Raw genomic sequence first — 56,561 nt, forward strand, 5'->3', positions numbered from 1 at the left:
GGCGGCGGGCTGGGGATGGTGGGGGGGAGGTCGCCTGGCGGCGGGCCGGGGAGGGGCCGGGGGATGGTCGTGGCGCCCGCTCAGTGCCTGGGCCGGGGCGGGCGTCGAGGGCACGGGGGGTGGTCGTGGCGCCCGCTGAGCTCCTGGGCCGGGCGGGCGTGGAGGGCGCGGGGCGGGGGTCAGTAGCCGTTCTGGGACTCGGCCAGGTGGACGCCCAGGCTCTCCAGGCCGTACAGGAACATCTCGACGCCGACCGCGGCCAGGAGCAGGCCCAGCAGGCGGGACAGCACCTCCAGGGAGGTGCGCCGGCTGGCCCGTAGCAGGGGGGCGAGCAGCAGCACGCACAGGCAGTCCACCGCGATCACCGCGACGTACATGGCGGCGACCGTGGAGTGCCAGCCCAGGGTGTCCCGGGTCAGCGACTCGACCAGCAGGGCGGTGATCGCCAGCGGGCTGGCCACGTACGGCAGCAGCAGTTCGCGGATGCCGTCGGCGAGGGGGTTGGCGAGGTGGGCGTCCTCCTTGGAACCGCCGAGGTGGACGCCCAGTACCAGGGCGACCGCGTAGATGAAGAAGATCACCCCGCCGGCGAGCTGCAGCGACTGGTCGGAGATGTGGAACAGCGCGGCCATGAAGTCCGCGCTGTAGGCCAGCACCAGGCCGACCACGGCCGCGACCAGCGAGGAGACCAGGGTGAGCTTGCGCAGTTCGGCCGGGGCGCGGGTCTGGCTGAGCTGCGCGAAGGCGAGCAGCACCTTCGGCGGGCCGACCACGGCGAAGAAGGTGACGAAGACGGTGCTCAAGGTGATCGCCGACATGCGCCCATGATGGGCCGTCAGCGCAGCCGAACCGTGACGCCACCCTGGCGCAGCACGTCGAGGACCGCGTCGAAGTAGGAGACCTCCCGCGCGTCCGGCCCGGTCACCCGGCGGGTGAGCGCCCGGGCGGAGTCCGTCGCCCGCCGCCAGACCAGCACGAACGGCGGCTCGGGGCCGAAGCCGCCGCGCAGGCAGTCGGCCAGCGCGTCCAGGTTGCCGCCGTAGTAGCCGTCGGGGGCGGCCACGGCGCGGCCCAGCTCGGTCCAGAGCGCGGGCTCGTCGGTGATCCGCTCGCCGGGCAGGACGTACTCGGGCGGCTGGGGCGGGGTCGGCACGGGGGACTCCTGTCGGTGGGTGCGCGTCGCCCGGATGGCTCCGCCGGGTCGAACGGGGCCGGTGCGCGCGTTGGGATGGCCCTAACTCTTCTCTTCCACACCAGGGGCCACATCATGACCTGTCTGCACCGCAAGGATCTCGGGCTGCTGGCGCTGCGCGCCGCCGTCGGCGGCGTCCTGTTCGCGCACGGGACGCAGAAGCTGTTCGGCTGGTTCGGCGGCGCCGGGCCGGAGGGCACCGCGCAGGCCATGGAGCACATGGGCTTCGTCCCGGGCGAGCGCAGCGCGTACGCGGCCGGGCTGGGCGAGGCGGGCGGCGGCGCGCTGCTCGCGGTCGGCCTGGCCACCCCCGCGGCCGGGTCGATCATCGCCGGGACGATGGCGGGCGCGATCTCGGTGCACGCCCCGGCGGGCTTCTTCGCGCACGGCGGCGGCTACGAGTACCCGGCCCTGCTGGGCGCCTGCGGGCTGGCCCTGGGCGTGGCCGGGGCGGGCCGCTACTCGCTGGACGCCGCGCTGCGCCACCGGCTGGCCCGCCCCTGGGTGGGGGCGCTGGCGTTCGCGGCCAGCGCGGTGGGCGCGGCGGCGGTGCTGACCAGCCGCCAGGACGAGGTGCGCCGCCGGGAGGCCCGGGCCGCGGACGACGCGGCCCGCGAGGAGGGCAGCGGGCTCTCCTGACCGGCCGGGCCCCCCGACCCGCCGGCCCCCGGCCGGCCGGGCCTCCTGAACCCCCGTACGCCCGCCGGGCGTTCGCAACCGAAGGGATCATCCGTTGACGAAGCGATCGATGCGGACCGCCGCCGGGTGGACGGCGGCCGTCCTGCTGGGCGGCGCGGTGCTGGCCGGCTGCTCCTCGGACGGTTCGCCGTCCCCGGCAGCGTCCTCGGCGCTGGAGGGCGCCAAGTCGGCGGTGGCCTCGGCGGCCTCCTCGGCCACCGCGGCGCTCGGCTCGGCGGCCTCCTCGCTGGGCGCCTCGGCGCAGGCCGCCGCGTCCTCGGCGCTGGCGAGCGTGAAGGGCGGGCTGGACGCCAAGGACGACGTGGCGCTGGGGACGGCCACCACCGGCTCGGACGGGAAGCTGTCGGTTCCGCTGACGGTCACCAACCACGGTTCCGACTCCGGCAAGTACACGATTCAGGTCAACTTCGAGGACGGGTCGGGAAACCTGCTCGACGCGGTGGTGGTGAACGTCCCGGAGGTGGCCGCGGGCGCGTCCGCGCAGGCCACGGCGGAGAGCAACCGTTCGTTGGAGGGCAGTGTGACGCCCGTGGTGGCGAATGCGCTGCGGTACTGACCGGACACCGAACCTTAAGCGTGGCGTAAGCGTCAGATCCCGCTCTTGACGGCCGAGTTGGTCTAGTCCATTTTACTTGGCAGGTGCAGGGAGCCCCTGGGCCGGCGCCGGTGGTTTAGACCACCGGCGCCGGTTCGGCTTACCCGCACCTGGTGTTTGTGCAGGCCAAAGCTCGATTCCCCTGTCATGCCCAGGCCGTGTGACCCCACCTCGCACGGTTCGTGCCCGGTCTTGACAGGACCCCCACAACCAGGAGTCACGCAGCCATGCTTCGTTCCGTTTCCCCCCAGTCGCCCTCGCGGCGGCGGCCGAAGAGCTGGGCCGCGCTCGCGGCCGGCACCGCGGCTTCCCTGCTGCTCGGCGGCACCCTGGCGCTGACCGGCGGGACCGCCCAGGCGGCCCCGACCAACTCGACCGGCGCCGCGGCCACCAGCGGTGGCATCAAGGTCGCGTACTTCGACCAGTGGTCGATCTACTCGAACGCGTACTACCTCAAGACGATGCAGGACACGGGCGCCGCCGGGAAGCTCGACTACATCATCTACGACTTCGCGAACATCAACCCGACCACCCTCTCCTGTTTCGAGGCCAACAAGGCCGCGTCGCAGAACGAGGACGACCCCAACGCGGGTGACGGCGCGGGTGACTCGTTCGCCGACTACCAGAAGAGCTTCGGCGCCGACATCTCGGTCGACGGCGTGGGCGACACCTGGAACCAGCCGATCGTCGGCAACTTCAACCAGCTGAAGAAGCTGAAGGCGAAGAACCCGAACCTCAAGGTTCTGATGTCGATCGGCGGCTGGACCTACTCGAAGTACTTCTCCGACGCCGCGGCCACCGACGCTTCCCGCAAGAAGCTGGTGTCCTCCTGCATCGACATGTTCATCAAGGGCAACCTGCCCTCCGAGGGCGGCTACGGCGGCCCGGGCACCGGCGCCGGCATCTTCGACGGCTTCGACCTGGACTGGGAGTACCCGGGCGGCAACGGCCACACCGGCAACCACGCCTCCCCCAACGACAAGCAGAACTTCACCGCTCTGCTCGCCGAGTTCCGCAGCCAGCTGGACGCCCAGGGCAAGACCGACGGCAAGACCTACGGCCTCGCGGCCGCGGTCGGCGCCGGCCAGGACAAGATCAAGCAGGTCGAGACCGACAAGATCGGCCAGTACCTGACCTTCCTGGACATCATGACGTACGACATGCACGGCGGTTGGGAGGCCCAGGGCCCGACCAACCACCAGGCCCCGATCTACACCAACCCGAACGACCCGATGAACCCGGTCCCGGGTGGCAACGGCAAGTACTCGGTGGACGCGGCGGTCAAGGCCTACACCGTGGGTGACCCGCAGTACGGCATCCCCGGCGGCTTCCCGGCGAAGAAGATCAACGTCGGCATCCCGTTCTACTACCGCGGCTGGACCGGCGTCTCGGCCGGCACCACCCACGGCCTGTTCCAGAAGGCGTCCGCCCCGGCCCCCGGCGGCACCTACTCCGGCGGCGTCGCCGGCATCAAGATGTACAAGGAGCTCAACGGCTTCGTCGACAACCCGGCGTACACCTACTGGGACGACATCGCCAAGACCGCGTACTTCTACGACGGCACCACCTTCTGGTCCGGCGAGAACGCCCAGTCCATCCAGGCCAAGCTCGACTACGCGCACTGCAACGGCCTCGGCGGCTCGTTCATGTTCTCCATGTACGACCTGGGCACCCAGACCGCGCTGTTCGACAAGACGGTGACCGCCACCAACGGCTCCGCCGCCTCCTGCCCGGCCGCCCCGACCGGCTCGGCCACCCCGTCTGCCTCGGCCTCCGCCTCGCAGTCGGCCAGCCCGTCCGCGTCGGCCTCCGCCTCCGCCTCGGCCTCCGCGTCGGCCTCGGCCTCCGCCTCCGCGTCCTCCTCCGCCTCGACCGGCGCCTGCGCCGGTGCCCCGAGCTGGAGCGCCGCGACCGTCTACGCGACCCCGACCAAGGTCTCCTGGAAGGGCCACTACTACACCAACAAGTGGTGGACCACCAACGAGGACCCGAGCCTGAGCGGCGCCTGGGGCGCCTGGACCGACAACGGCGCCTGCTGATCACCTGATCACCCGGCACCGCTGATCGACTGATCAACCCCGCGAGGGGCGCGAGGAGAGAGATCTCCCCGCGCCCCTCGTTCGCTTTTCCCGGGCGGTGCGGGCGGTGCGGGCGCTACGGCCGGTGCGGCCGGTCAGCAGGTCAGGTCGTCGGTGCGGCCGAGCGCGTCCGGCTGGGTCTCCTCGATCCGGCGCAGCATCCGGGTCAGCGTGGCGGCCAGCTCGGGGCGGGTCCCGGCCGCCACGTCCTGGAGCAGGTCGGCCTCGAAGACGGCGGCCATCCGCATCAGCTCCAGCCACTTGTCGCGGCCCTCGGCGGTCAGCTCGATGATCACCCGGACCCGGTTGGCCTCGTCGCGCTCCCGGGTGACCAGGCCCTCGGCGACCATCCGGTCGATCCGGTGGGTCATCGCGGCCGGGGTCAGGCCGAGCCGCTTGGCCAGCTCGCCCGGGCCCAGCTGGTAGGGGGCGCCGGCGAACACCAGGGCCTTGAGCACCTCCCACTCGGCGGAGGTGATGCCGAGGGTGGCCAGCTGGCGGCCGTACGCCACGTTCATCCGGCGGGCGAGCCGGGACAGGGTGGAGACGATGGTCTCCACCTGCGGGTCCACGGTGGGGAATTCCCGCTGGTAGACGGCCACCTGCTCGGCGATGCCGAGCTCGGCGGCGGTCGGGGGCTCCGCTCTGCGTGCGCTCATGCGTTCATTGTTCCACGCAGGGTGCAGCCGTTAAGCCTTTGACGCCTTAAGCTTCGGATGGTAAGACTTTAGGTCTGAAATCTTACGGAGTAAAGGCCGGACCGAGGGGTCCGGCCCGACGCAGGTGAAGAGGGGTGTGCAGTGAAGGAGTGGGGCGGCCGACTGCGCCGCGTCCAGATCGGCAACGCGCTCAGCGCGTTCGGCAGCGGGTTCACCCTGCCGTACATGTTCGTGTACGTGGACCAGGTGCGCGGCCTCGGCTCCGCGGCGGCGGGCGCGGTGTTCACCGTGTTCGCGCTCGCCGCGCTGGCCGTGCTGCCGTTCACCGGCCGCGGCATCGACCGGTACGGGCCGCGCCCGGTGCTGCTGGCCGGCACCGTGCTGGCCGCCGTCGGCGCGTTCGCCTTCGGGCAGGCCGCGAGCACGCCCGGGCTGCTGCTCTCCTCCTTCCTGTTCGGTGCGGGCGTCACCACCTGCCAGCCCGCGCTCGCCACGATGATCGTCCGCTGCACCGGGCGCACCGAGCGCTCCCGCGCCTTCGCGCTCCAGTTCACCCTGGTCAACCTCGGCATGGGCATCGGCGCCCTGGTCGGCGGCCAGATCGTCGACACCGCCGACCCGGCCAGCCTGACCAGGCTGTTCACCATCGAGGCGGTGACCTTCCTCGGCCTGGCCGCCGTCACCGGCACCGCGAAGATGCCTCCGGCGGTCGTCGAACCGGACCCGGCCGGGGCGGCGGGCGGCAGCGCTGCGGCCGGCGGCCCGGCGAAGGGCGGCGGGCTGCGGGCGATGGTCGCCGACAAGGCGATGCTGCGGCTGTGCGTCCTCGCCGGACTGATCTTCTTCACCTGCTACGGGCAGTTCGAGTCCGGCGTCGCCGCGTTCGCCACCGACACCGTCGGCACCGCGCCCTCCACCCTCGGCCTCGCCATCGGCGCCAACGCGCTGACCATCGTGCTGCTGCAGATGTTCGTCGTCCGGATCACCGAGCGCCGCCGCCGCACCACCGCGATGGCCGCCGCCGGCGCGGTCTGGCTGGCCGCCTGGGGCATGGCCGTGGTCGCCGGGCTGATCCGCACCGAGACGATGGCCGCGACGGTCGCGATCGTCGCCGTCTACGCCCTGTTCGGCGTCGGCGAGTCGCTGCTCGCCCCCACCATGGGCCCGATCGTCGCCGACCTCGCCCCCAGCCGGCTGCTCGGCACCTACAACGCCGGGTACGCCCTGGTGAAGCAGATCGCCGTCGCCGTCGGCCCCGCCGTCGGCGTCCTCCTGGTCGGCTCGGGGACGTGGCCGCTGTACCTCGCCGCGATGGCGCTGTGCACGCTGCTGATCGTCGCCCTCGCCGTTCGCCTGCGCGAGCACCTCACGCCCGCGCAGGACAACGTCCGGGTGCTGGCCGTGCAGCAGCACGAACTGCGCGAGCTCCAGACGGCGGCCTGAGCCGGCGGACGGGCGTGCACCATCAGGGGCCCGGGGAACGGCGGGTCGATGCTGCTGACGGCCGGAGCCCATCGAAGGTTCGTGCTGCTGCGTGTAGTGAACAGAACCAGAAGCTCACGCGCGCAACGGCAGTGAACCGCCCGCAGCCACGGGCTCGCCGTTCCCCGAGCCCCTGAGTGCGCGCTCCGCCGAGCCCCTGGATGTGCCTCCTAGCGGGCGATCGGCATCAGGAGGGAGAAGGTGTCGGCGCGGGCGGGGAAGCGGATGGCGAGGGGGGCGATCGGGCCGCCGAGTTCGAGGACGAGTTGCTCGGCGGTGCCGGCGGCTTCGAGGAGGTACTCGCGGTTGACGTGCACCAGCAGGTCGGTGGTGGTGGCGGAGAGGGCGTCGGCGGGGGTGGCGGTCAGGACGGTGGCGGGGGTGCCGTCGGCGGTCTCCTCGGGGAGGGCGCGGAGTTGGGCGGCGGTCAGGGTGATGCGGTGGGTGGGCTCCAGGCGGAGCAGGCGGCGGTAGTCGGGGAAGTCGGCTTCGGCGGGTTCGCCGGAGAGGGTGCGGCCGGCCGCGCGGATGGTGAAGTGGGCGCCGTCGAAGGTGAGTTCGGCCTCCTCGGCGTCGGCGAGCAGGGCCCGGGCGGCGTCCGCGAGGGCGGTGGGGAGCAGGGCGGAGGCGGGCGGGCCGTCCAGGGTGGCGGGGCAGTCGGCGACGGCCAGCCGGTAGCGGTCGGTGGCGACCAGGTGGAGCGCGCCGTCCTCCGCGTCCAGGAAGACGCCGGCGACGGCGGGCAGCGCGGCGTCGGCGGGGGCGGCGAAGCGCACCGCGTCCAGGGCGGCGGCCAGGGCGGGGGCGGGGACGGTCAGGCGGGTCTGCGGCACGGGGTGCTCCCGGGAGTCGATCAGGTCACGGACGGCGGAGAGCTCCCGGCGGGCGTCGGTCAGGCCGTCCTCCAGGCGGCGCAGGTGCGCGTCCAGCTCGGCCCTGGCCTCGGCCGGGGTGCCGGTCAGCACCCGGGTGATCCCGGCCAGCGGCAGGCCGACCCGGCGCAGCCGGGCCAGCAGGCGGGCGTCCGGCAGCTGCTCGTCGGCGTACCAGCGGTACCCGGTGTGCGGGTCGACGGCGGCGGGGGCGAAGACGCCCGCGCCGTCGTAGAACCGCAGGGCGCTGACGCCCAGGCCGCTGGCCCGGGCCATTTCGCCGATGCTGCGCATGGTGCTCTCCACGTGGTTGACCCTGGTCCCTCGACCTGGTCGAGGGTCAACCGTAACGGCGCTGGGCGCGCGGGGGAGAATGCTCCGGGCACCCTGGTCCGCCGCCCGCGAGGGCTCGCGGCCGCAGGCTAGGATGCGGACATTGCGGACAAGTCGTCAACTGTGGTCGAACGGGGAGGGTATGGCGCTGGCGGTGACGGAGCGGCGGCAGCAGCGGGAACGGGAGACGGTGCGCGCCGCGCCGGCGAAGGACAGGTACCGGTGGTGGGGCCCGCTGGCGGTGGCCGTCTTCGCCGGAGTGCTGCGGCTGTGGAACCTGGGGTACCCGCACGCCTTCGTCTTCGACGAGACGTACTACCCCAAGGACGCCTGGGCGCTGTGGCACACGGGCTACGAGACGGCCTGGCCGGACAACGCGAACCAGCTGATCCTGGGCGACCCCCAGGTGATCCCGACGGGCAAGGCCGCCGCGTTCATCGCGCACCCCCCGCTCGGCAAGTGGATCATCGGCCTGGGCACCCACTTCTGGGGCCTGCACCCCTTCGGCTGGCGGATCGCCGTCGCCGTGCTCGGCACGCTCAGCGTGCTGATGGTGGCCCGGATCGGGCGGCGGCTGTTCCGCTCCACCCTGATCGGCTGCGTCGCCGGGCTGCTGATGGCCGTCGACGGCCTGCAGTTCGTGATGAGCCGGGTCGGCCTGCTGGACGGCGTCTCCGCGTTCCTGGTGCTCGGCGCGTTCGGCGCCCTGCTGGTCGACCGCGACCGCACCCGGGACCTGCTGCGCGCCGCCCGGGCCGAGGGCGGCCGGGCCGCCGACGAGGTCCGGTTCGGCCTGCGCCCCTGGCGGCTGGCCGCCGGCGTGCTGCTCGGCGCGGCCTGCGCCGTCAAGTGGACCGGCGCGCCCGCGCTCGCCGTGTTCACCGTCCTCGTCCTGCTCTGGGACCAGGCCGGGCGGCGCGCCGCCGGGGCCCGGCACCCCTGGCGGTCGATGCTCCGGCGCGACCTGTGGCCCGCCGCCGTGTCGATGCCGCTGGCCGGGCTGCTCACCTACGTGCTGTCCTGGACCGGCTGGCTGGCCACCGACGGCGGCTACGACCGGCACTGGGCGGACGGGCGCTCCGGGGCCTTCAGCTGGGTGCCGGCGCCGCTGCGCAGCCTGTGGCACTACCACTCGGAGATCTGGCACTTCAACACCACCCTGACCTCCCCGCACACCTACCAGTCGAACCCGTGGAGCTGGCTGGTCCAGGGCCGCCCGGTCTCGATGTACTGGGAGCAGGTGCAGAACGGGCAGAAGGGCTGCACCGCGCCCGAGGGCTGCGCCAGCCAGATCCTCGCGCTGGGCACCCCCGTCCTGTGGTGGGCGGCCTGCTTCGCGCTGGCGTACGCGCTCTACCGCTGGTTCTTCCGCCGGGACTGGCGCTCCGGCGCGCTCCTGGCCGCCGTCGCCGCCGTCTACCTGCCCTGGTTCCGCTACCAGGAGCGCACCGTCTTCTCCTTCTACATGGTGGTGCTGGTGCCGTTCCTGTGCCTGGCCGTCGCGCAGATGCTCGGCGCGATGCTCGGCCCGGAGGGCAGCACGCCCAGCCGCCGCCGGTGGGGCGCGGCCGGGGCCGGGCTGATCGTGGTCGCCGTCATCGGGTGCTTCGCGTTCTTCTACCCGCTGTACACGGCGGAGGTGATCCCGATGTCCGACTGGCACACCCGGATGTGGTTCACCAGCTGGATCTGACGCCTTGACCTTCCGTCACGTCGCCGCAGGCGGCGCCCAACTCCTGCCGGTCACCCCGGCGTTGGGCGCCGCCTGCGCCGTGCTGCTGGCCGTCGCCGCGCTGGTCGCCGGCCGGGGCGGCCTCGGGCACGGCCGGGCGGTGCTGCGGGCCGGGCTGCGGGCGGCCGTCCAACTGGCCCTGGTCGCCCTGGTGATCGCCTGGGTGGTGCGCTCGCTGTGGACGTCCGCGCTGTTCGTGCTGCTGATGTTCGCCGTCGCGGTGCGCACCGCCGGGCGGCGGATCGGCGAGGGCGGGCGGCGCGAGGGGGAGGGCGGGCGGCGGGAGGGGCGCGGTGCCGCCGGGCCCGGTGCCGCCGGGCGCTGGGAGTGGGGGTGGGCGGCGGTGCCGATCGCCGCCGGGGTGCTGCCCGTCCTGCTGCTGCTCGCCGCGACCGGGCTGCTGCCCGCCGAGGGCATCACCGTGATCCCGGTGGCCGGCATCCTGATCGGCGGGGCGCTCACCGCGACCTCGCTGGCCGGACGCCGGGCCCTGGACGAGCTGCGGCTGCGGCACGGTGAGGTGGAGGCCGCGCTCGCGCTGGGCTTCGAGGACCGCGACGCCCGGCTGGAGGTCTGCCGGACCGCCGCCGCGACCTCCCTCGTCCCCGCCCTCGACCAGACCCGCACGGTCGGCCTGGTCACCCTGCCCGGCGCGTTCGTCGGCATGCTGCTCGGCGGGGCGACGCCCGTGCAGGCCGGGGCGGTGCAGCTGTTCGTGCTGGTCGCGCTGCTCGCGGTGGAGGCGGTCGCGGTGACGGCGGTGCTGGAACTGGTCGGCCGGGGGCTGGTCGGGGCGGCCGTCGGCGTCCGGTAGGCTCTGCCCGTTGTTGAAGGGGAGTAGCCCTCCACCGGACCGTCGACATACTGGCCCGTCCCTCGTGGACAGCCCGGCGCCCGGGGCACCCTGCGGGGTGTCGGCGAGACCTTCGGCCGCAGTGCTGTGACCATGAACCAGTGCTGCCGGGCCGAGGCGTCCCCTGCTGCGGGTGGCTCCGGGCGCGGCGGCCCCGAGACGGAGAGAACCCCCGCCACCGATGAACAGTCTGACCATCGCCGCGCTGACGTTCGGCATCATCTTCCTCGCCGAACTCCCGGACAAGACCGCCCTGGCCAGCCTGGTCCTCGGCACCAAGTACCGGGCCGGCTACGTCTTCGCGGGCATCGCCGCCGCGTTCGCCCTCCAGGTCGGCCTGGCGCTGGCCGCCGGCAGCCTGCTCGCCCTGCTGCCGCAGCGCTGGGTCGAGGGCATCACCGGCCTGCTGTTCCTCGGCGGCGCCGCCATGCTGCTGTGGCACAAGGAGGAGGAGGACGACGGCGCCGAGGGCAAGGAGCCCGCGAACCACTCCTTCTGGAAGGTGGCCGGCACCAGCTTCGTCATCGTCGCGGTCGCCGAGTTCGGCGACCTCACCCAGATCATGACCGCCAACCTCGCCGCCAAGTACAGCGACCCGCTGGCCGTCGGCCTGGGCGCCTGGCTGGCGCTGTGCGCGGTCGGCGGCGTCGCCATCGTCGGCGGGCAGAAGCTGCTCCGGCACGTGCCGATGAAGGTCATCGTACGGGTCGCCGCACTGGCGATGATCGCGCTGGCGGCGTGGAGCCTGTTCAAGGCGGTCACCGGCTGACGCCGGGTCACCTCCGGTCGGGCGCGAGGACCCGGGCGCGCAGGGTCAGCAGTTTCGGCCCTGCGGCGTCTGGGCCAGGGCGGTCTGGGTGGCCGCGTCGTAGACCCCGTCCTGGTACTGCCGGGGCTTCCCGTCGCCGAACAGGTCGCGCTGGACGCCCGACAGGACCTGCCGCGTCCAGTCGCCGAAGCCCGGCTGGTTGCTGCGGGTGCGGTCCATGGTGAGCGCGCCGATCTGGTTGCACCGGTAGGCCATCAGCGCCTGCTGCATCTGCGTCACCTCCGGGCCGGTGTCGCCGAACTTCAGCACCTTGCCGGTGGTCGGCGGGGGCGGCGTGCTCTCGGTGGTCGGGGCGGCCGGGGTGCTCGGTGCGGGCGGGGCCTCGGTGGTCGGGGCGGCGGCGGCCTTGGTGGTGGTCGTCTGGGTCGGGCGGGCCGTGCTGCGGGTTGGCGAGGCGCTCTCCGCCGGCTCGGCCGGGGCGGAGGTTTCGGCGGCCGGGGTGGGCTCGGCGGGGGTCGGCGTCACCTCGGCCGGGGAGGTCACCGCCGGGCCGCTCGGTGCGGGCAGCGCGTCGTCCACCTTCGCCGGACCGCCGGAGGACAGCAGCATCGCCAGGGCCACGCCCAGCGCGGTCACGCCGACCGCACCGCCCGCGATCACCAGTCGGCGGCGGTCGGCGCTCTGCCGCCGCTGCTCGCGCCGGTCGGCCCGGCTGACCGGGTCGTCCGCGCCGTCCTCGCGGAAGGTGAACATGCCGAGGTCGGTGCCGGGCGTCCCGGACCACTCCTCCTCGCCGGGCCCGTCCTCGCCGTACTGCGCGTCGTGGCCGCCGAGTTCGAGCAGCTGGGTCGCCTCGGCCCCGGAGGGCGGCGGCGCCGACGGGTACCCGGCCGGGGCGGGCTGCGGCGGCACCGGGCCCAGGGTGAGCGGCATGGTCTGCTCGACGGCCGGCAGCGGCTCCTGGACCGGCCCCGGCGGCGGGATCGGCACGAAACGGCCCGGTGCGCCCTGGGGTCCGCCCTGCGGGGCCCGGGGCGGGGCCTGCGGCGGGACGGGCGGCAGCAGTTGGGTCGCGGTGGCGTCCGGGTGCGGCTGCCCGGCGGGCCCGGCGGCCTGCGGCGGGCCGAACGGGCTGGCGGACTGCGGGACGTGCGGGGCCCGGTGCGGGGGCGGCGGGGGTGCGGTGGGCGGTCCGGTGATCGGCTGCACGGCGGGGGGCCGCGCGGCGGTCGTCGGCACGGACACCGGGGGAACGGCGATCGGCGCGGCGGCCGCCGGGGGTGCGGCGACCGGCTGCACCGGGGACGGGCCGACCCGGGTGGCGAACGGGTCGACCGCCGGGTCACCGGCCTCCACCACGGAGGTTCCGGCCACGTACGGCCGGACCAGCGGCGGGCCCTCCAGGTGGGGGAGGACCGCGGTCTCCTCGGTCGCGGAGACGGCGTCGCAGGCGCAGCCGCCGGCCGTGCGTGCGGTACCGCAGCGGGGGCAAGGCTCTGCCGGCATGGGCCGGTCCTCCTCGGGTCGGAATCGAACGGGGGTGATTATGCAGGAGCAATCCCCGGGGCGACAGGGACGCCCGGGCCCTGACCCGCTTCCCGTCCGGTTCGGCACCGTTTGGGACGGTTGCGGACGGCCGTCCCGCCCGCTTCCCCCGCAGGTCGCCCCGGACCGGGGCCTGGCCGTCCGCTCAGTCGTCGAGGGCTCCGGCGTCCGCTCCGGCGTCCGGGGTGCCGCCCTGTTCGCGGAACCGCTGCGGGCTGATCCCCCGGACCCGCTTGAACGCGGCGCTCAGCGCGAACCCGCTGCCGTAGCCGACCCGGCGGGCGACGGCGGCCAGGGTGGCGTCCGGCTCGGTCAGCAGGTCGGCGGCCCGGGCCAGGCGCCACCCGGTCAGGTACGCCATCGGGGGCTCGCCGACCAGGTCGGTGAAGCGCTTGGCCAGCGCGGCCCGGGAGGCCCCGCACTCCGCCGCCAGCTCCCGCACCGTCCAGGCCCGGGCCGGGTCGGTGTGCAGCAGGCCCAGGGCGCGGCTCACCAGCGGGTCGGCGTGCGCCCGGTACCAGGCCGGGGCCCGGCCCTCGTCCCGGGCGAACCAGCAGCGCAGCGCGGAGATCAGCAGCAGGTCCAGCAGCCGGTCGAGCACCGCCTCCTGGCCCGGCTCGTCCCGGCCGATCTCCGCCTCCAGCAGCGCCACCAGCGGGGAGCGCCACTCCCCGGCGTCCAGCCGCAGCACCGGCGGCAGCGCCCGCAGCAGCCGCCCGCTGACCTCGCCGTGCAGCTGGTAGGTGCCGCTGAGCAGCACCGTCGCCGCGTCCCGGCCGGTGCCCCAGGTGCGCACGCCCTGGTCGAGCTCCTCGCACATCCGCTCGCCGTCGACGGTGGTCGACACCTGCCCCGGGTGGATCACCACCTGCGGGGCCGTTCCCGGCGCGTCCGCGACGGTGTACGGCTCCGGGCCGCGGACGATCACCAGGTCGCCGGGGTGCAGCGGCACCGGCTCCGCGCCGTCCGGGACGACCCAGCCCGTGCCGCGCACCGTGGTCAGCACCGTCAGCGGCGCCCGGTCCTCGATCCGCAGCGACCACGGCGGGTCGAACACCGAGCGCAGCAGGAAGGCCCCGCTCGCCCGGGGGCCGGTCAGCAGGGCGGTGAGCGCGTCCACGCCCGCCAGGGTAGGCCCTTCGCGAGGGTGGACGCAGGCGCATGCGGGCGAGCGTCCGGGCCATGGATCCGGCTCCGCCGAGCGGGTTGACTGAAGGTCATGACGACACGAACGGGGGCCCCGCACATGGCAGTTCTTCGCACGGTGACGCTGGTCGGCGCGGTCCTCCTGAGCGGGCTCGGCGCCGGACTCTTCTACTCCTACGCCTGCTCGGTGATGCCGGGCCTGGCCAGGGTCGACGACCGGGTCTTCGTCGAGACCATGCAGCGGATCAACACGGCCATCCTGAACGGCTGGTTCATGCTCAGCTTCCTCGGCGCGCTGGTGCTGATCGCCGCCGCGGGCCTGCTCCAGTGGCGCGGCGGCGGCAACCGCACCGCTCTGCTGTGGATCGTCGCCGCCGCCGTGCTGTACCTGGCGATGCTGGTGATCACCGGCGCGGTCAACGTCCCGCTCAACGACAGGCTCGCCGCCGCCGGCGACCCCCGCACCCTCGCCGACCCGGCCGCCGTCCGCGCCGCGTTCGAAGACACCTGGGTCCGCTGGAACCTGGTCCGGGCCGTCACCTCCACCGCCGCGTTCGGCTGCCTGATCGGCGCCCTGACCCGTGCGGCCTGACCGCCGCCCCGGGGTCGCCCGGCAGCACACGCCGGAGGGCGCTCCCGCCTTCGCGGCGGGAGCGCCCTCCGGGTCCACGGCCTCCGGGTTCACGGCCTCCGGTGGGTCAGCCGCGCCTCCTCCGTGCCGACAGGAACAGGGCCGTCCCCGTGAGCAGGGTCAGCGCCGCGTACCCGAGCGCGGGGGCGGTGGCCGTGCCGGAGTGCGCGAGTTCGCGGCCGGGTCCGCTCGGGGCGGCGGTCGGCGCGGTCGGGGCCTGCGGGGCCGGGGACGGCGGGGTCGGGGCCTGCGGGGCCGCGGGCGGGACGGGGGCGGTCGGTTCGACGGCCACCCGGGCGGTGGAGCCGGGCGAGGTGACGGTCGCGCCGGCGGGCGCGCGGCCGGTGGCGGTGGCGGTGTTGGCGATCAGGTCCTCCCGCAGGTCGTCCCCGGTGACGGTGTAGACGGCGGTGCAGGTCGCCTTCGCGCCGGGGAGCAGCCGGGCGGTGTCGGCCGGCGGGCAGTCGGGGGCCGGCGCGGTGCCGTGGCCGGTGAACGCGCCCTCCCGGACGCCGACTCCGGTGAGGACGGTGTTGCCGGTGTTGGTGACGGTGAAGGTGTAGCGGACGGTGTCGCCCGCCCGGTGGACGACGGCCGGGTCCGCGGTCTTCACCAGGGTCAGGGCCGGGGTGGCCCGGGCCGGGAAGACGGCGGTGGCGGCCTCGGCGCGCACGATCCGGTCGCCGGGGGCGGTGGCGCTCGCGGCGGCCGTGTTGCTGATCCGGCCGGCGTCGACGTCGGCCGCGGTGACGGTGTAGGTGGCGGTGCAGACGAGGGTGGCGCCCGGGGCGAGGGGGCCGGCTCCGGGCGGGCAGCGGAGGGTGGGCCGGTCGCCGTGGCCGTCGAACGCGGTCTCCTGGACGCCGGGACCGGTGAGGGTGACGTTGCCGGTGTTGGTCGCGACGAGCAGGTAGGTCACCGTGGCTCCTTCGACCAGCGGCGTGTCGGCGGGGCCCGCGGTCTTGGCCAGGGCGAGGGCGGGCGCGGCGGGCGCGGTGACGTCGGCGCGGGCCTCGGCCGAGACCGGGTCGGCGAAGCCGGCGGGCGCGCGGCCGGTGGCGGTGGCGGTGTTGGTGATCGCGCCGGCGTCGATGTCGGCCTGGGTGGCGGTGTAGCGGGCCGTGCAGGTCACGGAGCCGCCGGGGGCCAGGTCGAGCGCGGCGGCCGGGCAGTCGACCAGGGGTGCGCCACCGGAGCCGGTGAACGCGGTCTCGGTGACGTGCACGCCGACGAGCGGGACGCCGCCGGTGTTGGTGACGGTGAAGGAGTAGGACAGCACGGCGCCCGCCCGGTCGACGGTGCCCGGGGAGACGCTCTTGGCGAGCGCGACGCCGGGCGCGGTGACGGCGTGCACGGTGGCGGTGGCCCGGTTGCTCACCGGGTCGGGCCCGGTGGCGGCGGTGGCCGTCGCGGTCGCGGTGTTGGTGACCGTTCCGGCGCTCACGTCCTGCGCGGTGACGGTGTAGGTCGCCGTGCAGGTGGTGACGGCGGCGGGGGCGAGGTCGGTGGCGCGGCAGACGGCGGCCGGTGCGGTGCCGCTGCCGGTGAAGGAGCCTTCGTCGATCCGCAGGCCGGTGACCGGGACGCTGCCGGTGTTGGCGACCTCGTACGTGTAGGTGACGGTGTCCCCGGCGGTCGCGGTCGGCCGGTCGACCTGCTTGGCGAGGGTGAGGTCGGCGTTGTCGCCCAGCGGGGTGGAGCTGATGACCTGGTGGTCGGTCTGCGGCCCGAGCACGTCGATGACGGCGGGGTTGACCACCGTCGGGCCGGTGTAGTGCAGGCCGCCGGGTGCGGGCGCGGGGGCGTCCTCGGTGACGGCGCACCGCTGGCCGTCGTAGAAGGTGAGCGGGGCGGCGGTGGCGCTGCTCGCCCCGGCCGGGACGGTCACCGACCAGGGCTGCGGCGGCTGGGTGCCGCAGGTGACCGTGCCGGTGAAGGTCAGCGGGGCGGGCAGGCCGCCGGCGGGCAGGCCGGTGAGCCGCTTGGTGACGGTGACGGTGGAGGCGGTGTTGAAGACCTGGAGCGAGACGGTGCTCGCGTTCGAGGCGGGGACGGCGTCGAGGAACGCGTCGGCGCCGGTGGAGGACCCGGCGGTGGCGGTGTTGGGGTGGGTGCCGGGAACGGGCCCGGCGGTGCCGGTGACGGTGATGGTGACGTAGTCCCGGCCGCCGCCGATCTGCGGGATCGTGGAGGTCACGGTGCGGGTCACCGGGTCGAACGCCACCGGGCCGCAGACCGAGGCGGCGGAGTTCGCCGTGCAGCTCGCCGAGCCGTACTCGAAGGCGGTGACCGGGGGCAGCGGGTCGGCGAACTCCACCGACTTCGCGGTCTGCGGCGCGGCGTTGGAGACCTTGACGGTGTAGGTGACGGCCTGTCCGGCCCGCACCGCGGCCGGTTCCACCGCCTTGTTGACCGCGATGTCCGCGCACGGGGCGGTCGCCGCGGTGCCGGCCGAGTTGTTGCCGGTGTTGACCAGCGGCGACGCGACGAAGAAGTCCGCGTTGTTGTAGACGGACGTGGTGCTGTTCGGGCAGGCCGCCAGCGGGGTCGGGTCGGCCGGGTCGACGGTCAGCACGACGGTCAGCTTGGCGCCGGGCGGGAACGCGCCCAGCGTGCCGGAGTAGACCATGGTGTTGTTGGTGGCCGTGGTGTCCTTGATGAACGAGGGGCAGCTCGCCCCGCCGGTGCCGTCGCAGGAGACGACGTGCACGGCGTACGAGCGGAAGAGGTTCGTCGACGAGCTGAGGTAGTCGCGGACGGTCGCGCCGTCCGCCGCGTTCGGGCCCTTGTTCTCGTAGGTGACCGTGTACGTGTTGGGCTTGCCCGGCAGGATCACCGCGTTGGCCTGCGTCTTGGTGACGGAGATGTTGGTCTCCGGGCACCGGTCGGGCGTCAGCCCGGTCGCCGTGGTCCCCGCCGTGTTGGTGCCGGTGTTGACCAGCGGCGAGGGGGTGAACACCTGCGCGGTGTTGAAGACCCGGTCGACCACCGGGTTGCGGCTGCAGTTGGTGGGGGTGCCGGACGGGTCGACCGTCATGACGACGGTCAGCTTGGCGCCGGGCGGGAACGCCCCGAGCTCGCCGGAGTAGGCCATGGTGCTGTTGGTGGCCGTGGTGTCCTTGATGAACGACGGGCAGTCCACCCCGCCGGTGCCCTCGCAGGACACGATGTGCACGGCGTACGAGCGGAAGATGTTCTGCTCGGAGCTCAGGTAGTCGCGGACGGTCGAACCGTCCGCCGCGAGCGGGCCGTTGTTGGTGTAGGTGACCGTGTACGTGTTGGGCTGCCCCGGCAGGATCACCGCATTGGCCTGGGTCTTGGTGACGGAGACGTTCGTCCGCGGACACTGGCTCGGGGTGAGGCCGGTCGCCGAGACGTACGCCTGGTTGGGCAGGGTGTTGGTCACCCCGCTCGGCGCGAAGACGTTGGCGGTGTTGCCGACGACGTCGGCGCTCGGCGCGGACGAGCAGGCCGGCTCCGGGCCGGACGGGTCCACCGTCATCACCACCGTCAGCTTGGCGCCGGGCGGGAACGCCCCGAGCTCGCCGGAGAAGACCATGGTGTTGTTGGTGGCCGTGGTGTCCTTGATGAATGACGGGCAGTCCACCCCGCCGGTGCCGTCGCAGGACACGATGTGCACGGCGTACGAGGTGTACAGCGACCGCGACGAGGCGAGGTAGTCGCGGATCGTCGCCCCGTCCGCCCAGCCGCTGCCCTCGTTGGCGAACGTCACCGTGTAGGTGTTCGGCCGGCCCGGCAGGATCGTGGTCTCCGACTGGGACTTGGTGACCCGCAGGCTCATCTGGTTGTTCACCGTCGTGCTGACCGAACTGTCGTTGGAGCTCGGGTCCGAGTCCGTGGCCCCCGGCGGCGGGTCGATGTGCGAGGACGCCGTCACCGACGACGCCGAGGGGGCGCCGAACCGGCCGGTCACCGTCAGCGTCAGCACCCCCAGGTGCGGCAGGCTCACCGCCGAGCCCGCGACCTGGCCGTCCGACACGCTCAGCGCGCCGGGACAGGCCGCCCCGGCGGCGGCCGAACAGCTCGCCGCCACGTGCGTCGCGGCGGCGGCGGCGTCACGGTGAACGGCGCCCCGTCGGCCGCGGTCAGCGCGTTGTTGCCGATCGTCACCGTGTAGGTGAACTCCTGGCCCGCGTACCCGCTGGTCGGCCCGGCCACGTTGGTCGTCACGTCGACGACCTCCCCGGCCCGCCGTTCCGGCTGCGGGGCCGCCGACGGCGCCGGGGCCGCCGACGCGGGGGCGGGCGCGGGTGCGGCGGGCGGCGCGACCACGGGCGCCCGGCCCTCCGGCACCCCCTCGGCGGCGGCCACCGGCGGTGCGGCCGACAGCACCGTCCCCCACGCCAGCAGGGCGGCCACGAAGGGCCCGCACCGTCTCCGCCGGATCCCCGACCTCGTCCGAACCATGGCGAACCAACCCTCCGTGCCGACCGATCGGCCGGGGCAGCCCTGGAACGTCGACCGGTCGATGCGTATGCGACGGACCCACGCTCACGCATCGACGCCCGCGCACCCGGGAGGCAGGTGCACGACGGGCCGGGAAATCAGTCGCATGAACCACCCGGCGCCGCGCGAGCCCCGCCTGCGGTGGCCCGTTCACGGGCAGCGGTCTTCTCGACCGTGGCGGCAGGAGCAGCGTGACGCCCCGTCAGCACGGCACCATCGGAGCCCGGCCGGGCCTGACCTCGCCACCGAGGCCCGGAGGGCCCTGATCCGGACGATGGTCGCGGAGCAGCGGCGGGGACACGGCTGAAGGGGTGTCAGGCGGTGATGTCACCGGACTTGAGGCCGGTGAGGAAGGTCTGCCAGGTGGTGTTGGGGAAGAGCAGGGCGGGGCCTTCGGGGTCCTTGCTGTCGCGGACCGGGACGATGCCGGCGGTGGTGGCGAAGGTGTGGGAGGCCTCGACGCAGTTGCCGCCGTTGTTGCCGCTGTAGCTGCTCTTGGACCAGTGGGCGCCGGAGAGGTCGACCTGGGGTGTCATGTCCCGCAGCCTTTCCGGCGGGGCGGAGGGGCAAACGGCGCCGAGCCGAAACCGCGTGGGGCCTCGGCTCGGGGTGCTGGTGGGTGCGGGGGTGTCAGGCGGTGATGTCACCGGACTTGAGGCCGGTGAGGAAGGTCTGCCAGGTGGTGCTGGGGAAGAGCAGGGCGGGGCCTTCGGGGTCCTTGCTGTCGCGGACCGGGACGATGCCGGCGGTGGTGGCGAAGGTGCGGGAAGCCTCGACGCAGTTGCCGCCGTTCTCGTCGCTGTAGCTGCTCTTGGACCAGGAGGCGGTGGCCAGGTCGAGCTGGGGAAGCATGTTCAACAGTCCTTCCATGATGCTGCGGATCAGGCGGGCGGAGTCCGGTGCTGACAGGGCGTGGGCTCGGAGCCGATCATAGCGTCGGGCAAGTCGGGTGACTTCGGCGTTTTCGCTGATGAAGTGCCCCCTGTTGAGGCTCTGCGAGTAGACGCACTCCTGCCCGTCAGGCAGCGTGACCAGGGTCTGTGACACGCTGGAGGGCGTGTGCTCGCCCATGTCGAACGGGGCGATCTGGAGCAGGATGTTCGGGTGGCGTGCCACTTCCAGCAGTCGCCCCAACTGCCGGGCCATCACCGCAGGACCGCCGATCACGGTGCGGATCGCCGCCTCGTGCAGGACGACGATCAGGGTCGGCCCGTCCTTGTCCGCCTCGAAGAAGCGGTTCTGCCGGTTCATGCGGGCCGCCACGCGTTCCTCGATCAGCTGTTCGTTGCCCGCAGCGTCTCCTTGGGCAAGCAGCGCCCTGGCGTATTCGGGGGTCTGCAACAGGCCAGCGACGCGCGAGACTTGGTAGTCGCGCACCAGGGTCGCCCGCGCCTCCATCTCCGCGAACCGCCGGAACCAGTCCGGGTGTTCGACCCCCTGGCGCCACGGGACGCGCTCCCAGATCCGCAGCAGGAAGCCGTCCGCGTCCAGCAGCTTGTCGCAGGCCCGGACGAAGTCCTGCTGGGGCACCCGTTCGGCGGCCTCGATCCGGCTGACCAGCGAGCGGTCGCAGTGGACCAGGTTGGCCAGGTCGCCCTGGGAGAGGCCGGCCCGTTCGCGGGCCCGGACGAGTTCCGAGGCGAAGAAGTCCGGTGAGCAGAACGCCGATCCGTGCGTGTCCGCGACCTTGTTACGCCCCATTGCGCATCTCCCCAGGTGACATAGGTGCCGGCCGGAGTCCGACCAGTCGTCACGGTACTACCGTAGGTCGATGCTTGGTGACGTAAAGCTACAACTGGCATGAGGTGGAAGGACGGTGGGCGCGCGGGTTCCGGGCGGCATCGTCGCAGGTGACAGGGTTTTCTGTCATGGAGTGACTCGTCGTCAGCGGGCTTCTGCTGGCCGATAGTTGAGGTCGGAAAGCGGAAGAACGGCGAGAGCGGGGCACGTGGTGGATGCGACGGCGAGGGGCCATACCGAGCGGGCGGTGGCCCGGGGGCACGCCCGGGAGCTGTACGCGTTGACGGGGCAGCGGCCCTCGGTGACGTGGACGAGCGGCGGGGCGGTGAAGGTCTCGGTGCGGGTGCGCGGGCGGCACGACGAGGCGCTGACGCGGGCCATGCTCGACGTGCTGGGGCGGGGGGACCGGTTCGGGCACCGGAAGACGGAGCGCCGGGCGTACCTGTGGTTGGAGGTCGGCGGAGCGCCGGCGGCGAGCGAGGAGTGGCGATGAGTCTGGTCGAGTTCTACCCCACCGGTGTGTTCGGGCTGCACTGGGAGGCGACGAGGATGGACGAGGACGGCGAGGTGCACGGCCTGGTGCTGGCCGAGTCGGGCCGGGACGGCGTGGCGATCGCGCACGTGGAGCAGCCGAACGCCGTGGTGTTCGCCACCCGCGCCGAGTTCGCGCTGCTGCGGGAGCTGCTGCTGAACGGCGAGTTCGACCACCTGATGCCGACCGGTCGGCGGGCGTGAGGTGAGGCAGGATGGGCGGCATGAGCGTAGTGAAGATCAACGTGCTGACGGTTCCCGCTGAGCAGCGGGAGGTGCTGGAGCAGCGGTTCGCCTCGCGGGCCGGGGCGGTGGAGGGGTCGGACGGGTTCGAGTGGTTCGAGCTGCTGCGGCCGGTGGAGGGGACGGACCAGTACCTGGTGTACACGCGGTGGCGGGACGAGGAGTCGTTCCAGGCGTGGATGGAGGGGCCGATGAAGGCCGCGCACCAGGGCGGGGGCGGGGGCGAGCGTCCGCGTCCGGCGGCCAGCGGGTCGCAGGTGTGGTCGTTCGAGGTCGTGCAGCAGACCGGCCCGAAGGCGTGAGGAAGTAGCGGAACGTGAGGGCCGGCCCCCGGGGGGCCGGCCCTTCTGCTTGGGGCGCCGGGAGTGCGGCGGATTCGTTGCGCAAACGTGTTGTCACGCTGCGTGGCGAGCGGGCGGTGACAGCTGATGCATCGGCACTGCTCGGAGTGATGGAACGTTTCGCTGAGTGACGTCGACCGGCGGGCGTTACGGGAGGAAAGGGGACGAATCGGCGCCCCCGGGGTTCCTTGTCCGGCTCGATGGTGTGCGGAAGGCTTCCGGTCGGACGGGCGGCACCCGAGCGGGGCGGCCCGACCGGAAGTCCGAGGGCTGGGGGGTCCGCGCGGCAACGCGGAGCCCCCTCCCCGCCATTTCGATGCACCTGGGAGGACATCATGGCGAAGACCGCAACCCCGGCGAGCGGGGTGCGTAGGAGGATGGTACGGCTCGGAATCACCGCGGTGCTCGCACTCGCACCACTGGCGGGCACCGTCGGGGCCCACGCGGCCCCGGCGGCACCGAAGGACCGGATGCCGAAGGGCGCCGGGGTCTCGGCGGTGATCAACGACGGCACCGTGACCGGCGGCAACTCCTACGTCCACACGGACCTGAGCAGCGGAACCCTGTCGTTCTGGTCCGAGAACGGCGCGCGGTACGGCCAGAGCCAGTACTCGGCGATCACGGCGATCCAGTACCAGAAGAACTCGGGCGGCCAGATCCACCTCCAGTTCTTCTACAACGAGGGCGGCAACAGCCACCCGGACGAGGGCGCCTTCTACCAGAGCGCCGGTGAGACCCGGAGCTACAGCTGGGGCTTCGTCTCCCTGCCGGCGAACTGCAGCGCCGTCGGCAAGATGAAGGTCGACGGACAGGGCGAGTTCCTGACCCCGCCGGACCACCCCTGCTGAGGCTGAACCGCCGTCCTGGCGGGGCGGGTTCGGGCCGTCGGCCCGGGCCCGCCCCGCCGACCACCTAATCCGGGAAGCCCGATGATCGAAGCGATTCTGCACGCAGTCCCCGACCTCTTCCCCGTCTTCGCCGCGCTCGGCCTGCTGTTCGGCGCCGCCGCCTACTGGCAGGCCCGGCGCCGCGAGTGGCCGCCGGTCGTCGCGGTGCTGCTCGGGCTGTCGCTGGCCGGGGAGTTGGCGGCCACGCTGACCCCGACCGGCTCCTCGTCGGGATCGGCGAACTGCACGATCGGCTCCGGGGTGTGGGTCACCGTCACCGGCACGCAGGGGCTGATGAACGTCGCCCTGTACGTGCCGCTGGCCTTCTTCGGGGTGCTGGCGCTGCGGCGGCCGCTGACCGTCCTCGCGTCCTGCGTGGTCCTCTCCGCCGCGACGGAGCTCTGCCAGACCCTGCTGGGGACCGGTCGGGCCTGCGACAGCGCGGACTTCCTCGACAACGCGCTCGGCGCGCTGATCGGCACGGTCGCCGGGGTGCTGGGGGCGTGGCTGCTGCGCCGCAAGCTGTCGACGGTGCGCCGGGACGGGCTGCACTTCCTGACCACGGCCGGCAGCGGTCTCGCGGCCGTCGCGGTCGTGGTGTGGCTGTACGTGCCGCTCTACCGGGACGAGACCGGTTTCAGCGGGAGGCCGGGCCCGGACGACTCGTCCCAACAGCTGGCCGCGATCGACGAGATCGCACCCAAGCTGTTCGGCGCGGGCACGCGGATCGACTACTTCGGGATGGTGGCCGACCCGGGCGGCTCGCCCCAGCCGGTGCTCAGGGTCAGCGCCTACGGCGGCGAGTTCCAGCTGGCGTGGCCCAGCCGGCACCTGCTGATGAGCGCCGCCGACGACCACAAGATCGACCCCGGGCCGCTGTCCCGGGAGCAAGTCCTGAAGGCGGGCGCCGACTTCGCGTCCGTCTGGTTCGCCGAACTGGTCTCGGGCGTCACCCCCACGCTGGCCCCCACCGGGGGCGAGGGCGGCGCGTACGTGGTCACCTACCGCCGCTACAACGCGGACGGCGTCCTGATGCCGATGCGGGTCGACGTCACGGTCTCCACCTCCGGCCGGGTGATGGCGTCCGCCGCGCGGTGGGACGCCGATCCCCCACTGCCGCGTCCGGTGGTCGCGGAGGAGGCGGCGAAGGAGCGGGCGGCGGCGGACGCGCCGGGGACGCGGGCGGACAGCGCGTTCCTGCTGGCCAAGCGGGTGGACGGGCAGTGGCGGCCGTGCTGGGCGGTCAACCTGGTCGGGGCGGGGCAGAGCGGGGCCGCGGGGAAGGTCGGGTTCGTCGACGCGGTCACCGGGCGGGTGGTGGCCCGCGAAGGGTGAGGACGCGGGCCGCTCGGGCCGGGGGAGCGGCGTGGCGGGCACCGCCGCCGCGCTAACGGAAGGCGGCCCGGCGGGTGGCGCGGCGCAGGGTGCGCAGCAGGGAGCCGCCGACGGTGAGGCAGAGGACGGCGGTGAGGGCGGCCCGGGAGAGGTCCCAGCCGAGGGAGGTGGTGAGGCAGTAGAGGAGGAAGCGGGTCAGGTTGGCGGGGAGCGGGTCGCCGGGGACGAAGGAGATCGACAGGCCCAGGCCGCCGATGTAGGGCCAGCCCTGGAGGTTCATGACGGTGCCGTAGCCGACCGAGGCGAGGACGCCGTAGCCGGCGAGCATCAGCAGTTCGGCGCGGCCGCGCAGGCGGGCGGCGCCCGGGAGCAGGCCGGCGCCGAGGCAGACCCAGCCCATGCTGAGCATCTGGAACGGCAGCCAGGGGCCGACCCCGCCGGTGAGCAGGGCGGAGGCGAACATGGTGAGCGCGCCCAGCACGAAGCCGAAGCCCGGGCCGAGAGCGCGACCGGCCAGCACCATCAGGAAGAACATCGGCTCCAGGCCGGCGGTGCCCGCGCCGAGCGGCCGCAGCGCGGCACCGGCCGCGGCGAGCACGCCGAGCATGGCGACGGCCTTGGCGTCCAGGCCGGGGGCGCCGGTGGCGTCGCGGTTCTCGGAGAGCTGCGCGACCAGGACGGCCAGCAGCAGCGGCATCAGCAGGGCGAACAGCCAGGGCGCGTCCGCGGAGTGGCCGACCAGGTCGGACTCGCGGGCGGCGAGCAGCGGCCAGCCGAAGGAGGCGACACCGACCGCGGAGACCAGGCAGAGGAACAGCAGGGAGCGCCGCCCGAGCGGGACGGGACGGGTGAGGCCGGGGGCGGGGACGGGAGAAGGGGTGGGAGCGGGAGGGCGGGTCATCGCGGCGGCTCCCCGGCGGCCGTGGCGGTGCCGGTGGCGTCTTCGGCCGACGCGGCGGTGCGGCGGGCGGGTCCGGTGGATCCGGTGGGGCCGGTGGCGAGCGGGAGGGCGGGTCGGGTGCGGGGCGGAGGGGGCGGAGGGGGCGGAGGGGTCATCGCGGCGGCTCCCCGGTGAGGGCGGCCAGGGCGGCGGCCGCCTCGGGGACGGTCAGGTAGGGCGGGAGGATCTTCGCGGTCTGCGGGGCGAAGGTCGGGGAGGCGAGCACGATTTCGGGGGTGGGGCCGTCGGCGACGATCTCGCCCTCGGCCAGCACGGCGGTGCGGTGGGCGAGTTCGGCGGCGAGTTCGACGTCGTGGGTGGCGAGCAGGACGGCGTGGCCGGCGGCGGCGAGGCCGCGCAGCACGGTGACCAGGCGGGCCTTGGCGGCGTAGTCGAGGCCGCGGGTGGGTTCGTCGAGCAGCAGGACGGGCGGGCGGGCGGCCAGGACGACGGCCAGCGCGAGGGTGAGCCGCTGGCCCTCGGAGAGGTCGCGCGGGTGGCGGTCGTCGGCGACGCCGGGCAGCAGGTCGGCCAACAGGGCGCGGCAGGTGCCGGGTTCGGCCCCGGCGTCCCGGTCGGCGGCGGCGCACTCCTCGGCGACGGTCTCCGCGTACAGCAGGTCGCGCGGGTCCTGCGGGACGAGCCCGACCGAGCGGATCAGCTCCTTGGGGCGGGACTTGTGCGGGACGAGGCCGTTGACCCGGACGCTGCCGGAGTCGGGGGCGTGCAGGCCGACCAGGGTGCCGAGCAGGGTGGACTTCCCGGCGCCGTTGCGTCCCATCAGGGCGGTGATCTGCCCCGGGGCGAGGGCGAGTTCGACGCCGCGCAGCGCCGGGACGCGCCCCCGGGAGACCACCAGCCGGCTCGCGGTGGCGATCGGCTCGGCCGGGGCGGGCGGCGACTTCGGTGCCGGGAGCGGCAGTCGGTCGCGCAGCGGGGCCGCCCGGCGGCGGGCGTCGCGGACGGTGAGCGGCAGCGGCGTCCAGCCCGCCCGCAGCCCGAGTTCGACCACCGGCGGCCGGACCGGCGAGCGGGCCATCAGCGCGGCCGGGTCGCCCAGGACCGGCGGCTCGCCGGGGCCGGGCAGCAGCAGGACCCGGTCGGCGTACTGGACGACCCGCTCCAGCCGGTGCTCGGACAGCAGCACGGTGGTGCCCAGGTCGTGCACCAGGCGCTGCAGGACGGCCAGCACCTCCTCGGCGGCGCCCGGGTCGAGCGCCGAGGTCGGCTCGTCCAGCACCAGCACCTTCGGGTGGACGGTCAGCACCGAGCCGATCGCCACCCGCTGGCGCTGCCCGCCGGAGAGCGAGGACAGCGCCCGGCCGCGCAGCTCGGCCAGGCCCAGCAGGTCGAGGGTCTCCTCGACCCGGCGGCGCATCACGGCCGGGGCCAGGCCCATCGACTCCATGCCGTAGGCGAGTTCCTCCTCGACGGTGTCGGTGACGAAGTGCGCGGCCGGGTCCTGCCCGACGGTGCCGACCACGTCCGCGAGGTCGCGCGGCCGGTGCTCGCGGGTGTCCCGCCCGGCGACCGTGACCCGGCCGGTCAGGGTGCCGCCGGTGAAGTGCGGCACCAGGCCGCAGACGGTGCCCAGCAGCGTCGACTTGCCGGACCCGGATGGGCCGACCAGCAGGCACAACTCGCCCTCAGGGATGGTCAGTTCGACACCGGACAGAGCCGGTTCGGTCGCGTCGGCGTACTGCACGCCGACCTGCTCGAAAGTGATCACCGGGTGCTCCGGGGCGGCTCGGACGCGGGCGGGGGAGGGGAGACGGGGAGGCGGGCGGTCACCGGGTGCTCCGGGGCGGCTCGGGGGTGACGAAGGCGGGCAGCAGACCGACCAGCACGGCCAGCGCGGGCAGCAGCGGCAGGGCGGGCGCGGTGGGCGGGACGACGCCCGGGCTGAGCGCCTCCGGCCAGCGGCCCGCGTACCAGATCAGCACGGCCGCGACCAGCGCGCCCGAGGCGGCCGTCAGCCACTCCGGCAGCGCCCACGGGTCGGGCCGGTAGCGGGTCCGGACGCTGCGCCGGCCGCCCAGCACCAGGCCCGCCCCGGCCGCGCCGGCACCCGCCAGCAGCACCGGCAGCGCCCACGGGTGGCTGCCCGCGGTCAGCAGGCCGTACGTCGCCGAGCACACCGCCAGCAGCCCCGCCAGGGTCAGCGCCCCCGCGGTGCGCACCACCCGGCGCGGGACGACGGCGGTGCGGCCGAAACCGCGGGTGTCCATCGCCGCCGCCAGCGCCACCGAACGCTCCAACGCGCCCTCCAGCACCGGCAGTCCGACCGACAGCACCGCCCGCACCCCCCGGTCGGAGCGCCCGCGCAGCCGGCGCGCCGCGCGCAGCCGCCGGACGTCCGCCACCAGGTTCGGCGCGAAGGTCAGCGCCACCACCGCCGCCACGCCCGCCTCGTACAGCGCGCCCGGCAGCGAGCGCAGCAGCCGCGACGGCGAGGCCAGCGCGTTCGCCGCGCCCACGCAGGCCAGCAGCACCGCCAGCCGCAGCCCCTCGTACAGCGCGAACAGCACCCCCTCCAGCGTCACCGCGCCGCCCAGCCGGACGCCCTGCGCCCAGGCCGGCAGCGGGACCTGGGGCAGCGTGAACAGCACGTGGGTGCCGCCGACGGGGGAGCCCAGCAGCACCGCGAACACCATCCGGGCGGCCAGCACCAGCAGGCCCAGCCGGAGGAACGCCGCGTACGAGCGGGCCCAGGGGGCGTCACCGCGCCGGGCCGCGACCACGTAGCCCGCCACCGCCAGGATCAGCAGCAGGAGCACCGGATTGGTGGTCCGGCTGGCCGCCGCGGCCAGGCCCAGCGACCACAGCCACCACGCCCCCGGGTGCAGCTGCCGGGTGAGCGCCCGGCTGTGCGCGGCCGCCGGACGGCCCGGCGAACGCCCTTGCGGGGGTGCGGGGTCGGCGGTCCGGCGGGAGGTCGACATGCTCAGCGGGTGCGGCGGCGACGGGCCTGCCAGACCGCGCCCGCACCCAGCAGCAGCACCGCGCCGACCCCGGCGAACAGGCCCACGCTCGGGCCGCCGTCACCGCCCGGCCCACCGCCGGCGGCCGCGGAGTCCGCGCCCGCCGCGGCCTGCTCGCCGCACCCCGCGCGCGGGTAGCCGGAGATCGCGCACAGCATCGCGCCCGAGTCGTAGCGCAGCGGCGCGGCGACCGCGGCCAGCACCTCGGCGGAGTTCGCCGCGGACGGCACCGAGGCGCAGGCCGACCGGACGGCGGGCGGCTGCTCGCCCTTCGGGGCGTCCGCCGCGCTGCCGGAGTCCAGCACCACCGCGACCCGCTTGCGGCCGTCGGCGGGCGCGGTGCCCCCGCAGATCGCGGCGAAGTCGGGGGCCGCGGAGGGGCGCGGCGTGTCCTGGCCGCCGTCCTGGCTCAGCACGAACCGCCAGCCGTCCACCGCCCCGTCCGCCGGAACGTTCCCGGCCGGGCCGACCTGCTGGTAGGACCAGCCGTCGGCGCCGCCCTTCCAGAACGACCAGTACCGGTACTCGGCGGCGGCGGAGGAGCCGGCGGCCGGGCCGAGGAGCGCCGCGCACCCGGCGAGCAGGGCGAGCAGGAGGGGGAGCGCTCCGGAGCGGCGGGCGGCGAGGGGGGTGGCGAGGGGGGTGGTGCGGCCGGTCATCGGGTCCGCTCCGGCTGGTCGTCGGAGCCGGTGTCGGAGTCGGAGCCCGAGCCGGTGTCGGCGCCGGTGGCCGGGGTGCTGTCGGCGCTGTCGGTGCCGGAAGTCGCCTTCTGGCGGCGGCGGTTGAGGCTGAGCAGCAGGCCCGCGCCGACGCCGACCAGGAGGCCGACGCCGATCAGCCAGCCGGCCGAGAAGCCGCTGTTCTCGTCGGGCTCGGTGATCGCCGCGCCGGGGGCGCGGGTGGCCTGCGGGTCACCGGCGACCGGTCCGCTCTTCGGCTTCGGGCCGGAGTCGACCAGCAGCTGGACCAGGTTGGCGCCGCCGAAGTTGTACGGGTCGAGCTTGGCGGCGCGGGCGGTCAGCACCAGGGTGGCGGTGGCGGCCGGGTTGGTGCCGGTCGGACCCTGGGCGGCCCAGGAGTAGGCGTTGCCGGCCAGCCAGTCGGCGGCGCTGGCGGCCTCGGCGGGGTGGCCGGCGGCGACCAGGCCGAGGACGGTCCAGGCGGTGGAGTCGTAGGCGGGGGTGGGGGTGTCCGCGCCGGGGGTCTTGGCGGTCAGGTGCTGACCGTCGGCGGCGAGCCGGGCGGTCAGCCAGGCGGCGTCGGCCTCGGCGGAGTCGGCGTGCGCGACCGGCCCGGCGCCCTGGCCGCCGTCGCAGGCGAGGGCCTTCGGCGGGGCGTCCTTGCGGTCGGTGGTGTCGACCGGGAGGTGGCCGCCGGCCGCGGCGAGCAGGGCCTGCGCGGAGGCGATGGTGTCGGCGGCGGCCGGGACGCCCGCGGCGGGCTGGTAGAGGAAGGCGCCGCGCTGGTCGGCGGGGGTGGTGCAGTCGAGCTGGAAGGAGGCCAGGCCGTCCCAGCCGGAGCGGCCGCCGACGGCGACCTGCGCCGGGTCGAGGCCGGCCGCGAGCAGGCCGTTCAGCACCACGGCGGTGGAGTTGGCGTCGCCGGGCGCGCCCGGGTTGTACGCCCAGCTGCCGTCCGGGTTCTGGTGGGCGCGCAGCCAGTCGGTGCCCCGGCCGACCGGCTGCTGGTGGCCGCCGAGCGCGGTGAGCGCCTGGACCGCCATCGAGGTGGCGTTGGTGTCCTCGGTGGCGGGGGTGCACGGGGTGCCCTCGGCCCGGTAGGAGGGCCAGCCGCCGTCCTCGCACTGCTGGTCGAGCAGCCACTGCACGGCGGCCTCGGCGGGCTCGACCTTCTCCTGCTGGAGCGCGACCAGGGCGAGCGACTGCCGCCACACCCCGTCGTACTGCGGGTCGCCCTTGCCGTACAGCCCGGCGGGCACGCCGGTGGCCGGGGTGGGGGAGGCCGAGGAGGACGAGGAGGACGGGGCGGACGCCGAGGGGGAGGGCGTGGCGGTGTCGGCGAGCGCGGGCGCGGCGGCGGTGCCGGCGAGCAGGGCGCCGGCGAGCGCGGCGGCGCCCAGGCGGGCAGCGGTCGGCATGGGGTGAAGCCTTTCGGTGAGCGGTCGCAGCGGGCCGGGGCACACCCCGGTTTCGCCCGTAGACCCACGACGGATGAGGGCCGCTCGCCTCCGGCCGGGCAGTCCGACTGCGCCGCGCCCCGGCGGTGCGGGGGCGGCTCACGGTTGCGGGTCAGTGCCGGAGTCGCACCGGCTTCCCCCGGCCTCGGAGGCGGATGTGAAGTTGTCGCGGGGGCCGGAGCCGGTCCCGCGACCAATGACTCTAGCCCGCGGCCGCGACCGCCCCGGCGGCAGGTGGTGGAACGGGTTGCAGTTCCGGCCGGTCGGCGGACGCCGCGGGGGCGGGGGACAGCAGCCGGGCGGCGGTGTGCAGGTCGGCCCGGACCTCGGCCAGCGAGGCCCGCCCGGACAGCCACGCCAGCAGGGCGGCGTGCCAGGTGTGGACCACCACCCGCAGCGCGGCCTGCTGCTCGGCGGTGGGCGGGCCGGGCAGCCGGGTGGCGGTCAGCACGATGGCGCCGGTGAGCTGGGCGACCCCGTCCACCTCGGGGCCCACCGAGCGGTCCGCGAAGGACAGCGCCCGCACCATGGCCTCGGCCAGCCGGGGTTCGCGCTGCAGCGCGTGGAAGGCGGCGGTGAGCGCCTCGGCGACCCGGGCCGCCGGGTCCGCGCCGGTCGGCGGGCGGCGCCGGACCTGCTCGTGCAGGCGCTCCAGCTGCTCGTGCATCACCGCGACCAGCAGGTGCACCTTGGACGGGAAGTACCGGTACAGGGTGCCGAGCGCGACCCGCGCGCCCTCCGCGACCTCGCGCATCTGCACCGCCTCGTACCCGCCCCGGGCGGCCAGCGCGGTGGCCGAGCGCAGGATGCCCCGGCGGCGCTCGGCCTGGCGCGGCGTCAGCGGCCCGGCGGCGGCGGTGGCGGTCACGTGCACTCCAGGAACGGCTGCGGGAGGTGTGGCGGCGGTGCGCCGGGCGCGGCGGCGCGGCGTGGTGCGAATCACCCGCCGGGGCTCCTGACGGAAAGCTACGGGCCGGTAATCTTCGAGGTCCCTCGTTGTTCACTTTCTCCAACGACGAGTTCGCACCGCTGTGAAACGTGATCTACTTTACCGGTCGGCGGCCTTCTCCGTCGCCGGTCCCGGTGAGTAGCGAGGAATGGGGACTGGGGATGACCGCTGTGTCGCCGCCGTCGTTGCGGATCGCCCTGCTGTCGTACCGCGGCGACCCGTTCTGCGGCGGCCAGGGCGTGTACGTGCGCCACCTGTCGCGCGAACTGGCCCGGCTCGGCCACCGCGTCGACGTGATCGGCGCCCAGCCGTACCCGGTGCTCGACGAGGTCGACGGCCCCGGCGGCGTCCGGCTGGTCGAACTGCCCGGCCTCGACCTGTACCGCGCCGACGACCCGTTCCGCACCCCCGCCGCCGCCGAGTTCCGCGGCCCGGTGGACCTGCTGGAGTACGCGGTGATGCGCACCGGCGGCTTCCCCGAACCGCTGACCTTCTCGCTGCGCGCCCGCGCCCACCTGGCCCGGCACAAGGGCCGCTACGACGTCGTGCACGACAACCAGACCCTCGGGTACGGCCTGCTCGGCCTGGCCCGGCACGGCTTCCCGCTGGTCACCACCGTGCACCACCCGGTCACCGTGGACCGGCGGCTGGAGATCGACGCGGCCCGCACCCGGCTGGAGCGGCTCGGCAAGCGCCGCTGGTACGCCTTCACCCGGATGCAGCGCCGGGTCGCCGCCCGGCTGGCGCACGTCATCACCGTCTCGGAGAGCTCGAAGGCCGAGATCGCCGAGCAGCTGGGCACCGCGCCCGGCGCCGTCTCGGTCGTCCCGATCGGCGCCGACACCCGGCTGTGGTCGCCCTCCGCCGCGGTCGCCCGGGTCCCCGGCCGGATCGTCGCCACCTCCAGCGCCGACGTCCCGCTCAAGGGCCTGGTGCACCTGGTCGAGGCGCTCGCCAAGGTCCGCACCGAGCGGGACGCCCACCTGGTGGTGGTCGGCAAGCCGCAGAAGGAGGCCGGGCCGGTCGCCGAGGCGGTGCGCCGCTTCGGCCTGGAGGGGCACATCGAGTTCCGCACCGGCCTGAGCGACGCCGAACTGGTCGACCTGTACCGCTCCGCCGAGGCCGCCTGCGTCCCCTCGCTGTACGAGGGCTTCTCGCTGCCCGCCGCCGAGGCGATGGCCACCGCCACCCCGCTGGTCGCCACCACCGGCGGCGCCATCCCCGAGGTCGCCGGGCCCGACGGCGAGACCTGCCTCGCGGTGCCGCCCGGCGACGCGGGCGCGCTGGCCGCCGCGCTCGGCCGGCTGCTGGACGACCCCGCGCTGCGCGAACGGCTCGGCGCCGCCGGGCGCGAGCGGGTGCTGGCCCGGTTCACCTGGGCCCGGGCCGCCGAACTCACCGTCGAGCGCTACCGGGCCGCGATCGCCACCGGCACCGGTGCCGCCGCCCGCTCCGGCCCCGGCTGGCGCTACGTCGGCTGACGCCGGGCCGGGTGACCGGCCGTCAACTCCGAAGAAACACCCCCTCCGCGAATGGGAGCCCCGCAGTGCTGACCGTCGACTTCTCCCGCTTCCCGCTCGCCCCCGGCGACCGGGTGCTCGACCTGGGCTGCGGCGGCGGCCGGCACGCGTTCGAGTGCTACCGGCGCGGCGCCGACGTGGTCGCCCTCGACCGGAACGCCGAGGAGATCGCCGAGGTCCGCAAGTGGTTCGCCGCCATGGAGCAGGCCGGCGAGGCCCCCGCCGGGGCCAGCGCCACCGCGATGGAGGGCGACGCGCTGAACCTGCCCTTCGACGACGCCACCTTCGACAAGATCATCATCTCCGAGGTGATGGAGCACATCCCCGACGACGAGGGCGTGCTCGCCGAGATGGTCCGGGTCCTCAAGCCCGGCGGCCTGCTCGCCGTCACCGTGCCGCGCTACCTGCCCGAGAAGATCTGCTGGGCGCTGTCCGACGAGTACCACGAGGTCGAGGGCGGCCACATCCGGATCTACAAGGGCGACGAACTCGTCCGGAAGGTCCGCGACGCCGGGCTCACCCCGTACGGCACCCACCACGCGCACGCCCTGCACGCCCCCTACTGGTGGATCAAGTGCGCGGTCGGCGTCGACAACGACAAGGCGCTGCCGGTGCGCGCCTACCACCAGCTGCTGGTCTGGGACATCGTCGGCACCCCCGTCATCTCCACCCTCACCAAGGCCGCCGAGAAGGCCCTCAACCCCGTCCTCGGCAAGTCCTTCGTGGTCTACGCCAGCAAGCCCCGCAAGGCCGACGCGTGACGGCCGCCGTCCCCGCCGCCCTGCTGCTCGACGGCGTCCTGGACGCCGGGCAGGCCGCCGACACCGTCCGCTCGATCCTCGCCCACCAGCAGCCCGACGGCGCGATCCCCTGGTTCCACGGCGGCCACCTCGACCCCTGGGACCACACCGAGGCCGCGATGGCCCTCGACACCGCCGGGGAGCACGCCGCCGCCGAAGCCGCCTACCGCTGGCTCGCCGACCGGCAGAACCCCGACGGCTCCTGGTACGCCGCCTACGCCTACGGGCAGCCCGGCACCGCCGACGGCACCGCCACCGACCTCGCCCGCGAGACCAACTTCTGCGCGTACGCCGCCGTCGGCGCCTGGCACCACCACCTGTCCACCGGCGACGACCGCTTCCTGGAACGGATCTGGCCCACCGTCAGCCGCGCCCTCGACCACACCGTCCGGCTCAGCCTCCCCGGCGGCGCGATCGCCTGGCGCCAGGACGAGGACGGCACCGCCGCCACCGACGCGCTGCTCACCGGCTCCTGCTCGATCCTGCACGCGCTGCGCTGCGGACTCGCCGTCGCCGACCACCTCGACCGGCCGCAACCCGACTGGGAGATCGCCGCCGGACGCCTCCAGCACGCCATCGCTCGCCACCCCGAGCGGTTCCTCGACAAGGACCGCTACTCCATGGACTGGTACTACCCCGTCCTCGGCACCGCCCTGCGCGGCGCGGACGCCGACCGCCGGCTCGCCGCCGACTGGGACCGCTTCGTCGTCCCCGGCCTCGGTGTCCGCTGCGTCAGCGACCGGCCCTGGGTCACCGGCGGCGAGAGCGCCGAACTCGCCCTCGCCCTGTGGGCCGCCGGACAGTCCGACCGGGCCGTCGAGATCCTCCGCTGGATCCAGCACCTCCGCCACGACGACGGCTCCTACTGGACCGGCTACGTCTACGAGGACCACGCGGTCTGGCCCGAGGAGCGCACCACCTGGACCGCCGGCGCCCTGCTGCTCGCCGTCGCCGCCCTCGGCGGCGACCACGCGACGGTCAGCGTCTTCGGCGGCGAACAGCTGCCGGGCGGACTGGCGGTCAACGACTGCTGCTAGGCGTTCCGGCGTCGGGCCGCCGGGCGTTCCGGCACCGGGCCGCCCGGTGCCGCGGGCTGCGCGGGCTGCCGGGGCGCGGCGAACGGCGAAGGCCCGCCCGGGAGGGGAGTCCCCTCTCCGGGCGGGCCTTTCGTCGCGTCCGTTCCGCGCCCCGGTCAAGGCGCGGGGGTGACGGGCGTCAGCCGCGCTGGATGCCGTTGGTGTCGTTCAGCAGGCCGTGGGTACCGTCCGGGAGCTGGGCGACCAGGGCCGCGCCGCGCTGGTCGACGGCCAGGTACCAGGTGCCGGGGACGAGCTCGCCGACCGCCGGGGCGGCCGGGTTGTCCTTGTTGGCGAGCTGGCGGACCGCCGGGACGGCGAACCAGAACGGGGAGAACGGGGCACCGGACTGCGCCGGGGCCTGGTCCTGGACGGCCGGCTGCACCGCGGTGGGCAGCGGGGCGACCGCCGCGGCGGCCGGGGACGGCGCCGGAGCGGCCTGGGCGGCCTGCGGGAAGCCGTAGCCGCCCGGGGTCGGCTGCTGCTGGGCCTGCGGCTGACCGGCCTGCTGGCCGGGGAAGGGCTGCTGCTGCTGGGCGCCCGGGTAGCCGTAGGCACCGGGAACGCCCTGCTGCGGCTGGCCGCCGTACGCCGGGTACTGCTGGCCGGCGGCCGGGGCGCCCGAGGACAGCGGGAGCTTGAGGGCCGGCAGCGCGTTGCCCGCGACCACGACGCCCGCCATCACCAGCAGCGAGACCAGGCCGAGCCAGGCGCCCGCACCGTAGTTGATGCCGGTGCTGCTCCAGCCGCCGAAGGACCACAGCATGCCCCACAGGGCGATCACGATCGCGGCGCTGCCCCACTGGTCGAGGCGCAGTCCGACGAACTCCTTGTTGCCGAGGGTGGCCTTCTGGAGCGAACCGACCACGATCAGCACGGCACCGATGATGCCGAGCAGGTAGACCGACTGGAGGGTCGGGAAGAGGTCCGACTTCCAGACGTTGAACGAACTGTCCTTCCCGCAGTACGAACCGCAGTCGGCGCTGCGGTAGGCGAGGAAGGATGAAATCAGGAGCAGTACGGCCGCACCGGCGACGGCGGCGTCTCCCCTGGTGAGAGCGCGCGAGTTCACTGGCGTTCCCCTCATTGGTGTAGTCGTGGTCGGCGGCGGTTGACCGGGCCCCCGTGGTACCGGGTCGGTACGACGGGGCAAAAGCCTAGAGCCAAGGCGACGCCGCGTGCACGGCACCCTCCGGATCCGCACCGAATCGGTACGGAAGGGGAGTGCCGGGAATCGGGGTGGAGCGGGGGCGGGACGGGGCGGGACGGGGGGTGGACGCGGTGGTTCACCCGGTGAGATAGCTGGTCAGCGCGTCGGCCAGGGCCTGGGCGGCCCGCTGGCGCCACTGTGGATCGGACATCCGCTGGGCGTCCCCGGAGTTGCGCATGTTCCCGCATTCGATGAACACCTTCGGTACCTTCGACAGGTTGAGCCCGCCGAGGTCGCTGCGGGTGTCGAGGCCCTGCTGACCGATGTAGCTGGAGTACGGCTCGCCGGTGCCCGCCTTGAAGGCGTCCCGCAGCAGCAGGCCCAGCTTGTGCGAGGGGTCGACGATCGCCGAGGTGTCGGCCGGTCCGGCCACCACCCGGGCGGGCATGATCACGTGGAAGCCGTTCCCGGAGGAGGGCGCGCCGTCCGCGTGCACCGAGACCGCGGCGGCCGCCCCGGCCTCGTTGCCGATCCGGGCGCGCTCGTCGATGCACGGGCCCCAGGCGCGGTCGCCGTCCTGGGTCAGCACCACCTTCGCGCCCCGGTCCTGCAGGATCTGCCGGGCCCGGTGCACCACGTCGAGGGTGAAGTCGGCCTCCGGGTAGCCCGCGTTGGTCTCGGTGCCGGTGGTGTCGCACTCCTTGCGGCTGTTGCCGATGTCGACCTTGCGGTTGATCTCGGTGGCGTGCTCGGCGTTGCCGCCGTTGTGGCCCGGGTCGAGCAGCACGGTCCGCCCGGCCAGCGGCCGGGGGCCCCCGCTCGGCGAGGCCGGCGCCGAGGGGGGCGGGGACGCCTGGGCGGACTCCGCCGCCGGAGCCTGGGCGGGCGCGGCCGGCGAGCCGCTGTCCGCCTCCGCGCCGTCCACCCGGTCGCCCTCGGCGAAGCTCGGCGTGCGCGGGCCGGAGGCGTGCGGGGAGACGTCCCGGCTGCTGTTGGCGACGGCCTGCCAGCCCAGCCAGCCGATCAGGCACACCGGCAGCACCACCGCCGCCACCTTCGCGGCGGGCCGCCAGCGGCCCGCCCGCCGGACCGGGTCGGCGTACGGGTCGGCGTACGGCTCCCGGCCCTCGGGGCCGTCGGGGCGGACGTGGTACGGGGTGGTACGGCCTGTCACGTGTTCCTCAGATCCTGTCCCCGGTCCGGGGCGTCAGCCCGTACGTCTGGGCGATCGGCTTCCACTTCGCGGCGAAGTCCTGCTTCGCCGCGGTGGCCTTCGGGTTGAGGTCGTTGGCGCGGGCCAGGTCGGCCCCGCCGGGCGCCACGTTGTTGGTGCAGCCCTTCTCCGAGACGGTGCGGGCCCAGGCCGCGTACGCCCGGTCGATGTCCGCCGAGGTCTGCCAGGCCGACTTCAGCGAGGCCACCGCCTCGTCGCCGCCCGGCAGGCTGTCGGTCTTCAGCCCGGCCAGCTGGCCCAGCAGCGCGTCGCGCTGCTGGGCACCGGTGTCGAACACCTGCGCGGCGCCGTCCACCTCGCCCTTCGCCGGGCAACTGCGCACCTTCGCCACCGCGTTGCCGATCGGGGCCTTCGCGTTCTCGCCCTCGGACAGCAGCGCGTCCAGCGCCTTCGCCTGGGCCGCCGCCTCCGGACCCGCCGACGGCGAGGCCGAAGCCGAGTCCGAGGCCGACGGGGACGCCGAGGCGGACGCCGCGGGCGAACCGTCCTGGCTGCCGTCGCCCGCCCCGCCGCCCGGGCTCGGCTGCGCCGCCGTCGGGGTGGCCGAGCCCTTGGCGGACGGGGTCTCCTTCGAGTCGCCGTTCTGCAGCACCAGCACCACGGCCCCGCCGATCAGCAGCACCAGCGCCACCGCCGCGCCGATCAGCAGCGGGGTGCGGCGGCTGCGCGGGTCCTCCTCGTAGTCGAACTCCGGCTCCTGGTAACCGCCGTAGCCGCCCGGGCCGTTGCTGAACTGCTGCTGGCCGCCGAAGGTCTGGTTCCCGCCGAAGGACGGGCCGCCGGTCGGCGGCGGGGTGAAACCCTGCGGGCCGCCGAAGGTCTGCGGCGGGCCGGACTGCTGCTGGGGCGGACCGGGCGGGAAGGGCTGCTGCTGGCCGCCGAAGGTCTGGTTCCCGCCGAAGGACGGGCCGCCGGTCGGCGGGGGCGCGAAGCCCTGCGGGCCGCCGAAGGTCTGCGGCGGGCCGGACTGCTGCTGCGGCGGACCCGACTGCTGCTGCGGGGGCCCGGGCGGGAAAGGCTGCTGCTGGCCGCCGAAGGTCTGGTTCCCGCCGAAGGACGGGCCGCCGGTCGGCGGCGGGGTGAAGCCCTGCGGGCCGCCGAAGGTCTGCGGCGGGCCGGACTGCTGCTGCGGCGGACCGGCCTGCGGCGGACCCGACTGCTGCTGCGGCGGACCGGCCTGCGGCGGGCCGGACTGCTGCTGTGGCGGACCGGGCGGGAAGGGCTGCTGCTGGCCGCCGGCCGGCGGAGGGACCGGAGCGGCCGGGGCCACCGGGCCGGACGGGATCGGCGGCAGCGGGATCGCCGTGGTGGGCGGCCCCGCCGCGGCCGGGTCGGCCGCCACTGCGCGGCGGACCCAGCCGCCCGCGCCGTTGTTCGCGGTCGGGTCCCAGACCGCCCTCGCGGCACTGCCCTGTTCCGTCATGCCCTGCCCTCGCCCCCAACTGAACCGGTCCCGCACCGGGTGGCCGGTGCCCCTGCGCCGCACGGGCCGCTCCCCGTGCGGGCCGTTCGTCGTCTGCCGCCGACACCGTACCGGCCGACGGTGGGAGCGGTCACGGCGGATCGGCAACGGGTCGCGGTGGGGACGACGCGGCAGCGGCGTTGATCGTTCCCGATCGGGCCGGGAAATTTCCGGCCGGGACGGGAACCCGGCCGCCCGGCGGACGGTCAGCCGGACACCGCGGCCGGGCGGCGCAGCACCCGCAGCGAGCCCGTCACCGAGACCTCCTCGAAGCCCTCGGCGAGCGCCCGCAGGTACACCCGGTACGGGGCCTGGCCGCCGTCCGCCGGGTCGGGGAACACGTCGTGCACCACCAGCAGGCCGTCCGCGGCCAGGTGCGGCACCCAGCCCTCGTAGTCGCCGGTGGCGTGCTCGTCGGTGTGCCCGCCGTCCACGAAGACCAGCGCCAGCGGGCCCCGCCAGACCGCGGCGACCTGCGGCGAGCGGCCGACCAGCGCGACCACGTACGGCTCCAGGCCGGCCGCGTGCAGGGTGCGGCGGAACCGCGGCAGGGTGTCCATCAGCCCGACCTCCGGGTCGACCAGGGACGGGTCGTGGTACTCCCAGCCGGGCTGCTGCTCCTCGGAGCCGCGGTGGTGGTCGACGGTCAGCGCGACCGTCCCGGTCCGGCGGGCCGCGTCCGCCAGCAGGACCGCCGAACGCCCGCAGTACGTGCCGATCTCCAGCAGCGGCAGGCCGGTGCGCCCGGCCGCGTCGAGGGCCGCCGCGTACAGGGCCAGGCCCTCGTCCTCCGGCATGAAGCCGGTGGCGGCCCGGAACGACTCCAGGACCCGCGGGTCCGGGACCTGGGCGGAAGGGGTGGGGTCGGACATCGGGCGCTCCTGCCGGGCCGGGGGTGACTGCCCAGGACCCTACTGGATGGTAGGAACGCCGACCGGCGAGGCGGACCCGGTCACAGCAGCTCGGCGGCGATCCGGGCCCGGCTCGGGGCGAGCTCCGCCTCGATCGCGGCGGCCCGCCCGGCGTCCAGCACCAGCGGGGGGCGTTCGGCCGGCGGGGCCGAGGCCAGCAGCCGCAGCCGCAGGTAGGTCGGCGGGTGCGAGGAGTCGGTGGCGGACACCTCCCGCTCGGACAGCCGCACCCGGCGCTCCACCTCGGTCGGCGGGACCGATCGGACGGCCTCCGCCAGCGTCTCCCACAGGTCCGGGCCCGCGCCGGCGGCCGCCCGCGCCGCCCGGCCGCCGGCCCGGGGCAGGGCCCGCCGCCGGGTCAGCACCGCGTCCAGCGTGTGCGCGTTGAACAGCGCCCGCAGCGCGTCCTGCACGTCCCGCGGGGACGTCAGCCGCGCGGCCATCAGGTCGGCCCGGTGCTCGGCGGCCTGCCCGCTGCGCAGGTGCAGGCGGTGCATCAGCACCGTGAGCGCCCGCACCCCGAGGTGCAGCACGCCCAGCAGCAGGTTGGCGGCGGAGGAGGCGAGGGCGACGACGGGGTTGGCGTTCGTCTCGTTGTCCCGCGACGGGGCGGTGAGCGCGTGCCACTCGCTCAGCGCGTTGACGGCCGAACCCGTCCACACGCCGCGCCGGGAGTCCCCGTTCACGCAGTGCCCGATCTCGTGCCCGAGCAGCGCGACCCGCTGCTGCCGGGTGAGCACCGTCCACAGCGGCAGGCCGATCTCCAACTGCCGGTGGCGGCGCAGCCCGTGGACGCCGAAGGAGGCGTTGAACGCGGAGGTCACCACGATCGACTCCACCTTCGGCGTACCCAGCTCCGCCGAGACCAGGTCGACCAGCCCGTACAGCGTCGGCGCGGCCTCCCTGGTCAGCACCCCCGAACGCTCCGGGCGGCCCAGCCGCGGCCGCAGCAGGAACGCCACCGCCAGCGCGATCACGCCCAGCACCCGGGCCGGCCAGCCGCCCAGCGGCCACCCCGCGACCAGCAGCACCCCGGCCAGCAGCACCGCCAGCGACACCAGGTGCACCAGCCCCGCGAGCAGGAACGCACCCACCGACGCGCCGTGCCGCAGGTCGGACCCGCCCTCCGCGACCAGCCGGAACACCTGCTCGGCGCGGGCCCGGACCTCCTGCCGGCGCTCCTCCTCGCGCCGCTCCGCCCGCTCGGCCCGGCGCCGGGCCCGCGGCGGCAGGCCGTCGAGGGACGGCGCGGGCGGCAGCAGGTTCCACTCGCAGGACGGGCACCAGGTCGGGAAGCGCTCCTGCGGGGCCACCGGCGCACCGCACCGGGGACAGCGCTCGGCGCTCGGGGCGGTCCGGGTGGCCCGGGCGGGGGCGGCGGCGGCCGGGGCGGCGGGGGCCGCGGCGGCCGGGGTTTCGGCAGTGGACACGGCGGCGGATCCTGTCACAGCCGACGGGCCGCGGGGAAGCGGGTTCGTGCCCGGACCGCCCGCCGGGCGCGGTGGATGCGCTATACAGGGTCGGCGCCCGGTGGAACGCGTTCCACCGGGCGCCGACACCGGCCGACCATCCTGGGAGCAGCCCCGTGCGCGCAGCGATCCTGCAGCAGACCGGACAGGACGTTCTGGACGTCCGCGAGGACGTCGAGGCCGTCGGCTTCGGGCCGGGGAAGGTCCGGGTCCGGGTGCGGGCCGCCAGCCTGTGCCACTCCGACCTGTCCGCGATGGCCGGCGTCCTGCCGCAGCCCGCCCCGTTCGTGCCCGGCCACGAGGGCGCCGGCGAGGTGGTCGAGGTCGGCCCGGGCGTCACCGGACTCGCCCCCGGCGCCCGGGTGGTGCTCTGCTGGATGCCCCCGTGCGGCCGCTGCCCCGCCTGCCGGGCCGGCCGCACCCACCTGTGCACCGCCTCGATCCGCCGCCTCGGCACCCCCGGCTTCCGGATCGGCGGCAACACCGACGCGTACGGCTTCTACAGCACCGGCGCGTTCGCCGAGGAGCTCGTCGTCGCCGCCGACAGCGTGATCCCCGTCCCCGACGACCTGCCGCACGAACTCGCCGCCCTGATCGGCTGCGGCGTCACCACCGGACTCGGCGCCGTCCTCAACACCGCGAAGGTCCGGCCCGGCGAGAGCGTCGCCGTGATCGGCGCGGGCGGCGTCGGCGTCGCCGCCGTCCAGGGCGCCCGGATCAGCGGCGCCGCCCGGATCACCGTCGTCGACCCGGTCGCCTTCCGGCGCGAACGCGCCCTCGGCTTCGGCGCCACCGACGCCATCGCCCCCGAGCAACTCAAGCACGCCGCACGCGAGTTGCCCGCCGGCGGCTACGACCACGTGTTCGAGGCGGTCGGCCGGGCCGCCACCGTCCGGGCCGGCTACGACGCCGCCCGGCGCGGCGGCGCCGTCGTGGTGATCGGCGCCGGCGCCCAGGACGACAAGGTCGCCTTCAGCATGGGCGAACTCTTCTTCAACGAGAAGCGCCTGCTGCCCTCGCTGTACGGCGGCGGCGACGTCCGCCGCACCGTCGACCTGGCGGTCGACCTGTGGCGCGCCGGACGCCTCGACCTGGCCGGCATGATCACCCACCGGCTGCCGCTGGCCCGGGTCAACGAGGCGATCGCCCAGATGCGGGCCGGCGAGGCGCTGCGCACCGTCCTGCTCACGGACTGACCCGCCCGCCGACGACCGGACGCCCCCGGCCCCCGCCAGGACGGCGACGGGGACCGGGGGCGTCGGACCGGGATCAGCGGCGGTGCCGCCCGTGCGGGTCCGCCCCCGGCGTGTCGTCGTTGGCGGTGGTCCCCCGGTGCCGGCCGTGCGCCCCGCCGTCGGCGGTCTCGTCGCCGCCCGGCGCGCGGTGGCCGTGCTCGGTGCTGTCGTCGATGGACTCGGACATCAGGTCAGTCTTCTCCGTGCGAAGGAAACGGTCGTGGCCGGTGCGGCCGAACATCGTCCGACCCTACCGAAGCCGGGAGCGAGATCAGGGCCCCGGGGAACGGCGAGCCCGTGGCTGCGGGCGGTTCACTGCCGCCCGGCGCATCGGCTTCGGGTTCTGTTCAAGACACGCAGCAGCACGAACTCTTCGACGGGCTCCGGCCGTCAGCAGCACGGCCCCGCCGTTCCCCGGGCCCCGGTGGTGGATCCCGCCGTTCTTGTCGAGCCCCTGGTGGTGCTCTCTCGCCTACCGGGGCCGGGCTTCCAGGGCCGCGTCCGCGAGGGTCGACCGGTAGGCCGGGTCGGCGAGCAGGGCGGTGTGGGTGTCGATCGCCCGGACCCGGCCGGCGTCCAGCCAGAGCACGAGTCCGGCGCGGGCCGCGACCGCCGCGCGGTGGGTGATGACCAGGCGGGTGCGGCCCCGGGTGGACTCGTGCAGGGCCAGGTCCACCTGGTGCTCGGTGGCCGCGTCCAGGCTGGACGTCGCGTCGTCGAGCACCACCACCCGGGCGTCCCCGGCCAGCAGTCTGGCGAGTCCGAGTCTCTGCAACTCGCCGCCGGAGAGCTGGAGTTCACCCACCGGGGTGCGTCCGCCGTGCGGCAGCCGGGACAGGAAGCCGTCCGCCCGGGCCGCCGCCAGGGCCGCCGGGTCCGCGCCCTCCAGGGCCTCGTCCAGGGACGGGCCGATCAGCATCGGCCGCTCGAACGCGTAGCCGACCGCGCGGCGGCGCTCCGCGACCGACAGGGCCGCCACCGGCACCTCGTCGACCAGCACCTCGCCGCCGTCCGGCAGGCGCAGTCCGCCCGCCAGCGCGGCCAGCAGCGACTTGCCCGCGCCCGAGCGTCCGACCACCGCGACCGTCGTGCCGCCCGGCACCGTCAGCTCCAGCGGGCCGAACACCACCGCGCCCTCGTCGTCCCGCACCAGCACCGAACGGAATACCAACTCGCCCGGCCCGTCTGGTAGTTCACGCCCACCCGCGCCGGGCCCCGGCAGCTCGTCGACCTCCCGCAGCCGGGCCAGTCCGGCCCGCGCGTGCGCCACTCCCACCAGGGACTCCACCTGCTCGAAGAACCCCAGCCCCAGCGCCGCCCACCCCGCCGCGGCCGCGAACGCCCCCGCCGGCAGTCGCCCCGCCGCCACCAGTTGGCCCGCCGTGCCCAGCACCGTCAGCTCCACCGCCGCCACCAGCAGCGTCGCCTGGCCCACCGTCCGGCGCTGTGCCAGCCACAACGTCCGTCCCGCGTCCCCGAGTTCGGGCAGCACGCCGAGCACCCGGGCCGCCTCCCGGTGCTCCGCCCCGGCCGCCCGCACCGTCCGGATCCCGCTCAGCGCGTCCGCCAGCCGGTCCGCCAGCCGCCCCTGCGCCTGCTGGTAGCGGACGAACGCGTCCTCCGCCGTCCGCATGAACAGCCGCACCAGCACCACCCCCGGCAGCACCCCGGCGAAGAAGGCCGCCGCCAGCCACGGCGACAGCAGCCCCAGCCCCAGCACCGCCCCCGCCGACGTCACCAGCGCCGTCGCCGCCCCAGCCGGGCCGCCCGCGCCGCCCCCGCGTCCGCCGCCGCACCCACCAGCCGGGCCGTCAGGTCGCCCGGCCCCGGCCGCTCCCCGCACAGCCGCTCCACCGCCGACGGGAACGGGCGCAGCCACAGCACCCGCCGCAGCAGCGACCCGCGCAGCGCCACGGTGCCCGCCGCCGTGCACGCCGGACCGGCCGCCGCGGCCACCGCCGACGCCGCCGCACCCACCGCCAGCAGCGCCGCCAGCCCCCCGACCGCCCAGCCCGCCGGACGGCCCGCCAGCACCGCGTCCAGCACCACCCCCGCCACACCCGGCAGGGCCAGCGTCGCCGCCGCCTCCAGCGGCACCGACACGGTCAGCGCGACCGACGACCCACGCACGAGAACTCCCGTTCGAACGACGATTGTTGAGCACGGAACGGACAGGGGAGGGCCGTGCCCGCCCAGTTCGACGGTCTCCAGCTCCCGCACGCCCCCGGCGCCGGGAAGTCCGGGTGTTCCCGACCGGACGCCAGGTCGGACCTCAGGTCGGACGGCCGGTGCGCAGGAAGCCCGCCAGCAGCTCGTGCACCGCCGCCGCGCCCTCCTCGGCGAGCACCTCGTGGCCCGCCCCCGCCGCCTCCACGTACCGGAAGTCGACGCCCTCCACCCGCCCCAGCCGCAGCAGTTCGTGCCGCAGCGAACGGGACTGGCCGACCGGCACCACCTCGTCCCGGTCCCCGTGCACCACCAGCAGCGGCGCGTGCAGCCGGTGCGCCACCCGCAGCACGTCGCGCGGGCCCAGCGCGTCCTCCAGCTCCCGGTCGCCGCCCAGCCGGGCCGTCAGCGCCCGCACCGGCGCCGCCGCCTCCGCCAGCAGCCGCCCGCCGGACAGGAACGGCGCCACCACCGCGCACCGCGACACCGCCCCCACCGGGGCGTGCGCCGCCGCCAGCAGCGCCAGGAACGCGCCGTAGCTCACCCCGAACAGGGCCGGCGGCTCCAGGCCCAGCGCGGCCCGCTGCCCCGCCACGCCCTCCAGCAGCGCCAGCACGTCCTCCAGGTCCGGCCCGCCCCAGGCGCCCCGGATCGCCATCGCGTACTCCGGGCCGTACCCCGTCGAACCGCGCTGGTTCGGCGCCAGCACCGCCAGGCCCTCCGCCGCCATCCGCTGCAGCGCCGGATCGAACTCCAACCGCCAGGCGTCCGCCGGACCGCCGTGCAGCGCCAGCACCAGGTGCGGCGCCGACAGCCACGACTCGCCGCCGTACACCACCGCCTCGACCGGACCCGCCGGACCGGCCAGCTCCAGGCACTGCGCCGACCGCCACCGGCCGCCGTCCCCCGGCGCCGCCGACCCGTCCAACCGCCAGCCCGCCGGGGCCCGCGCCGCGACCCGCTCCGCGGGCGGGGCGTCCAGCGGCGCCAGCGCCAACGGCAGCGCCATCGGGGCCTGCCGGGCGGGCGGCTCCGCGGCCAGCAGCGCCGCCACGTCCAGGGTGGCCAGCGCCGCCGGACGGTCCGGCGCCGAGTACGGCATCCGCAGCCCCGCCGCCGACCAGTGCCCCACCGCGCCCAGCCGCCCCGGCGGCACCGGCAGCGGACGCACCTGTTTCTCGCCCGCCCGCCACAGCACCAGCGTCGACGCCGCACCGTGGTCCACCTGCAGCACCACCTGCGGCTCCGCCCCCGGCACCAGCCCCGGCGCCACCGCCACCGGACGCAGCAGCCGCCCCGGCTGGTGCAGGCAGTCCGGGAACCGCACCGGCTCGCCGCCGCCGATCAGCGCCCAGCCGAGCCGGTCCACCCCCGGCGCGTCACTGCGCAGCATCCCGAAACCCGTCGCCGGATCGAACAGCACCAGCCGGTCGTTGCTGCTCTCGCCCAACTCCAACAGCGGTGTGGTGGTGCCCAGTTCGAGGTCCAGCACGACGGTCTTCACCATCCCGCCGACCACCCGGTCCAAGGCCAGCAGCCGCCCCGCCGCGTCCAGCCACACCCCGCCGCCGTGCAACCCCGGCAACTGCGCCACCTCCCGCGGCGCCGACCCGTCCGCCGCCAGCAGCCACACCGTCGTCACCGGACGGGTGTCCGTCCCCAGCAGCACCGCGACCGGCGCGGCCCCGCCCGGCAGCGCGAGCATCCGCAACCCCGGCATCCGCACCGTCGCCAACGGCACCTCCGGCTCCCCGGCCGCCAGCAGCACCAGCGCGTGCCGGTCCCCGTCGTGCCGGCACACCAGCACCCGGCCGTCCGGCAACGCGAGCAGCTGCGCCCGCAAGCCCTCCTCCGACGGCAACGCGACCGGCTCCGCCGGCCCGTCCGCCGGCAACCGCCAACTCTCCGCGTACCACCCGCCGTCGGCCCCGGCGGCGAGGCACGCGGCGTGCGAGCCGTCACCGGCGAAGGTGAAGCCGAGCCGCCGCAGCGCGAGGTGCACGGTCTGCGTGCTCATCGGGGGATCACCTTTCAAGCGGACGAAGAGGACGAGTCAGGGGCTCGGGGAACGGCGAGCCCGTGGCTGCGGGGGGTTCACTGCCGTTGGGTGCCGCCGCTTCGGGTTCTGTTTCAGGCACGCAGCAGCACGGACACTCCGATGGGCTCCGGCCGTCAGCAGCATCGACTCGCCGTTCCCCGAGCCCCTGACGGGGCTCTCTGGTCAGGGACTCCACATCCGGGGCCCGCCGTGGCGGAGGCGGAGGAGGAAGGCGAGCGGGCCGCCGCCGGCCGGGGCCGGTTCGCCGCCGGTGGTCGATCCCGCCCCCTCGACGGGGTCGGCCACCCGGGGCGGACGGCGGTGCGGACGTCCTCGACCAGGGCGCCGCCGGGGGCGCGCAGCACCGGGCGGTAGGCGCCGTCGTTGCCGAGCACCGAGCGGCCGGAGAGGATCACCGGTCCGGGCATTCCCGCGGTGGCGAGGTGGAGTTCCCCGGCGAGCCGCCGGAATTGCTCGTCGTCGCCCGGGTGGACGGTGAGGAATTTCCCGGCCGAGCCGCGATCGCTGTTCCGGGAATTGATTTCGTGGAGCTTCTCCCGGTCGGCGGTGAATGTGAACGCGCACGGGTCCTCGGCAATGACCGCGGCGACCGCGGACAGCACCTCGACCGCCACCGAGGAGGCCGCGCCGCCGTGCGGCTTCCAGCCCTGCTCGGGCAGTCCGCGGCCGGGCGGCCGCACCGTGCAGCAGAAGCCCTCGACCGCGACCGTCCAGTCGCCGCCGCCTCCCCGGGCCCTGCTGCCGGTCACGGCCGCCCGCGCCACCTCCACCAACGTGCCGTCCACACCCGGCCCGTCGTCGACCGGACCCGGCCCCCCGGCCCTGCGCAGCGGTGTGCCCGCCCCCATCTGCTTCACACCCCTTCGCGGTGGACCCGACCGAACGGTCTGCGGAAGTCACGAGAGCCTCGGCGGCGCCCGCCGAATTCACCCGCGCTCCGCACGGGATTCCACGCGTCGCAGCTGGGAATTGCGGCCGGTCGCCTTTTTCGACCCCCCAGGTCGAGGTCACTCTCGTTCGCAGGACTAGAAGTTACTTTCGGGGAGGGTGTGACTCAACACCGGCCGAGTCACTTCACCCGTAAGGGTGATCCGGTTTCGCTTTCGAATGCGTTCGACCCGGAGCGCGCGGTCGGGGCGCACCGCGCGGCCACCGGCCCTTTCCGTCCCGCGGGCCTGCCGGGGCGGCGCCGCGGGCCCGCGTTCGCCGCTTCCCGCCGGGTTGACGAGCAGGTGTACGACGGTGGCGCCCGGTCCGCACACCGGAGCGGGACCGGGCCCGGCCGTGGCACGCGGTAGTCTCGACAGGTGCCGAAACTGTCCGACGTCATCGCCGTGCTCGAAGAGGTCTACCCCCCGCGCTGGGCGGAGTCCTGGGACGCGGTGGGCCTGGTCTGCGGCGACCCGGAGGCGGAGGTCCGCCGGGTGCTGTTCGCCGTCGACCCCGTCCGGGCCGTGGTGGACGAGGCCGTCGAGTGGGGTGCCGACCTGCTGGTCACCCACCACCCCCTCTACCTGCGCGGCACCACCACCGTCGCCGCGACCGGCTCCAAGGGCCGGGTGGTGCACACCCTGATCAAGCACGACATCGCGCTGCACGTCGCGCACACCAACGCCGACCACGCCGACCCCGGCGTCTCGGACGCGCTGGCCGAGGCGGTCGGGCTGAAGGTGACCGGTCCGCTGGTGGCCGACCCGACCGACCCGGCGGGCCGCCGGGGCAGCGGCCGGATCGGCGAACTGCCGGAGCCGATGACGCTGGCGGCCTTCGCCGCGCAGGTCGCCGCCGGGCTGCCCGCCACCGCCGCGGGCGTCCGCGCCGCCGGCGACCCGGAGCGGCCCGTCCGCCGGGTCGCGGTCTGCGGCGGCTCCGGCGACTCCTTCCTGGCCGAGGCCCGCGCGGCCGGCGTGGACGCGTACGTCACCGCCGACCTGCGGCACCACCCGGCCTCCGAAGCCACCGAGGCGGCCCCGGTCGCCCTGGTCGACGCCGCGCACTGGGCCACCGAGTGGCCCTGGCTCACCCTCGCCGCCCGCGAGCTCACCGGCCGCGCCGACAGCCGCGGCTGGCCGCTGGAGACCCGCGTCTCCACCCGGGTCACCGACCCGTGGACGGCGCACGCGCCGATGCCGTACGCCCCCTGACCTCCCCCGCTTCACCAACTCAACAGGAGCCCTGCCGCGTGAACGCCGCGCCCGCCGACCAGATCCGCCTGCTCGACCTGCAGGCCCTCGACTCCCGCCTCGACCAGCTGGCCCACCGGCGCCGCACCCTGCCCGAGCACGCCGAGATCGACAAGGCCACCGCCGACCACAACGCCCTCAAGGACCTGGTCGTCGCCGCCCAGGCCCAGCTCGGCGACACCACCCGCGAGCAGGCCAAGGCCGAGGCGGACGTCGAGCAGGTCCGCAGCCGGGCCGCCCGCAACCAGCAGCGGATGGACTCCGGCGCGGTCTCGCCCAAGGACCTGGAGAACCTCCAGCACGAGAACGCCTCGCTGGCCAAGCGCCAGGGCGACCTGGAGGACATCGTCCTGGAGGTCATGGAGCGCCTGGAGTCCGCCCAGACCCGGGTGGTCGAGCTGACCGCCCGGCTGGAGCACTCCTCCGTCGTGGTCGCCGAGGCCGAGGGCCGCCGGGACGCCGAGTTCGCCGAGATCGACGGCCAGGTCGAGAAGGTCCGCCGCGACCGCGAGGCCATCGCCCACATCATCCCCGCCGACCTGATGAAGTCCTACCTGCGCCTGCGCGAGCAGCAGGGCGGCGTCGGCGCGGCCCGCCTCTACCAGCGCCGCTGCGAGGGCTGCCGCACCGAGTTCTCGATCACCGAGTTCAACGCGATCAAGGCCGAGCCCGCCGACAAGGTGCTGCGCTGCGAGAACTGCGGCCGGATCCTGGTCCGCACCGGCGAGTCGGGCGTCTGACCCCCGTGGCCGGTCCGGTGGCGGGTGCCAGGTACGTGGTCGAGGCCGACGGCGGCTCCCGGGGCAACCCGGGGCCGGCCGGCTACGGCGCGGTGGTCCGCGACGCCGACACCGGGCAGGTCCTGGTCGAGGCCGCCGAGTACCTCGGCCACGCCACCAACAACGTCGCCGAGTACCGGGGCCTGATCGCCGGCCTCAAGGCCGCCCGCGACCTCGACCCGGACGCCCGGGTCGAGGTCCGGATGGACTCCAAGCTGGTCGTCGAGCAGATGTCCGGGCGCTGGCAGGTCAAGCACCCCGACATGCGCCCGCTGGCCGCCGAGGCCCGCACCGTCCTGCCCGCCGGGCACGTCACGTACGAGTGGATCCCGCGCGAGCGGAACAAGACCGCCGACCGGCTCGCCAACGAGGCGATGGACGCGGGGCAGCGCGGCCGCCAGTGGGAGCCCGCCCCCCGGCCCGCCGCGCCGGTCTCCTCCGGCACGGCGGACGAACCGCTGCCCGCCGCCTCCGCCCCCCGGGCCGGCCGGGCCGCGCCCGCCGACCTCGGCACCCCCACCACCCTGGTGCTGCTGCGCCACGGCGAGACCCCGCTCACCCCGCTCAAGCGCTTCTCCGGCAGCACCGGCAGCGACCCCGGCCTGTCCGAGAAGGGGCGCTGGCAGGCCGAGCGCGCCGCCGAGGCGCTGGCCGCCCGCGGCACCGTGCAGGCCGTGGTGGCCTCCCCGATGCTGCGCACCCGGCAGACCGCCGAGGCCACCGCCCGCCGGCTCGGCCTGGAGGTGCGGATCGAGGAGGGCCTGCGCGAACTCGACTTCGGCGTCTGGGAGGGACTCACCTTCGCCGAGGTGATGGAACGCCACCCCGCCGACCTCACCAGCTGGCTCGGCTCCGCCAAGGTCAAGCCCACCGGCAGCACCGAGTCCCTCACCACGCTGGCCCAGCGGGTCGCCCAGGCCCGCGACCGGATCACCACCCGGTACGCCGGGCAGACCGTCCTGGTGGTCTCGCACGTCAGCCCGATCAAGACCCTGATCCGGCTCGCCCTCGGCGCCCCGCCGGACGCCGTGCACCGGATGGAACTGTCCGCGGCCTCGCTCTGCGCCGTCCAGTACTACCGCGACGGCAACGCCTCGGTGCGGCTGCTCAACGACACCTCGCACCTGCGCTGAGCCCCCGGCGGCGCTGCTCAGTGGACGTCGGTCACCACGACGTCCAACTGCCAGGGCTTGCGGTCGGTGCCGCGCGCCGAGACCTCCACCCGGTGGCCCAACTGCTCCAGCGCGTCCACCAGTTCACCCGGCGCGGCCGGCTCCAGGCCCGCCGCCAGCAGGTCGCGCACCAGCCGGCCCTTGGTGGCCTTGTTGAAGTGCGACACCACCGAGCGCTTCGGCACCCCGTCCACCAGGCGCTCCTGCAGCACCCGCACCGTCACCGTCCGGCCCGCGACCGGGCCCGCGGGCTTCCAGGCCGCCGCGTACGCCGAACTGCGCAGGTCCAGCACCAGCCCGTCCGCGACCCCGGGCAGCACCGCGTCCAACTCGCCCCGCCAGTACGCGCCCAGCGCGCCCAGCGGCGGCAGCTTCACGCCCATCGAGCAGCGGTACGGCGGGATCCGGTCGCCGATCCGCACCGCGCCCCACAGCCCCGAGAACACCAGCAGCGAACGCTCCGCCCGGGCGTACGCCGCCTCGTCCAGCTTCGCCAGGCCCAGGTTGTCGAACAGCACCCCGGTGTACACCTCGCCCGCCGGACGGGCCCCCGCCGACAGCAGCCCGGCGTTCTTCGCCACCTCCCCGCGCAGCCCCTTGCTCAGCCCCAGTACCCCGGCCGCCCGCTCCTCGTCCCCCGCGCACAACTCCACCAGCGCCGCCAGCACCCGCCCCCGCGCCGCGGCCAGCCCCGGCAGCGACAGCCCCGCCAACTCCACCGGCACCCCGGCCTCCGGCGCGGCCTTCCCTTCCGACGGCGGCAGCAGAACCAGCACGGCGACACCCCTTCAACAACCTGTAGCACCCGAACCCGCCCCACCCTAACGACCCGCCCGCCCGCACCCCGAATCCCGCCCCACCCGCCCGGCGCAGCCCCCGCCCGCCGCTCGCGGGGCCCGCCCGCCCCGCCCGCGGGGCCCTCACGCCCCGGTCGCGGCCGTCCGCGGCCGTCCGCGCCCCCGCAGCGGTGCGGGGCCCCTCCCCGTGGTCAATCCCCGTGCGCCACAACCGCCTTCACGGCTGTTTCAACGCGCCTTCCACGCCACCGCCGCTTACGCTGCGACCATGCCGCGCCGACACCTCAGCGTCCGGGCCGCCCAGACCGCCAGGATCAACACCGAGCTCGCCGAACTCAGGACCCGTCTGGAGATCCGCACCGACTGGTCGCCGGAGGTGCTCGCGGAGGCCGACCGGGCGGCCGCGCTGCCCCGGCTGCCGGAGTTCGACGCCACCGACCTGGACCTGTTCACCCTCGACCCGCCGGACTCCCGCGACCTCGACCAGGCCGTGCACCTGTCCCGGCGCGGCACCGGCTACCGGGTGCACTACGCGATCGCCGACGTCGGCGCGTTCGTCGTCCCGGGCGGGGCGATCGACACCGAGGCCGCGCACCGGGTGCAGACGCTGTACTTCCCGGACGGGAGCGTGCCGCTGCACCCGGCCCGGCTGTCCGAGGGCGCGGCCAGCCTGCTGCCCGGCGAGCTGCGGCCCGCCCTGCTCTGGCAGCTCGACCTGGACGCCGACGGGGAGCTGCTCCTGGCCGACCTGCGCCGGGCCCGGGTCCGCTCCCGCCGCCGGCTCGACTACGCGGGCGCCCAGGGCCGGATCGACGCGGGCGGCGCGGACGGGCAGCTCGCCCTGCTCGCCGAGGTCGGCGCCCTGCGCGAGGAGCGGGAGCGGGCGCGCGGCGGGGTCAGCCTGCCGGTGCCCGAGCAGGAGGTGAGCGCCGAGGACGGCGGCTACCGGCTCGGCTACCGGGCGCCGCTGCCGGTCGAGGGCTGGAACGCGCAGGTCTCGCTGCTCACCGGGATGGCCGCCGCCCAGCTGATGCTGGACGCCGGGACGGGCCTGCTGCGCACCCTGCCCGCGGCCCCGGAGTCCGCGTACGCCCGGCTGCGCCGCACCGCCGCCGCGCTCGGCGTGCCCTGGCCCGACGGGCTGCCGTACCCGGCGCTGATCCGTTCGCTGGACCCGGGCCGGACCGCCGACGCGGCCTTCCTGAACGAGTGCACCGGCCTGCTGCGCGGCGCCGGCTACCGGGCCTTCGACACCGCCCGCGGCACCGCCCCGCCCGCCGACCCGGGCCACGCCGCGCTGGCCGCCCCGTACGCGCACTGCACCGCGCCGCTGCGCCGGCTGGGCGACCGGTACGCGCTGGAGGTGTGCGCGGCGGTGGCGGGCGGCACCGACGTGCCGGGCTGGGTGCGGGACGCGCTGCCGCTGGTGCCGGGGCTGATGGAGGCGGGCGACCGGCGGGCGCACGAGGTGGAGCGGGCCTGCGTGGACCTGGTGGAGACCGAGCTGCTGCGCGGCCGGGAGGGCGAGGAGTTCGAGGCGGTGGTGGTGGAGGTGGACGAGCGCCGCCCCACGGTGGGCACGGTGCAGCTGCGCGACCCGGCGGTGGTCGCCAAGTGCGACGCCGCGGAGCGGCTGCCGCTGGGCCGCCGGGTGACCGTCCGGCTCACCCTGGCCGATCCGGCGGCCCGGACGGTCCGGTTCGCGCTGGCGGCGCAGGGGTAGCCGAGGGGCCGGAGGGTCCCAGGAAGCGTTCATGAAATGGTGGGATGATCGGATGATGAGCCGACCGATCACCGCGCTGGACCGCCGTCACAGGCTGCTGATCCTGGCCATCTGCTGCCTCAGCCTGTTCATCGTCGGCCTGGACAACACCGTCGTGAACATCGCGCTGCCCGCGATCCAGCGGGACCTGGACGCGCCCGCCTCCGGCCTGCAGTGGGTGATCGACGCCTACACGCTGGTGCTGGCCTCGCTGCTGATGCTCTCCGGCTCGGTGGCCGACCGGATCGGCCGCAAGCGGGTGTTCATGACCGGGCTGGTGCTGTTCGTGCTCGGCTCGCTGCTGTGCAGCCTCGCCCCCGGCCTCGGCTGGCTGATCGGCTTCCGCGCGGTGCAGGCGGTCGGCGGCTCGATGATGAACCCGGTGGCGATGTCGATCATCACCAACACCTTCACCGACCCCAGGGAACGGGCCCGGGCGATCGGCGTCTGGGGCGGCGTGATCGGCATCAGCATGGCGCTCGGCCCGCTGATCGGCGGCTTCCTGGTGGACAGCGCGGGCTGGCCGTCGATCTTCCTGATCAACGTGCCGGTCGGCCTGGCCGCCTGCCTGCTGACCCACCGCCACGTCCCGGAGTCCCGCTCGCCCCGGCCCCGCCGGCTCGACCCGGTCGGACAGCTGCTGATGGTGGTGCTGCTCGGCTGCGGCACCGCCGCGATCATCGAGGGCCCCGGCCACGGCTGGACCTCGCCCGGCATCCTCACCCTGACCGGGCTCGCCGTGGCCGCACTGGTCGCCTTCCCGCTGTGGGAACTGCGGGTCGCCGAACCGCTGATCGACCCCCGGTTCTTCCGCAGCGCCCCGTTCACCGGCGCCACCGTCACCGCGGTCTGCGCGTTCGCGGCGCTCGGCGGCTTCCTCTTCCTCAACACCCTCTACCTGCAGGACGTCCGCCACTACACCCCGGTGGTGGCGGGCCTGTGGACGCTCCCGATGGCCGGCCTCACCCTGGTCGCCGCCCCGCTGTCCGGCCGGATCGTGGCCGGACGCGGCCCGCGCCTGCCGCTGCTGGTCGCCGGAGCGGCGATCGCCGCCAGCGGACTGCTGCTGACCCGGCTGACCGCCGACTCCTCCGCACTCCTGCTGCTGCCCGCGTACGCCCTGTTCGGCGTCGGCTTCGGCCTGGTCAACGCCCCGATCACCAACTCCGCGGTCTCCGGCATGCCGCTCTCCCAGGCCGGAGTGGCCGCCGCGGTCGCCTCCACCAGCCGCCAGGTCGGCCAGTCGCTCGGCGTCGCGGTGATCGGCACCGTGGTCACCAGCGCGGTCGCCTCGGCCGGCGGCTTCGCCCCCGCCACCCACGCCGGCTGGTGGATCGTCACCGGCCTCGGCCTGACCGTCCTGCTCCTCGGCCTGCTCACCACCACCCCCCGGGCGGCCGCCACCGCGGCCCGGGTCGCCGCCCGCTTCGACCAGCCGACGGACGGCGTCCGGAAGGACACCGCCAGCCGCGCGCACTGACCGGTTCCGGCGGCGGGCGGCGGCCTGCGAACACCTGGCCTGACCGGGCGGTGCGGGAGCATTCCCGCCGAGCGGCTACGATGACCAGTACGGCGGACGAGCCGGCCGGGCGGTCGCGTCGGGTCCCTTCGGGGCCCGCCGAGGAACGTCCGGGCTCCACAGAGCAGGGTGGTGGGTAACGCCCACCCGGGGTGACCCGCGGGACAGTGCCACAGAAAACAGACCGCCCGCCGCTTCGGCAGCGGGTAAGGGTGAAACGGTGGTGTAAGAGACCACCAGCGACCGAGGTGACTCGGCCGGCTCGGTAAACCCCACTCGGAGCAAGGTCAAGATCGGTGCCCCCGGGCACCGTGCGCGGGTGTTCGAGGGCTGCTCGCCCGAGCTCGCGGGTAGACCGCACGAGGCTGTCGGCAACGGCAGCCCTAGATGGATGGCCGCCTCCCCGGCCCGCGCGAGCGGCCCGGGAGACAGAACCCGGCGTACAGGCCGACTCGTCCGCCGCCTTCCGCCTCGAACGGCCCGGACGCGCACCCGCGTCCGGGCCGTTCGCCGTGCGGGCGGGCCGGGTCAGCCCACCGAGGAGTTGTAGGCGTCGACGGCGGGCTGGAGCTCCTTCGCGGCGTCGGCCAGCGCCTGCGGGGCGGTCTTGGAGCCGGAGACGGTCTGCTCGATGGCGGTCTCCACGCCCTTGCGGGCCTGCGGCATCACGCCGAGCAGGCAGCCCGCGGTGGCGGGGGTGGGCTTGGTGGCGGCCATCTGGTCGACGGCGGTCTTGAACTGGGGGTACTTGGCCACCCAGTCCTGGTCGGCGGGGACGGCCAGCGCCTTGGTGTTGACCGGGAAGTAGCCGGTGCCGGTGTGCCAGGCGGCCTGCTGCTCGGGGGAGGCGAGGAACTTCTCGAACTCCCAGGAGGCCCGCTGCTGGGCGGCGGAGTGGCCGGGGCCGGAGATCCACAGCGAGGCGCCGCCGATGACCGGGCCGCCCTGGTCGCCGGCCGCGGTCTTCGGGAACGGGGCGGTGCCGACGGTGAACTTGGCGGCCTCGGTGTAGCCGCGCAGCACGCCGGTGGACTCCAGGTGCATGGCCACCGTGCCGGCCTTGAACGCGGCCTGGGCGTCGGTGGTCTGGCGGCCGGTGTTGGCCGCGTAGCCGCCCTTGACCAGGTCGGCCCACCACTGGACGATCTCGGCGCCCTTGGCCGAGTCGAAGGTCACCTTGGCGGCCTTGCCGGTGCGGCCGTTGTCGCCGTCGCAGTAGAGCGAGCCGGACTCGGCCAGCAGCTCCTCGACGAACCAGCCGTAGACCGCCGCGCCGAAGCCGTACCTGACGGTCTGTCCGCCGCCGTCCTTCTTGGTCAGCTTCTTCGCCAGGTCGCCGAGTTCGGCCAGCGTGGTGGGCGGCTGCGCCGGGTCGAGGCCGGCCTCCTCGAAGGCGTCGGCGTTCAAGTAGAGCAGCGGCACCGAGGAGTTGAACGGCATCGAGGCGAGCCGGCCGCCGACCGAGTAGTAGTTGCGGATGTTGGGCTGCAGGTCGTCCAGCGAGTAGCCGTCCCGGTCGGCGAACGCCTGGGCCGGGACGGTCTGCTTGGAGTCGATCATGAAGCGGGTGCCGATGTCGTAGACCTGCACCAGCGCCGGGGTGGCCTTCTGCTGCACGGACGCCTTGTACTTGGCGATCAGGTCGTCGTAGCTGCCCTGGAAGACCGGCTTCACCTCGATCTTCCCCTGGTGCGCGGCGTTGAACCCGTTCACCAGGGCGGTCAGCGTCTCGGCGTTCTTGCCCGTCATCGAGTGCCAGAACTCGACGGTGGTCACCCCGGACGCCTGGTCCAGGGCGGAGGCAGCGGGCGCGGCGCCGTCGGCGGAGCCGCCGCCGGTGGAGCCGCCGGAGTCGCAGGCCGTCAGGGCCAGGCCGGACACCAGCAGGGCGGCGAGCGCGCGGGCACTCTTCTTCACGGGTCTTCTCTCTTCTGCGAGGGCGGGTACCGGAGAGTCGAGCGGGAGCGGGCGGTGCGGGGGCGTCGGACGGGCCTCAGCGGACGGCGCCGGTGGTCAGCCCGCGGACGACGAAGCGCTGGCCGAACAGCACCAGCGCCAGCGTGGGCAGCAGCGACAGCACCACGCCGGCCAGGATCAGGCCGGGGTCGGCCATCTCCGAGTCGCGCAGCG

The 56,561-nt window shown here is 75.2% G+C and carries 51 protein-coding genes and 1 other RNA gene (1 of these 52 running past the window's edge); 23 read left to right on the forward strand and 29 right to left on the reverse strand.

Annotated features, from left to right (window positions below):
* Positions 1–179 precede the first annotated feature (179 nt).
* Positions 180–818 carry a MarC family protein gene (locus ABD345_RS29320; protein WP_344556410.1) on the reverse strand — a complete coding sequence of 213 codons (639 nt, stop codon included), beginning with the start codon at positions 816–818 and terminating at the stop codon, positions 180–182.
* Between the two features lie 17 nt (positions 819–835).
* On the reverse strand, positions 836–1,153 hold the full coding sequence (locus ABD345_RS29325; protein WP_344556412.1) for a barstar family protein: 318 nt from the start codon (positions 1,151–1,153) through the stop codon (positions 836–838).
* A 114-nt stretch (positions 1,154–1,267) separates the two neighbouring features.
* Here ABD345_RS29325 and ABD345_RS29330 point away from each other — a divergent pair, with 114 nt between their 5' ends.
* The 3 genes from ABD345_RS29330 (at position 1,268) to ABD345_RS29340 (ending at position 4,525) form a co-directional block, all read left to right on the forward strand.
* On the forward strand, positions 1,268–1,831 hold the full coding sequence (locus ABD345_RS29330) for a DoxX family protein (RefSeq protein ID WP_344556414.1): 564 nt from the start codon (positions 1,268–1,270) through the stop codon (positions 1,829–1,831).
* Between the two features lie 94 nt (positions 1,832–1,925).
* Positions 1,926–2,447 carry a hypothetical protein gene (locus ABD345_RS29335; protein ID WP_344556416.1) on the forward strand — a complete coding sequence of 174 codons (522 nt, stop codon included), beginning with the start codon at positions 1,926–1,928 and terminating at the stop codon, positions 2,445–2,447.
* Positions 2,448–2,713: 266 nt separating this feature from the next.
* A complete protein-coding gene (locus tag ABD345_RS29340) occupies positions 2,714–4,525 on the forward strand; it encodes a glycosyl hydrolase family 18 protein (protein WP_344556418.1) in 1,812 nt (603 codons plus the stop codon).
* Positions 4,526–4,659: 134 nt separating this feature from the next.
* On the opposite strand, the gene ABD345_RS29345 is transcribed toward ABD345_RS29340, so the two are convergent.
* On the reverse strand, positions 4,660–5,223 hold the full coding sequence (locus ABD345_RS29345) for a MarR family winged helix-turn-helix transcriptional regulator (protein ID WP_344556420.1): 564 nt from the start codon (positions 5,221–5,223) through the stop codon (positions 4,660–4,662).
* Positions 5,224–5,364: 141 nt separating this feature from the next.
* Here ABD345_RS29345 and ABD345_RS29350 point away from each other — a divergent pair, with 141 nt between their 5' ends.
* On the forward strand, positions 5,365–6,666 hold the full coding sequence (locus tag ABD345_RS29350; protein ID WP_344556422.1) for an MFS transporter: 1,302 nt from the start codon (positions 5,365–5,367) through the stop codon (positions 6,664–6,666).
* A gap of 209 nt (positions 6,667–6,875) precedes the next feature.
* Here ABD345_RS29350 and ABD345_RS29355 read toward each other — a convergent pair whose 3' ends face one another.
* Positions 6,876–7,883 carry a DNA polymerase III subunit beta family protein gene (locus ABD345_RS29355; RefSeq protein ID WP_344556424.1) on the reverse strand — a complete coding sequence of 336 codons (1,008 nt, stop codon included), beginning with the start codon at positions 7,881–7,883 and terminating at the stop codon, positions 6,876–6,878.
* 169 nt (positions 7,884–8,052) lie between these two features.
* Here ABD345_RS29355 and ABD345_RS29360 point away from each other — a divergent pair, with 169 nt between their 5' ends.
* The 3 genes from ABD345_RS29360 to ABD345_RS29370 all read left to right on the forward strand — a co-directional run bounded on the left by ABD345_RS29360 (position 8,053) and on the right by ABD345_RS29370 (position 11,264).
* Positions 8,053–9,603, forward strand: coding sequence for a dolichyl-phosphate-mannose--protein mannosyltransferase (locus ABD345_RS29360; protein ID WP_344556426.1), 1,551 nt, complete (start codon positions 8,053–8,055; stop codon positions 9,601–9,603).
* A 4-nt stretch (positions 9,604–9,607) separates the two neighbouring features.
* Entirely contained in the window at positions 9,608–10,456 is an 849-nt protein-coding gene (locus ABD345_RS29365; RefSeq protein WP_344556428.1) for an ABC transporter permease, read from the forward strand.
* 220 nt (positions 10,457–10,676) lie between these two features.
* Entirely contained in the window at positions 10,677–11,264 is a 588-nt protein-coding gene (locus ABD345_RS29370) for a TMEM165/GDT1 family protein (protein ID WP_344556430.1), read from the forward strand.
* Between the two features lie 45 nt (positions 11,265–11,309).
* Here the strand turns inward: ABD345_RS29370 and ABD345_RS29375 are convergent, their stop codons facing one another.
* A complete protein-coding gene (locus ABD345_RS29375) occupies positions 11,310–12,770 on the reverse strand; it encodes a hypothetical protein (protein WP_344556431.1) in 1,461 nt (486 codons plus the stop codon).
* Between the two features lie 184 nt (positions 12,771–12,954).
* A complete protein-coding gene (locus tag ABD345_RS29380) occupies positions 12,955–13,929 on the reverse strand; it encodes an AraC family transcriptional regulator (protein ID WP_344556432.1) in 975 nt (324 codons plus the stop codon).
* 99 nt (positions 13,930–14,028) lie between these two features.
* On the opposite strand from ABD345_RS29380, the gene ABD345_RS29385 reads away from it, so the two are divergent.
* Positions 14,029–14,547, forward strand: a complete 519-nt coding sequence (locus ABD345_RS29385) for an anthrone oxygenase family protein (RefSeq protein ID WP_344556434.1) — start codon at positions 14,029–14,031, stop codon at positions 14,545–14,547.
* A 106-nt stretch (positions 14,548–14,653) separates the two neighbouring features.
* On the opposite strand, the gene ABD345_RS29390 is transcribed toward ABD345_RS29385, so the two are convergent.
* The 4 genes from ABD345_RS29390 to ABD345_RS29405 form a co-directional block, all read right to left on the reverse strand.
* The gene (locus ABD345_RS29390) at positions 14,654–18,586 is read right to left on the reverse strand and encodes a DUF7507 domain-containing protein (protein WP_344556436.1); all 3,933 of its coding nucleotides are present in this window, start codon (positions 18,584–18,586) and stop codon (positions 14,654–14,656) included.
* A gap of 2 nt (positions 18,587–18,588) precedes the next feature.
* Positions 18,589–18,966 carry a hypothetical protein gene (locus ABD345_RS29395; protein ID WP_344556438.1) on the reverse strand — a complete coding sequence of 126 codons (378 nt, stop codon included), beginning with the start codon at positions 18,964–18,966 and terminating at the stop codon, positions 18,589–18,591.
* Positions 18,967–19,367: 401 nt separating this feature from the next.
* The gene (locus tag ABD345_RS29400; protein ID WP_344556440.1) at positions 19,368–19,589 is read right to left on the reverse strand and encodes a DUF397 domain-containing protein; all 222 of its coding nucleotides are present in this window, start codon (positions 19,587–19,589) and stop codon (positions 19,368–19,370) included.
* A gap of 94 nt (positions 19,590–19,683) precedes the next feature.
* Complete coding sequence (locus tag ABD345_RS29405; RefSeq protein ID WP_344556442.1) at positions 19,684–20,754, reverse strand: helix-turn-helix domain-containing protein; 1,071 nt, start codon at positions 20,752–20,754, stop codon at positions 19,684–19,686.
* A gap of 286 nt (positions 20,755–21,040) precedes the next feature.
* Between ABD345_RS29405 and ABD345_RS29410 the strand changes: the two genes are divergently transcribed.
* The 5 genes from ABD345_RS29410 (at position 21,041) to ABD345_RS29430 (ending at position 24,130) form a co-directional block, all read left to right on the forward strand.
* On the forward strand, positions 21,041–21,286 hold the full coding sequence (locus tag ABD345_RS29410; protein ID WP_344556444.1) for a hypothetical protein: 246 nt from the start codon (positions 21,041–21,043) through the stop codon (positions 21,284–21,286).
* Positions 21,283–21,528, forward strand: coding sequence for a hypothetical protein (locus ABD345_RS29415; RefSeq protein ID WP_344556446.1), 246 nt, complete (start codon positions 21,283–21,285; stop codon positions 21,526–21,528). The genes ABD345_RS29410 and ABD345_RS29415 overlap by 4 nt, the downstream gene beginning before the upstream one ends.
* A 20-nt stretch (positions 21,529–21,548) precedes the next feature.
* Complete coding sequence (locus tag ABD345_RS29420; protein WP_176187587.1) at positions 21,549–21,869, forward strand: antibiotic biosynthesis monooxygenase family protein; 321 nt, start codon at positions 21,549–21,551, stop codon at positions 21,867–21,869.
* Positions 21,870–22,243: 374 nt separating this feature from the next.
* The gene (locus tag ABD345_RS29425; RefSeq protein WP_344556450.1) at positions 22,244–22,756 is read left to right on the forward strand and encodes a hypothetical protein; all 513 of its coding nucleotides are present in this window, start codon (positions 22,244–22,246) and stop codon (positions 22,754–22,756) included.
* A gap of 81 nt (positions 22,757–22,837) precedes the next feature.
* Positions 22,838–24,130 carry a VanZ family protein gene (locus ABD345_RS29430; RefSeq protein WP_344556452.1) on the forward strand — a complete coding sequence of 431 codons (1,293 nt, stop codon included), beginning with the start codon at positions 22,838–22,840 and terminating at the stop codon, positions 24,128–24,130.
* Positions 24,131–24,182: 52 nt separating this feature from the next.
* Here the strand turns inward: ABD345_RS29430 and ABD345_RS29435 are convergent, their stop codons facing one another.
* The 6 genes from ABD345_RS29435 to ABD345_RS29460 form a co-directional block, all read right to left on the reverse strand.
* Positions 24,183–25,031, reverse strand: coding sequence for an ECF transporter S component (locus ABD345_RS29435; protein WP_344556454.1), 849 nt, complete (start codon positions 25,029–25,031; stop codon positions 24,183–24,185).
* Positions 25,032–25,182: 151 nt separating this feature from the next.
* Complete coding sequence (locus ABD345_RS29440) at positions 25,183–26,799, reverse strand: ABC transporter ATP-binding protein (protein WP_344556456.1); 1,617 nt, start codon at positions 26,797–26,799, stop codon at positions 25,183–25,185.
* Between the two features lie 58 nt (positions 26,800–26,857).
* Complete coding sequence (locus tag ABD345_RS29445; protein ID WP_344556458.1) at positions 26,858–28,012, reverse strand: energy-coupling factor transporter transmembrane component T; 1,155 nt, start codon at positions 28,010–28,012, stop codon at positions 26,858–26,860.
* A gap of 2 nt (positions 28,013–28,014) precedes the next feature.
* Positions 28,015–28,710 carry an SCO2322 family protein gene (locus ABD345_RS29450; RefSeq protein WP_344556460.1) on the reverse strand — a complete coding sequence of 232 codons (696 nt, stop codon included), beginning with the start codon at positions 28,708–28,710 and terminating at the stop codon, positions 28,015–28,017.
* A complete protein-coding gene (locus ABD345_RS29455; RefSeq protein ID WP_344556462.1) occupies positions 28,707–30,149 on the reverse strand; it encodes an SCO2321 family membrane protein in 1,443 nt (480 codons plus the stop codon). Before ABD345_RS29455 ends, ABD345_RS29450 begins: the two co-directional genes overlap by 4 nt.
* Positions 30,150–30,390: 241 nt before the next feature.
* Positions 30,391–31,056 (reverse strand): TetR family transcriptional regulator, encoded by a 666-nt coding sequence (locus tag ABD345_RS29460; RefSeq protein WP_344556464.1) that lies wholly within the window; start codon positions 31,054–31,056, stop codon positions 30,391–30,393.
* A 242-nt stretch (positions 31,057–31,298) separates the two neighbouring features.
* Between ABD345_RS29460 and ABD345_RS29465 the strand changes: the two genes are divergently transcribed.
* The 3 genes from ABD345_RS29465 to ABD345_RS29475 all read left to right on the forward strand — a co-directional run bounded on the left by ABD345_RS29465 (position 31,299) and on the right by ABD345_RS29475 (position 34,494).
* Complete coding sequence (locus tag ABD345_RS29465) at positions 31,299–32,618, forward strand: glycosyltransferase family 4 protein (RefSeq protein ID WP_344556466.1); 1,320 nt, start codon at positions 31,299–31,301, stop codon at positions 32,616–32,618.
* 65 nt (positions 32,619–32,683) lie between these two features.
* Positions 32,684–33,418: a class I SAM-dependent methyltransferase gene (locus ABD345_RS29470; protein ID WP_344556468.1), complete on the forward strand. Its 735-nt coding sequence runs from the start codon at positions 32,684–32,686 to the stop codon at positions 33,416–33,418.
* Positions 33,415–34,494 (forward strand): prenyltransferase/squalene oxidase repeat-containing protein, encoded by a 1,080-nt coding sequence (locus tag ABD345_RS29475; RefSeq protein ID WP_344556470.1) that lies wholly within the window; start codon positions 33,415–33,417, stop codon positions 34,492–34,494. The genes ABD345_RS29470 and ABD345_RS29475 overlap by 4 nt, the downstream gene beginning before the upstream one ends.
* Positions 34,495–34,672: 178 nt before the next feature.
* Here the strand turns inward: ABD345_RS29475 and ABD345_RS29480 are convergent, their stop codons facing one another.
* The 5 genes from ABD345_RS29480 to ABD345_RS29500 form a co-directional block, all read right to left on the reverse strand.
* Positions 34,673–35,605 (reverse strand): hypothetical protein, encoded by a 933-nt coding sequence (locus ABD345_RS29480; protein WP_344556472.1) that lies wholly within the window; start codon positions 35,603–35,605, stop codon positions 34,673–34,675.
* Positions 35,606–35,819: 214 nt separating this feature from the next.
* Positions 35,820–36,857, reverse strand: a complete 1,038-nt coding sequence (locus tag ABD345_RS29485; RefSeq protein WP_344556474.1) for an N-acetylmuramoyl-L-alanine amidase — start codon at positions 36,855–36,857, stop codon at positions 35,820–35,822.
* A 7-nt stretch (positions 36,858–36,864) separates the two neighbouring features.
* A complete protein-coding gene (locus tag ABD345_RS29490; protein ID WP_344556476.1) occupies positions 36,865–38,340 on the reverse strand; it encodes a flagellar basal body-associated FliL family protein in 1,476 nt (491 codons plus the stop codon).
* Positions 38,341–38,585: 245 nt separating this feature from the next.
* Positions 38,586–39,251, reverse strand: a complete 666-nt coding sequence (locus ABD345_RS29495; protein ID WP_344556478.1) for a class I SAM-dependent methyltransferase — start codon at positions 39,249–39,251, stop codon at positions 38,586–38,588.
* An 80-nt stretch (positions 39,252–39,331) separates the two neighbouring features.
* Complete coding sequence (locus ABD345_RS29500; RefSeq protein ID WP_344556480.1) at positions 39,332–40,720, reverse strand: M48 family metalloprotease; 1,389 nt, start codon at positions 40,718–40,720, stop codon at positions 39,332–39,334.
* A gap of 155 nt (positions 40,721–40,875) precedes the next feature.
* Here ABD345_RS29500 and ABD345_RS29505 point away from each other — a divergent pair, with 155 nt between their 5' ends.
* Entirely contained in the window at positions 40,876–41,955 is a 1,080-nt protein-coding gene (locus ABD345_RS29505) for an alcohol dehydrogenase catalytic domain-containing protein (protein WP_344556482.1), read from the forward strand.
* Positions 41,956–42,028: 73 nt separating this feature from the next.
* On the opposite strand, the gene ABD345_RS29510 is transcribed toward ABD345_RS29505, so the two are convergent.
* The 5 genes from ABD345_RS29510 to ABD345_RS29530 form a co-directional block, all read right to left on the reverse strand.
* The gene (locus ABD345_RS29510) at positions 42,029–42,181 is read right to left on the reverse strand and encodes a hypothetical protein (protein ID WP_344556484.1); all 153 of its coding nucleotides are present in this window, start codon (positions 42,179–42,181) and stop codon (positions 42,029–42,031) included.
* A 285-nt stretch (positions 42,182–42,466) separates the two neighbouring features.
* Positions 42,467–43,732, reverse strand: a complete 1,266-nt coding sequence (locus ABD345_RS29515; protein ID WP_344556491.1) for an ATP-binding cassette domain-containing protein — start codon at positions 43,730–43,732, stop codon at positions 42,467–42,469.
* On the reverse strand, positions 43,729–44,124 hold the full coding sequence (locus tag ABD345_RS29520; protein ID WP_344556493.1) for a hypothetical protein: 396 nt from the start codon (positions 44,122–44,124) through the stop codon (positions 43,729–43,731). The genes ABD345_RS29515 and ABD345_RS29520 overlap by 4 nt, the downstream gene beginning before the upstream one ends.
* 142 nt (positions 44,125–44,266) lie before the next feature.
* Entirely contained in the window at positions 44,267–46,177 is a 1,911-nt protein-coding gene (locus tag ABD345_RS29525) for a S9 family peptidase (protein ID WP_344556495.1), read from the reverse strand.
* A 155-nt stretch (positions 46,178–46,332) separates the two neighbouring features.
* Positions 46,333–46,968, reverse strand: a complete 636-nt coding sequence (locus ABD345_RS29530; protein WP_344556497.1) for a class III lanthionine synthetase LanKC N-terminal domain-containing protein — start codon at positions 46,966–46,968, stop codon at positions 46,333–46,335.
* A 558-nt stretch (positions 46,969–47,526) separates the two neighbouring features.
* Between ABD345_RS29530 and ABD345_RS29535 the strand changes: the two genes are divergently transcribed.
* Genes ABD345_RS29535 through ABD345_RS29545 form a run of 3 tightly spaced genes read left to right on the forward strand, consistent with a single transcriptional unit; the run spans position 47,527 to position 50,314 of the window.
* The gene (locus tag ABD345_RS29535) at positions 47,527–48,363 is read left to right on the forward strand and encodes a Nif3-like dinuclear metal center hexameric protein (protein ID WP_344556499.1); all 837 of its coding nucleotides are present in this window, start codon (positions 47,527–47,529) and stop codon (positions 48,361–48,363) included.
* Between the two features lie 38 nt (positions 48,364–48,401).
* On the forward strand, positions 48,402–49,142 hold the full coding sequence (locus tag ABD345_RS29540) for a zinc ribbon domain-containing protein (RefSeq protein WP_344556501.1): 741 nt from the start codon (positions 48,402–48,404) through the stop codon (positions 49,140–49,142).
* Between the two features lie 5 nt (positions 49,143–49,147).
* Positions 49,148–50,314, forward strand: a complete 1,167-nt coding sequence (locus ABD345_RS29545; RefSeq protein WP_344556503.1) for a bifunctional RNase H/acid phosphatase — start codon at positions 49,148–49,150, stop codon at positions 50,312–50,314.
* A 17-nt stretch (positions 50,315–50,331) separates the two neighbouring features.
* Here ABD345_RS29545 and yaaA read toward each other — a convergent pair whose 3' ends face one another.
* Positions 50,332–51,129 carry a peroxide stress protein YaaA gene (yaaA, locus tag ABD345_RS29550; RefSeq protein ID WP_344556505.1) on the reverse strand — a complete coding sequence of 266 codons (798 nt, stop codon included), beginning with the start codon at positions 51,127–51,129 and terminating at the stop codon, positions 50,332–50,334.
* 289 nt (positions 51,130–51,418) lie between these two features.
* On the opposite strand from yaaA, the gene ABD345_RS29555 reads away from it, so the two are divergent.
* From ABD345_RS29555 to rnpB, 3 genes are all read left to right on the forward strand, one after another.
* Entirely contained in the window at positions 51,419–52,873 is a 1,455-nt protein-coding gene (locus ABD345_RS29555) for an RNB domain-containing ribonuclease (RefSeq protein WP_344556507.1), read from the forward strand.
* Positions 52,874–52,928: 55 nt separating this feature from the next.
* Positions 52,929–54,392, forward strand: coding sequence for a DHA2 family efflux MFS transporter permease subunit (locus tag ABD345_RS29560; protein ID WP_344556509.1), 1,464 nt, complete (start codon positions 52,929–52,931; stop codon positions 54,390–54,392).
* A 97-nt stretch (positions 54,393–54,489) separates the two neighbouring features.
* Positions 54,490–54,890, forward strand: an RNA gene (gene rnpB / locus ABD345_RS29565) — RNase P RNA component class A.
* A gap of 69 nt (positions 54,891–54,959) precedes the next feature.
* Here the strand turns inward: rnpB and ABD345_RS29570 are convergent.
* Positions 54,960–56,348 carry an ABC transporter substrate-binding protein gene (locus ABD345_RS29570; protein WP_344556511.1) on the reverse strand — a complete coding sequence of 463 codons (1,389 nt, stop codon included), beginning with the start codon at positions 56,346–56,348 and terminating at the stop codon, positions 54,960–54,962.
* A gap of 76 nt (positions 56,349–56,424) precedes the next feature.
* Positions 56,425–56,561 carry the end of a carbohydrate ABC transporter permease gene (locus tag ABD345_RS29575; RefSeq protein ID WP_344556512.1) on the reverse strand. Its footprint extends 799 nt past the window's final position, so only the last 137 of its 936 coding nucleotides appear in the window; its start codon lies beyond the right edge, outside the window — the gene reads right to left on this strand; its stop codon occupies positions 56,425–56,427.

Source organism: Kitasatospora saccharophila (assembly GCF_039529925.1).
Taxonomy (GTDB): Bacteria; Actinomycetota; Actinomycetes; order Streptomycetales; family Streptomycetaceae; genus Kitasatospora; species Kitasatospora saccharophila.

Excerpts from the sequence above, each read along its gene's own strand:
- ABD345_RS29495 (WP_344556478.1), bottom strand. The coding sequence starts at position 39,251 with ATGTCCGACCCCACCCCTTCCGCCCAGGTCCCGGACCCGCGGGTCCTG.
- ABD345_RS29445 (WP_344556458.1), bottom strand. The coding sequence starts at position 28,012 with ATGTCGACCTCCCGCCGGACCGCCGACCCCGCACCCCCGCAAGGGCGT.
- ABD345_RS29510 (WP_344556484.1), bottom strand. The coding sequence starts at position 42,181 with ATGTCCGAGTCCATCGACGACAGCACCGAGCACGGCCACCGCGCGCCG.
- ABD345_RS29435 (WP_344556454.1), bottom strand. The coding sequence starts at position 25,031 with ATGACCCGCCCTCCCGCTCCCACCCCTTCTCCCGTCCCCGCCCCCGGC.
- ABD345_RS29375 (WP_344556431.1), bottom strand. The coding sequence starts at position 12,770 with ATGCCGGCAGAGCCTTGCCCCCGCTGCGGTACCGCACGCACGGCCGGC.
- ABD345_RS29405 (WP_344556442.1), bottom strand. The coding sequence starts at position 20,754 with ATGGGGCGTAACAAGGTCGCGGACACGCACGGATCGGCGTTCTGCTCA.
- ABD345_RS29320 (WP_344556410.1), bottom strand. The coding sequence starts at position 818 with ATGTCGGCGATCACCTTGAGCACCGTCTTCGTCACCTTCTTCGCCGTG.
- ABD345_RS29415 (WP_344556446.1), top strand. The coding sequence starts at position 21,283 with ATGAGTCTGGTCGAGTTCTACCCCACCGGTGTGTTCGGGCTGCACTGG.
- ABD345_RS29385 (WP_344556434.1), top strand. The coding sequence starts at position 14,029 with ATGACGACACGAACGGGGGCCCCGCACATGGCAGTTCTTCGCACGGTG.
- ABD345_RS29420 (WP_176187587.1), top strand. The coding sequence starts at position 21,549 with ATGAGCGTAGTGAAGATCAACGTGCTGACGGTTCCCGCTGAGCAGCGG.
- ABD345_RS29425 (WP_344556450.1), top strand. The coding sequence starts at position 22,244 with ATGGCGAAGACCGCAACCCCGGCGAGCGGGGTGCGTAGGAGGATGGTA.
- ABD345_RS29340 (WP_344556418.1), top strand. The coding sequence starts at position 2,714 with ATGCTTCGTTCCGTTTCCCCCCAGTCGCCCTCGCGGCGGCGGCCGAAG.
- ABD345_RS29400 (WP_344556440.1), bottom strand. The coding sequence starts at position 19,589 with ATGACACCCCAGGTCGACCTCTCCGGCGCCCACTGGTCCAAGAGCAGC.
- ABD345_RS29430 (WP_344556452.1), top strand. The coding sequence starts at position 22,838 with ATGATCGAAGCGATTCTGCACGCAGTCCCCGACCTCTTCCCCGTCTTC.
- ABD345_RS29455 (WP_344556462.1), bottom strand. The coding sequence starts at position 30,149 with ATGCCGACCGCTGCCCGCCTGGGCGCCGCCGCGCTCGCCGGCGCCCTG.
- ABD345_RS29525 (WP_344556495.1), bottom strand. The coding sequence starts at position 46,177 with ATGAGCACGCAGACCGTGCACCTCGCGCTGCGGCGGCTCGGCTTCACC.
- ABD345_RS29560 (WP_344556509.1), top strand. The coding sequence starts at position 52,929 with ATGAGCCGACCGATCACCGCGCTGGACCGCCGTCACAGGCTGCTGATC.
- ABD345_RS29370 (WP_344556430.1), top strand. The coding sequence starts at position 10,677 with ATGAACAGTCTGACCATCGCCGCGCTGACGTTCGGCATCATCTTCCTC.
- ABD345_RS29465 (WP_344556466.1), top strand. The coding sequence starts at position 31,299 with ATGACCGCTGTGTCGCCGCCGTCGTTGCGGATCGCCCTGCTGTCGTAC.
- ABD345_RS29330 (WP_344556414.1), top strand. The coding sequence starts at position 1,268 with ATGACCTGTCTGCACCGCAAGGATCTCGGGCTGCTGGCGCTGCGCGCC.
- ABD345_RS29490 (WP_344556476.1), bottom strand. The coding sequence starts at position 38,340 with ATGACGGAACAGGGCAGTGCCGCGAGGGCGGTCTGGGACCCGACCGCG.
- ABD345_RS29555 (WP_344556507.1), top strand. The coding sequence starts at position 51,419 with ATGCCGCGCCGACACCTCAGCGTCCGGGCCGCCCAGACCGCCAGGATC.
- ABD345_RS29450 (WP_344556460.1), bottom strand. The coding sequence starts at position 28,710 with ATGACCGGCCGCACCACCCCCCTCGCCACCCCCCTCGCCGCCCGCCGC.
- ABD345_RS29360 (WP_344556426.1), top strand. The coding sequence starts at position 8,053 with ATGGCGCTGGCGGTGACGGAGCGGCGGCAGCAGCGGGAACGGGAGACG.
- ABD345_RS29345 (WP_344556420.1), bottom strand. The coding sequence starts at position 5,223 with ATGAGCGCACGCAGAGCGGAGCCCCCGACCGCCGCCGAGCTCGGCATC.